At 54.7% G+C, this 57,110-nt stretch carries 52 protein-coding genes, 1 other RNA gene and 3 pseudogenes (1 of these 56 cut by a window edge); 32 read left to right on the forward strand and 24 right to left on the reverse strand.

Annotation, left to right across the window (positions count from 1 at the left end):
• On the reverse strand, window positions 1–503 hold the 5' portion of the coding sequence (locus QN378_RS10810) for a DedA family protein (RefSeq protein ID WP_322206959.1). 121 nt of this gene lie to the left of the window's left edge; the window shows 503 of its 624 coding nt (coding positions 1–503); it begins with the start codon at window positions 501–503; its stop codon lies off the left edge, out of view.
• 206 nt (window positions 504–709) lie between these two features.
• Between QN378_RS10810 and hemB the strand changes: the two genes are divergently transcribed.
• On the forward strand, window positions 710–1,720 hold the full coding sequence (hemB, locus tag QN378_RS10815) for a porphobilinogen synthase (RefSeq protein WP_322205801.1): 1,011 nt from the start codon (window positions 710–712) through the stop codon (window positions 1,718–1,720).
• Between the two features lie 17 nt (window positions 1,721–1,737).
• Window positions 1,738–3,951 (forward strand): polyphosphate kinase 1, encoded by a 2,214-nt coding sequence (gene ppk1, locus QN378_RS10820; protein ID WP_322205800.1) that lies wholly within the window; start codon window positions 1,738–1,740, stop codon window positions 3,949–3,951.
• Here the strand turns inward: ppk1 and ppx are convergent.
• Window positions 3,938–5,440 (reverse strand): exopolyphosphatase, encoded by a 1,503-nt coding sequence (gene ppx / locus QN378_RS10825; protein ID WP_322205799.1) that lies wholly within the window; start codon window positions 5,438–5,440, stop codon window positions 3,938–3,940. The genes ppk1 and ppx overlap by 14 nt on opposite strands.
• A 400-nt stretch (window positions 5,441–5,840) precedes the next feature.
• Between ppx and QN378_RS10830 the strand changes: the two genes are divergently transcribed.
• The 5 genes from QN378_RS10830 to QN378_RS10850 all read left to right on the forward strand — a co-directional run bounded on the left by QN378_RS10830 (window position 5,841) and on the right by QN378_RS10850 (window position 9,276).
• On the forward strand, window positions 5,841–6,992 hold the full coding sequence (locus QN378_RS10830; protein ID WP_323546874.1) for a DUF2515 family protein: 1,152 nt from the start codon (window positions 5,841–5,843) through the stop codon (window positions 6,990–6,992).
• 110 nt (window positions 6,993–7,102) lie between these two features.
• A complete protein-coding gene (locus QN378_RS10835) occupies window positions 7,103–7,579 on the forward strand; it encodes a hypothetical protein (protein WP_322205798.1) in 477 nt (158 codons plus the stop codon).
• On the forward strand, window positions 7,576–8,166 hold the full coding sequence (locus tag QN378_RS10840; RefSeq protein ID WP_322205796.1) for a hypothetical protein: 591 nt from the start codon (window positions 7,576–7,578) through the stop codon (window positions 8,164–8,166). Before QN378_RS10835 ends, QN378_RS10840 begins: the two co-directional genes overlap by 4 nt.
• A 115-nt stretch (window positions 8,167–8,281) precedes the next feature.
• Complete coding sequence (locus tag QN378_RS10845; RefSeq protein ID WP_322205794.1) at window positions 8,282–8,788, forward strand: Hcp family type VI secretion system effector; 507 nt, start codon at window positions 8,282–8,284, stop codon at window positions 8,786–8,788.
• Window positions 8,785–9,276: a hypothetical protein gene (locus QN378_RS10850; RefSeq protein ID WP_322207007.1), complete on the forward strand. Its 492-nt coding sequence runs from the start codon at window positions 8,785–8,787 to the stop codon at window positions 9,274–9,276. Before QN378_RS10845 ends, QN378_RS10850 begins: the two co-directional genes overlap by 4 nt.
• A 124-nt stretch (window positions 9,277–9,400) precedes the next feature.
• Here the strand turns inward: QN378_RS10850 and QN378_RS10855 are convergent.
• Window positions 9,401–9,583 (reverse strand): annotated as a pseudogene (locus tag QN378_RS10855) (ATP-binding cassette domain-containing protein); the annotation flags it as partial.
• A gap of 180 nt (window positions 9,584–9,763) precedes the next feature.
• Between QN378_RS10855 and trxA the strand changes: the two are divergent.
• The 5 genes from trxA to QN378_RS10880 all read left to right on the forward strand — a co-directional run bounded on the left by trxA (window position 9,764) and on the right by QN378_RS10880 (window position 16,114).
• The gene (gene trxA / locus QN378_RS10860) at window positions 9,764–10,093 is read left to right on the forward strand and encodes a thioredoxin TrxA (RefSeq protein ID WP_322166590.1); all 330 of its coding nucleotides are present in this window, start codon (window positions 9,764–9,766) and stop codon (window positions 10,091–10,093) included.
• Window positions 10,094–10,322: 229 nt separating this feature from the next.
• Entirely contained in the window at window positions 10,323–11,582 is a 1,260-nt protein-coding gene (gene rho / locus QN378_RS10865) for a transcription termination factor Rho (RefSeq protein WP_322166589.1), read from the forward strand.
• A 76-nt stretch (window positions 11,583–11,658) separates the two neighbouring features.
• The gene (locus QN378_RS10870) at window positions 11,659–13,617 is read left to right on the forward strand and encodes an acyltransferase family protein (RefSeq protein WP_323546871.1); all 1,959 of its coding nucleotides are present in this window, start codon (window positions 11,659–11,661) and stop codon (window positions 13,615–13,617) included.
• A 62-nt stretch (window positions 13,618–13,679) separates the two neighbouring features.
• Entirely contained in the window at window positions 13,680–15,146 is a 1,467-nt protein-coding gene (gene ubiD / locus QN378_RS10875; RefSeq protein ID WP_322205791.1) for a 4-hydroxy-3-polyprenylbenzoate decarboxylase, read from the forward strand.
• Window positions 15,146–16,114 carry a CDP-6-deoxy-delta-3,4-glucoseen reductase gene (locus tag QN378_RS10880; RefSeq protein WP_322205790.1) on the forward strand — a complete coding sequence of 323 codons (969 nt, stop codon included), beginning with the start codon at window positions 15,146–15,148 and terminating at the stop codon, window positions 16,112–16,114. Before ubiD ends, QN378_RS10880 begins: the two co-directional genes overlap by 1 nt.
• A gap of 7 nt (window positions 16,115–16,121) precedes the next feature.
• Here the strand turns inward: QN378_RS10880 and QN378_RS10885 are convergent, their stop codons facing one another.
• On the reverse strand, window positions 16,122–16,610 hold the full coding sequence (locus QN378_RS10885) for a sn-glycerol-3-phosphate transporter (RefSeq protein WP_407074091.1): 489 nt from the start codon (window positions 16,608–16,610) through the stop codon (window positions 16,122–16,124).
• A 341-nt stretch (window positions 16,611–16,951) separates the two neighbouring features.
• Here QN378_RS10885 and QN378_RS10890 point away from each other — a divergent pair, with 341 nt between their 5' ends.
• Window positions 16,952–17,632 (forward strand): gamma-glutamylcyclotransferase, encoded by a 681-nt coding sequence (locus QN378_RS10890; RefSeq protein WP_323546915.1) that lies wholly within the window; start codon window positions 16,952–16,954, stop codon window positions 17,630–17,632.
• A 58-nt stretch (window positions 17,633–17,690) separates the two neighbouring features.
• Here the strand turns inward: QN378_RS10890 and QN378_RS10895 are convergent, their stop codons facing one another.
• Complete coding sequence (locus QN378_RS10895; protein WP_323546869.1) at window positions 17,691–18,668, reverse strand: NADPH:quinone oxidoreductase family protein; 978 nt, start codon at window positions 18,666–18,668, stop codon at window positions 17,691–17,693.
• A gap of 131 nt (window positions 18,669–18,799) precedes the next feature.
• Between QN378_RS10895 and QN378_RS10900 the strand changes: the two genes are divergently transcribed.
• A complete protein-coding gene (locus tag QN378_RS10900) occupies window positions 18,800–19,207 on the forward strand; it encodes a flagellar basal body-associated protein FliL (RefSeq protein WP_322205788.1) in 408 nt (135 codons plus the stop codon).
• A 17-nt stretch (window positions 19,208–19,224) separates the two neighbouring features.
• Here the strand turns inward: QN378_RS10900 and QN378_RS10905 are convergent, their stop codons facing one another.
• Window positions 19,225–19,674 (reverse strand): EVE domain-containing protein, encoded by a 450-nt coding sequence (locus QN378_RS10905; RefSeq protein WP_322205787.1) that lies wholly within the window; start codon window positions 19,672–19,674, stop codon window positions 19,225–19,227.
• Between the two features lie 190 nt (window positions 19,675–19,864).
• On the opposite strand from QN378_RS10905, the gene QN378_RS10910 reads away from it, so the two are divergent.
• Window positions 19,865–20,017: a hypothetical protein gene (locus tag QN378_RS10910; protein WP_322205785.1), complete on the forward strand. Its 153-nt coding sequence runs from the start codon at window positions 19,865–19,867 to the stop codon at window positions 20,015–20,017.
• A 34-nt stretch (window positions 20,018–20,051) separates the two neighbouring features.
• On the opposite strand, the gene QN378_RS10915 is transcribed toward QN378_RS10910, so the two are convergent.
• The 4 genes from QN378_RS10915 to QN378_RS10930 all read right to left on the reverse strand — a co-directional run bounded on the left by QN378_RS10915 (window position 20,052) and on the right by QN378_RS10930 (window position 21,492).
• Window positions 20,052–20,672, reverse strand: a complete 621-nt coding sequence (locus tag QN378_RS10915; RefSeq protein ID WP_322205784.1) for a 5-formyltetrahydrofolate cyclo-ligase — start codon at window positions 20,670–20,672, stop codon at window positions 20,052–20,054.
• 85 nt (window positions 20,673–20,757) lie between these two features.
• A non-coding RNA gene (gene ssrS, locus QN378_RS10920) (6S RNA) lies at window positions 20,758–20,936 on the reverse strand.
• Window positions 20,937–20,968: 32 nt separating this feature from the next.
• Window positions 20,969–21,286: a cell division protein ZapA gene (locus QN378_RS10925; protein ID WP_322205783.1), complete on the reverse strand. Its 318-nt coding sequence runs from the start codon at window positions 21,284–21,286 to the stop codon at window positions 20,969–20,971.
• Window positions 21,283–21,492 carry a TIGR02449 family protein gene (locus tag QN378_RS10930; RefSeq protein WP_322205782.1) on the reverse strand — a complete coding sequence of 70 codons (210 nt, stop codon included), beginning with the start codon at window positions 21,490–21,492 and terminating at the stop codon, window positions 21,283–21,285. Before QN378_RS10930 ends, QN378_RS10925 begins: the two co-directional genes overlap by 4 nt.
• Window positions 21,493–21,674: 182 nt before the next feature.
• On the opposite strand from QN378_RS10930, the gene QN378_RS10935 reads away from it, so the two are divergent.
• The 8 genes and pseudogenes from QN378_RS10935 to gcvH all read left to right on the forward strand — a co-directional run bounded on the left by QN378_RS10935 (window position 21,675) and on the right by gcvH (window position 28,771).
• Entirely contained in the window at window positions 21,675–22,229 is a 555-nt protein-coding gene (locus QN378_RS10935) for a YecA family protein (RefSeq protein ID WP_322205781.1), read from the forward strand.
• 75 nt (window positions 22,230–22,304) lie between these two features.
• Window positions 22,305–23,639, forward strand: a complete 1,335-nt coding sequence (gene pepP, locus QN378_RS10940) for a Xaa-Pro aminopeptidase (protein WP_322205780.1) — start codon at window positions 22,305–22,307, stop codon at window positions 23,637–23,639.
• Window positions 23,636–24,823: a 2-octaprenyl-6-methoxyphenyl hydroxylase gene (gene ubiH, locus QN378_RS10945; protein WP_322205779.1), complete on the forward strand. Its 1,188-nt coding sequence runs from the start codon at window positions 23,636–23,638 to the stop codon at window positions 24,821–24,823. Before pepP ends, ubiH begins: the two co-directional genes overlap by 4 nt.
• Window positions 24,824–24,875: 52 nt before the next feature.
• Window positions 24,876–26,096 carry a 2-octaprenyl-3-methyl-6-methoxy-1,4-benzoquinol hydroxylase gene (locus QN378_RS10950; protein WP_322205778.1) on the forward strand — a complete coding sequence of 407 codons (1,221 nt, stop codon included), beginning with the start codon at window positions 24,876–24,878 and terminating at the stop codon, window positions 26,094–26,096.
• Window positions 26,097–26,316: 220 nt separating this feature from the next.
• Window positions 26,317–26,609, forward strand: a pseudogene (locus tag QN378_RS10955) (iron ABC transporter substrate-binding protein); the annotation flags it as partial.
• Window positions 26,609–27,106: pseudogene (locus tag QN378_RS10960) on the forward strand (iron ABC transporter permease); the annotation flags it as partial. The pseudogenes QN378_RS10955 and QN378_RS10960, both read left to right, overlap by 1 nt.
• Window positions 27,107–27,259: 153 nt before the next feature.
• Window positions 27,260–28,342 (forward strand): glycine cleavage system aminomethyltransferase GcvT, encoded by a 1,083-nt coding sequence (gene gcvT / locus QN378_RS10965; protein ID WP_323546866.1) that lies wholly within the window; start codon window positions 27,260–27,262, stop codon window positions 28,340–28,342.
• A 45-nt stretch (window positions 28,343–28,387) separates the two neighbouring features.
• On the forward strand, window positions 28,388–28,771 hold the full coding sequence (gene gcvH / locus QN378_RS10970) for a glycine cleavage system protein GcvH (protein ID WP_322205776.1): 384 nt from the start codon (window positions 28,388–28,390) through the stop codon (window positions 28,769–28,771).
• A 72-nt stretch (window positions 28,772–28,843) separates the two neighbouring features.
• Here gcvH and QN378_RS10975 read toward each other — a convergent pair whose 3' ends face one another.
• The 5 genes from QN378_RS10975 to QN378_RS10995 form a co-directional block, all read right to left on the reverse strand.
• Entirely contained in the window at window positions 28,844–29,164 is a 321-nt protein-coding gene (locus tag QN378_RS10975; RefSeq protein ID WP_322206956.1) for a DUF2388 domain-containing protein, read from the reverse strand.
• Between the two features lie 71 nt (window positions 29,165–29,235).
• A complete protein-coding gene (locus QN378_RS10980) occupies window positions 29,236–29,685 on the reverse strand; it encodes an NfeD family protein (RefSeq protein ID WP_322205775.1) in 450 nt (149 codons plus the stop codon).
• Between the two features lie 9 nt (window positions 29,686–29,694).
• On the reverse strand, window positions 29,695–30,615 hold the full coding sequence (locus QN378_RS10985) for an SPFH domain-containing protein (protein ID WP_322166567.1): 921 nt from the start codon (window positions 30,613–30,615) through the stop codon (window positions 29,695–29,697).
• Between the two features lie 141 nt (window positions 30,616–30,756).
• Entirely contained in the window at window positions 30,757–32,541 is a 1,785-nt protein-coding gene (locus tag QN378_RS10990) for a GspE/PulE family protein (protein WP_323546863.1), read from the reverse strand.
• 343 nt (window positions 32,542–32,884) lie between these two features.
• Window positions 32,885–34,252, reverse strand: coding sequence for an inorganic triphosphatase (locus tag QN378_RS10995; protein WP_322205773.1), 1,368 nt, complete (start codon window positions 34,250–34,252; stop codon window positions 32,885–32,887).
• Between the two features lie 161 nt (window positions 34,253–34,413).
• On the opposite strand from QN378_RS10995, the gene argE reads away from it, so the two are divergent.
• Together argE and argA are read left to right on the forward strand one after the other, a co-directional pair.
• The gene (gene argE / locus QN378_RS11000) at window positions 34,414–35,571 is read left to right on the forward strand and encodes an acetylornithine deacetylase (protein ID WP_323546861.1); all 1,158 of its coding nucleotides are present in this window, start codon (window positions 34,414–34,416) and stop codon (window positions 35,569–35,571) included.
• A gap of 131 nt (window positions 35,572–35,702) precedes the next feature.
• Entirely contained in the window at window positions 35,703–37,001 is a 1,299-nt protein-coding gene (argA, locus tag QN378_RS11005; RefSeq protein WP_322205771.1) for an amino-acid N-acetyltransferase, read from the forward strand.
• A gap of 126 nt (window positions 37,002–37,127) precedes the next feature.
• On the opposite strand, the gene gshA is transcribed toward argA, so the two are convergent.
• The 3 genes from gshA to QN378_RS11020 form a co-directional block, all read right to left on the reverse strand.
• Window positions 37,128–38,714 (reverse strand): glutamate--cysteine ligase, encoded by a 1,587-nt coding sequence (gshA, locus tag QN378_RS11010; RefSeq protein WP_322205770.1) that lies wholly within the window; start codon window positions 38,712–38,714, stop codon window positions 37,128–37,130.
• A gap of 198 nt (window positions 38,715–38,912) precedes the next feature.
• Complete coding sequence (locus QN378_RS11015) at window positions 38,913–39,296, reverse strand: PaaI family thioesterase (RefSeq protein ID WP_322205769.1); 384 nt, start codon at window positions 39,294–39,296, stop codon at window positions 38,913–38,915.
• Window positions 39,296–41,620 (reverse strand): Tex family protein, encoded by a 2,325-nt coding sequence (locus tag QN378_RS11020; protein ID WP_322205768.1) that lies wholly within the window; start codon window positions 41,618–41,620, stop codon window positions 39,296–39,298. Before QN378_RS11020 ends, QN378_RS11015 begins: the two co-directional genes overlap by 1 nt.
• A gap of 240 nt (window positions 41,621–41,860) precedes the next feature.
• Here QN378_RS11020 and ompR point away from each other — a divergent pair, with 240 nt between their 5' ends.
• Both ompR and QN378_RS11030 read left to right on the forward strand, forming a co-directional pair.
• A complete protein-coding gene (gene ompR / locus QN378_RS11025) occupies window positions 41,861–42,601 on the forward strand; it encodes a two-component system response regulator OmpR (RefSeq protein WP_322205767.1) in 741 nt (246 codons plus the stop codon).
• Between the two features lie 171 nt (window positions 42,602–42,772).
• The gene (locus tag QN378_RS11030; RefSeq protein ID WP_322205766.1) at window positions 42,773–44,086 is read left to right on the forward strand and encodes an ATP-binding protein; all 1,314 of its coding nucleotides are present in this window, start codon (window positions 42,773–42,775) and stop codon (window positions 44,084–44,086) included.
• A gap of 35 nt (window positions 44,087–44,121) precedes the next feature.
• Here the strand turns inward: QN378_RS11030 and rimK are convergent, their stop codons facing one another.
• Genes rimK through QN378_RS11045 form a run of 3 tightly spaced genes read right to left on the reverse strand, consistent with a single transcriptional unit; the run spans window position 44,122 to window position 46,305 of the window.
• Window positions 44,122–45,027, reverse strand: a complete 906-nt coding sequence (gene rimK / locus QN378_RS11035; protein ID WP_322205765.1) for a 30S ribosomal protein S6--L-glutamate ligase — start codon at window positions 45,025–45,027, stop codon at window positions 44,122–44,124.
• On the reverse strand, window positions 45,024–45,506 hold the full coding sequence (locus tag QN378_RS11040) for an ATP-dependent zinc protease (RefSeq protein WP_322205764.1): 483 nt from the start codon (window positions 45,504–45,506) through the stop codon (window positions 45,024–45,026). The genes rimK and QN378_RS11040 overlap by 4 nt, the downstream gene beginning before the upstream one ends.
• Before the next feature lie 16 nt (window positions 45,507–45,522).
• Window positions 45,523–46,305, reverse strand: a complete 783-nt coding sequence (locus tag QN378_RS11045; protein ID WP_322205763.1) for an EAL domain-containing protein — start codon at window positions 46,303–46,305, stop codon at window positions 45,523–45,525.
• Window positions 46,306–46,424: 119 nt separating this feature from the next.
• Between QN378_RS11045 and QN378_RS11050 the strand changes: the two genes are divergently transcribed.
• From QN378_RS11050 to QN378_RS11060, 3 genes are all read left to right on the forward strand, one after another.
• Window positions 46,425–46,829 carry an RNA-binding S4 domain-containing protein gene (locus tag QN378_RS11050; RefSeq protein ID WP_322205762.1) on the forward strand — a complete coding sequence of 135 codons (405 nt, stop codon included), beginning with the start codon at window positions 46,425–46,427 and terminating at the stop codon, window positions 46,827–46,829.
• Window positions 46,830–47,126: 297 nt separating this feature from the next.
• The gene (gene hslO / locus QN378_RS11055; RefSeq protein ID WP_322205761.1) at window positions 47,127–48,029 is read left to right on the forward strand and encodes an Hsp33 family molecular chaperone HslO; all 903 of its coding nucleotides are present in this window, start codon (window positions 47,127–47,129) and stop codon (window positions 48,027–48,029) included.
• Between the two features lie 176 nt (window positions 48,030–48,205).
• On the forward strand, window positions 48,206–49,753 hold the full coding sequence (locus tag QN378_RS11060; protein WP_322205760.1) for a phosphoenolpyruvate carboxykinase: 1,548 nt from the start codon (window positions 48,206–48,208) through the stop codon (window positions 49,751–49,753).
• A 97-nt stretch (window positions 49,754–49,850) separates the two neighbouring features.
• On the opposite strand, the gene QN378_RS11065 is transcribed toward QN378_RS11060, so the two are convergent.
• Window positions 49,851–50,981, reverse strand: a complete 1,131-nt coding sequence (locus tag QN378_RS11065; RefSeq protein WP_322205759.1) for a hypothetical protein — start codon at window positions 50,979–50,981, stop codon at window positions 49,851–49,853.
• A 485-nt stretch (window positions 50,982–51,466) separates the two neighbouring features.
• Between QN378_RS11065 and QN378_RS11070 the strand changes: the two genes are divergently transcribed.
• Window positions 51,467–53,401 carry a RecQ family ATP-dependent DNA helicase gene (locus tag QN378_RS11070; protein ID WP_322205758.1) on the forward strand — a complete coding sequence of 645 codons (1,935 nt, stop codon included), beginning with the start codon at window positions 51,467–51,469 and terminating at the stop codon, window positions 53,399–53,401.
• 31 nt (window positions 53,402–53,432) lie between these two features.
• A complete protein-coding gene (locus tag QN378_RS11075) occupies window positions 53,433–53,864 on the forward strand; it encodes a thioesterase family protein (protein ID WP_322205757.1) in 432 nt (143 codons plus the stop codon).
• 65 nt (window positions 53,865–53,929) lie between these two features.
• On the opposite strand, the gene QN378_RS11080 is transcribed toward QN378_RS11075, so the two are convergent.
• Window positions 53,930–56,266: an FdhF/YdeP family oxidoreductase gene (locus QN378_RS11080; protein WP_322205756.1), complete on the reverse strand. Its 2,337-nt coding sequence runs from the start codon at window positions 56,264–56,266 to the stop codon at window positions 53,930–53,932.
• On the reverse strand, window positions 56,263–57,102 hold the full coding sequence (gene fdhD / locus QN378_RS11085) for a formate dehydrogenase accessory sulfurtransferase FdhD (RefSeq protein WP_322205755.1): 840 nt from the start codon (window positions 57,100–57,102) through the stop codon (window positions 56,263–56,265). The genes QN378_RS11080 and fdhD overlap by 4 nt, the downstream gene beginning before the upstream one ends.
• Window positions 57,103–57,110 lie beyond the last annotated feature (8 nt).

The following is a 57,110-nucleotide window of genomic DNA, read 5'->3' on the forward strand; positions in this document are numbered from 1 at the left end:
AGCAAGGCGCCTAGCACCCACAGTTCGTACTTCTTAACATTGCCTAGCAAGCCTTCGAGCAGCGCGCCAAAGTGATAGGCCGCAGCGCCCAGTGCAGCGGCCCAAACGGCAGCGCCCAGGCCATTCAGTAGTAAGTAGCGTCCGGGCGGATAACCGGACAATCCTATTGCCACCGGCATCACGGTGCGTAACCCGTACACAAAGCGGAAACTCAGCACCCAAATATCGGGGTGCTTACGGATATGTTCCAGCGCCTTGTCGCCCAGCAACTGCCAACGAGGCTTGCGCGCCAGCAGCTTGCGGCCGTGCTTGCGCCCAAGAAAATACCAAAGCTGATCGCCAGCGTAGCTACCAAAAAAGGCAACCACCACCACCAGGTTGATGTCCATGTATCCACGGAACGCAAGAAAGCCGGCGAGGACAAGAATCGTCTCACCTTCAAAAAAGGTTCCTAGAAAGAGGGCAAAGTAGCCAAATTCCTGCAATAAATGTTGGAGCATTATATGGATGCTAGCGAAATGAACGCGCAGCCTAACTCGCCGAAGCCATTCAGGAAAGTGTGGATATGTGTCTCAGCGTTAACATTTCCTACAAGGACCAACGACTGCGTCCCACGGTCGCAGGGTTGCCCATAGCTGTAACGCAGCGGTCATAATAGCCGCTTATAACTGTCACGCTTGCCCGCCAGCGCGGGCTCAGGAGTCTTGCCGTGAGCTTTACCCCCGCCAGCCGCTTGTTTCCCTCTACTCGCCTGCGCCGCAACCGTCGCGACGATTTCTCCCGCCGCCTCGTCCGTGAAAACGTTCTGACCGTCGACGATCTGATTCTTCCGGTTTTTGTACTCGACGGGGAAAACCGTCGCGAAATGATTACGTCGATGCCAGGCGTCGAGCGTATGAGCATTGATCAGTTACTAATAGAAGCTGAGACTTGGGTTGCGCTGGGTATTCCTGCGTTGGCGTTGTTTCCGGTCACGCCGCCTGAAAAAAAGACTCTGGACGGCGCTGAAGCGTGGAATCCTGAAGGCATCGCTCAGCGTGCTACTCGTGCTCTACGTGACCGATTCCCTGAATTAGGCGTCATTACTGACGTTGCCCTGGACCCGTTCACCACGCATGGCCAAGACGGCATCTTGGACGAGCATGGCTACGTGCAAAACGACATCACTGTCGATGCGCTGGTTAAACAAGCTTTGTCCCACGCTGCCGCTGGTGCACAAGTAGTCGCACCTTCGGACATGATGGACGGTCGCATTCAGGCTATCCGCGAAGCGTTGGAGTTGGCAGATCACGTTAACGTGCGGATCATGGCCTATTCAGCCAAGTACGCCAGTGCCTATTATGGTCCGTTTCGTGATGCGGTAGGCTCGGCACTGAATCTGGGCAAAGCCAACAAGGCGTCTTATCAGATGGACCCGGCCAACAGCAACGAAGCGCTGCACGAAGTAGCGGCTGACTTGTCTGAAGGTGCAGACATGGTCATGGTCAAGCCGGGCATGCCCTATTTGGATATTCTTTTGCGGGTAAAGGAAGAGTTCAAAGTACCGACCTTCGTTTATCAGGTCAGCGGTGAATACGCGATGCACATGGCGGCCATCCAGAATGGCTGGCTGAGTGAGGGGGTGATACTGGAATCTCTCACCGCTTTTAAACGTGCAGGTGCTGACGGCATTCTTACTTATTTCGCCGTTCGTGCTGCTCAACTGCTAAAAGGGCAGTAGCCCAAACAGGAACACCCATGAATACCGAAGGACTCACCGAAGCTGCTGTTCAGATCGCCGTTCAGGATACTCAGCCTGTGGTTGAGCCGAGCATTGAAGTGGTGGCGGTCCCCGAGGCGGTCCAGCCCGCGCCAGTGCCACAGCCTGCTGTTCATAATCTGGACGACAGCAACCTGTACATCCACCGCGAACTGTCGCAATTGCAGTTCAATATTCGCGTGTTGGAGCAGGCGCTGGATGAGTCCTACCCATTGCTGGAGCGGCTGAAGTTTCTGTTGATTTTCTCCAGTAACCTCGATGAATTTTTCGAGATTCGTGTCGCAGGTTTGAAGAAACAGATTACCTTTGCCCGTGAACAAGCGGGCGCAGATGGGTTGCAGCCGCAACAGGCTTTGGCGCGGATTAGCGAATTGGTACATGGGCATGTGGACCGCCAATACGCGATTCTCAACGATATTCTTTTGCCAGAACTGGAAAAGCATCAGGTTCGTTTTATTCGTCGTCGGTACTGGACTGCCAAGCTCAAAGCTTGGGTTCGTCGCTATTTTCGTGACGAGATTGCGCCGATCATCACACCGATCGGCCTCGATCCCACACACCCATTCCCGTTGCTGGTGAACAAAAGCCTGAACTTTATAGTTGAACTGGAAGGGGTTGATGCCTTCGGTCGCGATTCCGGTCTGGCGATTATTCCGGCACCGCGCTTACTCCCACGCATTATCAAAGTGCCAGAGGAAATCAGCGGAGCAGGGGACAACTACGTTTTCCTATCATCAATGATCCATGCGCACGCCGATGATCTTTTCCAGGGTATGAAGGTCAAGGGCTGCTATCAGTTTCGCCTGACTCGAAACGCCGACTTGGCCGTTGATACCGAAGACGTAGAAGACTTGGCCCGCGCCCTGCGTGGCGAGTTATTTTCGCGGCGTTACGGTGATGCAGTCAGGCTGGAAGTGGCGGACACCTGTCCGAAACACCTTTCTGATTACTTACTCAAGCAGTTCAGTCTGAGTGAAACCGAACTTTATCAAGTCAACGGACCTGTCAACCTGACGCGTTTGTTCAGCATCACTGGCCTGGATAGCCATCCCGAGTTGCAGTACGCGCCGTTTACCCCGGCCATTCCTAAGCTACTGCAAAACAGTGAGAACATTTTCACGGTCATCAGCAAGCAAGATATTTTGCTGCTGCACCCGTTTGAGTCCTTCACACCCGTCGTGGATTTACTGCGCCAGGCAGCGAAAGATCCGCATGTGCTCGCAGTTCGGCAAACGCTGTACCGCAGTGGCGCCAACTCGGAAATCGTCGATGCTTTAGTAGACGCCGCTCGTAACGGTAAGGAAGTTACGGCGGTGATTGAACTGCGAGCCCGGTTCGATGAAGAGTCCAACCTGCAACTGGCCAGCCGTCTCCAAGCGGCAGGCGCAGTCGTGATCTATGGCGTGGTTGGATTTAAGACGCATGCCAAGATGATGCTGATTCTGCGCCGCGAGGCCGGCGAGATTGTGCGCTATGCGCATTTAGGGACTGGCAACTACCATGCCGGTAACGCTCGTCTGTATACCGATTACAGCCTGCTGACCTCCGACGATGCCCTGTGCGAAGACGTCGGAAAACTGTTCAGTCAGTTGATCGGGATGGGTAAAACGTTGCGCATGAAGAAGCTGCTGCATGCACCGTTCACCCTCAAGAAAGGCATGCTCGACATGATTGCCCGGGAGACGCAGTTCGCCCTCGATGGTAAACCGGCGCACATCATTGCCAAATTCAACTCGCTGACCGACCCGAAGGTTATCCGTGCGTTGTACAAGGCGAGCCAATCTGGCGTGCGTATCGATTTGGTGATTCGCGGTATGTGTTGTTTACGGCCGGGAATCGCGGGTGTTTCGCACAACATTCATGTGCGCTCGATCATCGGTCGCTTCCTGGAACACACACGGGTCTTCTACTTCCTCAATGGCGGTGAAGAGCAGATGTTTCTTTCCAGCGCCGACTGGATGGAGCGCAACCTCGATAAACGCGTAGAGACGTGCTTCCCGGTCGAAGGCAAGAAGTTGATTCTGCGGGTCAAAAAGGAGTTGGAGAGTTATCTGACGGATAATACCCACGCCTGGATTCTGCATTCAGACGGTCGCTACACGCGCAGCACGCCGACCGGTAACCAGAACCCTCGCAGTGCCCAGGCGACGCTGCTAGAGCGCCTGAGCAATCCAATACTCAGCGTACGCTGAAGACGATCCCAACTCGGGCCAACCACTCGGCTTCCAGTGCGAAGTCGGCCTGAGTCAGCTGGTTGTTTTCCAGCCAGCCGTCCGGGAACAATACGTCTAAGCTCTGATCGTTGGCGTGCAACACCACTTGAGGCATCGCTTGGGTGCCGCGGATGTGGTGGAACAGAATCGCAAAGCGCAGCAGCACGCACAGACGAATCAGCTTGATGCCTTCTTCGCCGAAATCAGCGAACTTGTCTTTGGGAATATTTCGGCGATGGCCTCGCACCAGCAGTGCCAGCATTTGTTGGTCTTCGCGGGAAAATCCGGCCAAGTCCGAGTGCTCGATCAAATAAGCGCCGTGCTTGTGGTAATGATAGTGAGCGATATCCAGGCCCACTTCATGAACCTTGGCCGCCCAGCGTAGTAACTCGCGATACGGCTCATCCTCCAGCCCCCACGCCACGGCCACTTGCTCAAGAGAGTGCAGCGCTTTGGCTTCGACACGAGCGGCTTGTTCAAGGTCGACGTGATAACGCTCCATCAGCGAACTGAGGGTGCGCTCACGCACGTCTTCATGATGATGGCGACCCATCAGGTCATAAAGCACGCCTTCACGTAGCGCGCCCTCACAGTGATCCATGCGGGTGAGTTCCAGTGCGTCGAAAATAGCTTCAAGAATCGCCAGGCCTGCCGGAAAAATGGCCCGACGGTCAGGTTTGATGCCTTCAAAGTCGATTTTATCGACATCACCGAGCTTGAACATTCGGCGTTTGAGCCAGGCCAAGCCCTCAGCATTTACTTCACCGGTGCCGTGGCCGCCTGCTTTAAGGGCCAGACCGATGGCGCGGATGGTGCCGGACGAGCCAATGGCCTCGTCCCACGTGAGGCGATGCAGCGCGTGTTCAATGCTCATGATTTCCAAGCGCGCAGCGGTGTAAGCCTGGGCGTAGCGCGCCGGGGTGATTTTGCCGTCTTTAAAATACCGTTGAGTGAAACTCACGCAGCCCATTTGCAAGCTTTCGCGCAGTAGCGGTTCAAAGCGCTGGCCGATGATGAACTCAGTGCTGCCGCCGCCGATATCAGCGACCAGCCTTTTGCCAGGAGCATCAGCCAGCGTGTGCGACACGCCGAGGTAAATCAGGCGGGCCTCTTCACGCCCTGAGATCACCTCCACCGGGTGGCCGAGAATCTCTTCGGCCCGGCGAATGAAATCTCCCCGATTACGCGCTTCACGCAGGGCGTTGGTACCGACGATGCGGACGGCGCCGGACTCCATGCCACTGATTAGTTGAGCAAATTGCTTAAGACAATCAAGACCGCGTTGCATGGACTCTTCGGTGAGTTGGCGTTCATCAGTGATCCCTGCGGCTAACTGAACCTTCTCGCCGAGCCGCTCTAGAATGCGGATCTCGCCCAGATTGGCTTTGGCCACGACCATATGGAAACTGTTGGAGCCCAAGTCGATGGCGGCGATCAAAGAATGATTTTTTCTAGGGGACAGCGGCATGATTAAAGAGTCTCGGTCGAAAACCCCGTCATCGTGCCACGATCCTTCCCCGCCGCCAACGCGAAGCGTCGTGTGGCGCCCTGTAGAAGCCAACTTGTTGGCGATTAATCAGGCAAAGAGGTTTTCCGGTACCGCGTTAATGCCCTAGTCAACGAGTTGGTTCCCCTCAAGCATCGCTTATTTACGACTGCTTCGTAACCGATCGCGGGCAAGCGTCCTCCTAAAGCCCCGTATTGCTGCGCGACGGCCCGCTTTTTTCGTGCATTTCTGATTTTTTTGCTTCTGCGATTTGTAGGATCTTGGTGGTAGGTATGTAGGGCTTTTCTGATTGTGTGTTTTGCCGATTTTTTGCTGGTGTTTGGTTGGTAGGGTGCGGCTATTCCAGCCAGGAGCCAGCGCCATGACCCAGTGTTTCAAAGACCACGAATGCGACACGCAGAAGTTGAATCAGAACACCAAGCCGTTCTCCGAATGTAAAACGCACATGGTGAGCGCTTACGACACCACCTTTGAATGCACCGACGTCCCGGTGCTGACCTGCTCGGGAATCTGGCGAGTCTTCCAGCGCGAAGCTGAAGAAATTGTCGCCCCCGGCGGTGTCCTGATCGCCGACTCCATCGAACGCAACCGCGTCATCAACGCTGCCTATGCCCGGTTGTGGCTGCACGACAATCGTTTCCAATGGGCAGGGCTTGCGGCCTTTGCATCTAAGCAAGTCGGCTGCGGGTTGTTGCATGCAGCGAATACGAATGAGGTCATTCAAGCTGAAGTCGACGCCGGGCGCCGGATGTTCGACAGCGGCTCGGACTCGAGTGTAGGTATCAAGGGCCTGATTAATATCAAGACGTTGGATAAACACGCCATGGAGGATTATGAGGCCGCCAGCAAAAACAACCCTGTGCCGTTCTCGACGTTAGGCGGCGAACCCTCCTTGATGCAACAACAGTTCCGACACGTCTACGACATGATGGCCTTGGGTAATACCACGTTGTTTCTCGATATCTTCCCGCTGCATGCGTTTTACAAAAAGCGTGGGCTTGATGAACTAAGGATTTGTCTTGGCGAGCGAGCGGGCATTTTTGGTCATCCGAAGTTTCCAGTGTTGTGGCCTGTGGGGCAGAAAAAGCTCGAGTTCGGTGTTCGGCATGGACAAATCCTGGAGGGTTTCGCTGCGATAGAAAAAGGGAATATTGCCAAAAGCGTGGAGCTTTTGGCTGTACATGAACAACGCAATATCCTGCAACCGACTATTTACGAAGACCCACAACTTAAACGGCTACTGCGCGGAAACCATGCCTCCTATGTCACCGGTTTTCCTTTGGGGGTGGCTCAAGCGATTGAGTTGACGCTGGCGAGCCAATGCCATCCCGTCGAGGATGGACGCACCCTCGAATTCAGCAGCAACCCGTTTGCAGACTTGTCAGATTACACGCAGCGCATAGCCTTCGTGATGCAAGCAGCGGCGCGTTTTGACGAGATGCTGGGTGACGGAAATCGACCTTTGCTGGAGCAATCAATAAGAGATATCGCCGAAGGGTCAGGTGTCCAATGAAGCGGCGATACTGGTTCTGCCTGGCCCTGCTGACAGTATGGTTAGCATTCGTCGCGAGGTCGTGGTACGAGCGGGAGATCGCCCTGGTGATAGGTGGAACCTACGAGGAGATGCTCAAGGCTTCGTCAGCCCGTTTTAGTTCACCTTTTCCCGGTGGGAGAATATGGCCGGGCATGCCAAAGTCAAATGTACAATTACGATTCACCGACCCGCAATATGGATTTATCACGCCAAAAAGCGCTGACGTATTCGTTGTATTCGATGACAACGTTATTGAAAACATCCAAATGTCTCCGCAGCTGGAACCCTTGTTACTCGATGACGCCTTGAAGGTAGTGCTGGACCTTCAGGACCAATGGCGTCGCGGAGGATGGATAAATAGAAATCACAAAAAATACCCACCCTTTGCCGATACGCCTCAATGGCGTGCTCAATTGCGCGACAAGGGAGGCACAACTGATTGGTATGCTGGCGACAAGTATCAGGCCATGCTCACAGTGCATCGTTTTGAAGATCGCAAACGCCCCGAAGAAGAGCGCTATAAGATTACCCTTGAAGTTGCCAAGCCTTGGACGCCTTACCCATGACTTGGCGTCGTTGGACGCTAATGATAGTTCTGACGGCATGGGCAGCATTCGTCGCGAGGTCGTGGTACGAGCGGGAGATCGTCGTGGAGATCGGTGGAACTTACGAGAATATGCGAAAGCAGTCGTCAGCCCGCTTTAGTCCACCTTATCCAGACGGGGGAATATCGTGGGGCGGTGCAAAATCCAACGCCCGATTACGGTTCCTCGACCCGCAATATGGATTTATCACCCCCATTGGTACGTCCTTCACTATGGGATTCAAGGGCAACACCATTGGCGATGTTCGTATCTCTCCGCAGACCGAGCCCTTGTTACTGGATGATGCCTTAAAGGTAGTGCTGGACCTTCAGGAACAATGGCGCCGCGGCGGATGGATAGATAGAAATCACAAAAAATATCCACCCTTTGCCGATACGCCCCAATGGCGCGCTCAATTGCGCGACAAGGGAGGCATAACTTATTGGTATGCCGGCGACAAGTATCAGGCCATGCTCACAGTGCATCGTTTTGAAGATCGCAAACGCCCCGAAGAAGAGCGCTATAAGATCACTCTCGAAGTTGCTAAGCCTTGGACACCTTACCCATGACTCGGCTTCGTTGGAGCTGCCTTATAGATTCAACTGAGTTCGTCACAATCAGTGGGCAAGTTCCACCTCAACTACCCAATCTAAAAAACACCCTATCTAGCCAAGGAGTACACCCATGCCAATGCCACCCTACTTGACCATCATCGGCGAAAAACAAAAATTGATTACTGAAGGCTGTTCGTCGTTAGAGTCAATTGGCAATAACTACCAGCTCGGGCGAGAAGATCAAATTCTGGTGGATTCATTTGATCAGCATTTTGGTCGACCCCAAGGGGCGCAGCCCGGCCATCGGGTTCATGGGCCCTTCACCATTACCAAGATGCTCGATAAGTCGACCCCATTACTGTTTGAAGCGTGGCGCACGGGTGAAACACTGAGCCAATGCAAGTTTGACTGGTATCGAATTTCACCCAATGGTTTTCATGAGCATTTTTTTACCATGGTCTATAAAGACGCCCTGATTACCGATATACATATCGCAATGCCACATTGGCGCGATCCTGCATTTGCTCATATCACTCAATTGGAAACTGTTACGTTTACGTATCGGAACAACAGCTCGACTCATGAAACCTGCGGAACGACGGGTTCCGACTACTGGAATGAGGGAGCGTCGGCATGAAGTTGGTGCATCGTCGTAAACTTAACATGGGAGAAGAAAAATACGTCCATTCTCCCGCTGAAGCCTTGGTGATAGTCAAAAGACTTTTAGCAGGGCATCGGAAAATCGAAGGTCTGGCCGAATTGCGACGCGCCTCGATGGTCTTTCACGATCGTTATGTCTGGGAGCAGATTGAGCGCGGCGAGTGGGTGCTGACCAAGCCTGAGGCGCGCACGTTTGACTGGGGGGATTACGAGCCGCACGCTCGCCACCGAAGGATGCTGGCGGCTTTAGAGAACCCACCGCCTCAAATAGTCCCCCCTAAACTGATATTTCGTCTGTTTGACACAGAAACAGAGGAATTTATTGTTAGCCAAAGTTACTTTGGCGAATTTGATGGGGAGTCAGGCCAACGACGAGTCGATGCTCAAGGGTTTGGCAATTTCCCGGTGACATCGAAAAGATCGAGCCTTTCAGTGCGGATAGTGAACAGCTATTACCGCTATTAATGGCGTGTCGTTGTCGAGTTCTATGGCAGTGAGGGGATTGATTTATGTTTAGCGCTTCATCGAAAATCAAATCAGTTCCCTCAGCCCCCGTGATCGACCGACCCTTCGGGATCGAGATCCGAGGGGATTCATCGCACAGCAGCACTTTGGGTGACATGGCCAACGCACGGGTAATCGCCACGCGCTGTTGCTGACCGCCTGACAAGCGATCAGGGAATGCATCGAATTTCCCCCCCCCCCCAACGCGCTCCAGCATCTGCCGCGCAAGTTGCGCCGCTTTGGCTTTGGGCACCTTCGGCACCACCTGGCCTTCTTTTGAAGCTCTGTTTCGCACCGACTTTGCACCGACTTTTATGCTTGCCGGTGCCGACCTATTGCGCAATTGATGCAGGACCATAGCAAGACTCAATCAACCTCGGCTTCCTGAACCCGGTGAGTCCCGCTATGATGGAGCACGATTTTTAGCCTACGACCTCGGAGACTTTCCATGAGTAGCGACCTTATTAAACACGTCAGTGACGCCAGCTTCGAAGCAGAAGTCCTCAAGGCTGAAGGCGCGGTACTAGTAGATTACTGGGCCGAGTGGTGTGGCCCATGCAAGATGATTGCCCCCGTCCTGGACGAAATTGCCGAGACGTATAAGGGCAAGTTGACGATTGCCAAGTTGAACATTGACGAAAACCAGGAAACTCCTGCCAAGCATGGCGTTCGCGGTATCCCGACCCTGATGTTGTTCAAAAACGGCAACGTTGAAGCTACCAAAGTAGGCGCTCTGTCGAAGTCGCAACTGACTGCATTTCTCGATAGCAACATCTGAAGCACCTAAGCCCCGCACAAAGCGGGGTTTTTTATGAAGCCAGGACTAGACGCCCTGAAAGTGCAGTGTTACATTCGGCCCCGCAATGGCTTCTCCATTGCCCCCTGCTAGCCGTCGCCGACGCTTATCCTTTCGAATTAGTACGCGATCCTGTCGCCTTCTCTGCGGCGCGGCCTCATTAAGCCAAAAGCTTAATTTCCCCTCCCATACATGATTACGTCATTCCTATATGAACCTGACTGAACTCAAGCAAAAGCCGATTACCGATCTGCTCGAAATGGCCGAACAGATGGGCATAGAAAATATGGCCCGTTCGCGCAAGCAGGATGTGATTTTTTCCCTGCTGAAAAAGCACGCCAAAAGTGGCGAGGAAATTTCCGGTGATGGCGTGTTGGAGATTCTCCAGGACGGCTTCGGTTTCCTCCGCTCTGCAGACGCCTCCTACCTAGCCGGTCCTGACGATATTTATGTCTCGCCGAGCCAGATCCGCCGTTTCAACCTGCGCACTGGCGATACCATCGTCGGAAAGATCCGTCCGCCTAAAGAAGGCGAGCGTTATTTCGCTCTGCTAAAGGTCGACACGATCAACTATGACCGTCCGGAAAACGCGAAGAACAAGATTCTTTTCGAAAACCTGACGCCGTTATTCCCGACCATTCGCATGAAGATGGAAGTCGGTAACGGTTCAACTGAAGACCTTACTGGCCGGGTGATCGATCTTTGCGCCCCGATCGGTAAAGGCCAGCGTGGCCTGATCGTTGCGCCGCCAAAAGCCGGCAAAACCATCATGCTGCAGAACATCGCAGCGAACATCACGCGTAACAATCCGGAAGTCCATCTGATCGTATTGTTGATCGATGAGCGCCCGGAAGAAGTGACCGAAATGCAACGCACTGTGCGCGGCGAAGTGGTTGCTTCGACCTTCGACGAGCCACCAACCCGGCACGTACAGGTTGCCGAAATGGTGATCGAGAAGGCCAAGCGTTTGGTCGAACACAAAAAAGACGTGGTGATTCTGCTCGACTCCATCACCCGTCTGGCTCGTGCTTACAACACCGTGATTCCTAGCTCCGGCAAGGTACTCACCGGTGGTGTCGATGCTCACGCCCTGGAGAAACCGAAACGTTTCTTCGGCGCTGCACGGAACATCGAAGAAGGCGGCTCGCTGACCATCATCGCTACCGCGCTGGTTGAAACCGGCTCGAAGATGGATGAAGTGATTTACGAAGAATTCAAAGGCACGGGCAACATGGAGCTGCCGCTGGATCGTAAAATCGCTGAAAAACGCGTGTTCCCAGCTATCAACATCAACCGTTCCGGTACCCGCCGTGAAGAGTTGCTGACGGCTGATGACGAGCTGCAACGGATGTGGATTCTACGCAAACTGCTGCACCCTATGGACGAAGTCGCGGCTATCGAGTTCCTGATCGACAAGCTGAAGCAGACCAAGACCAACGACGAGTTCTTCCTGTCGATGAAGCGCAAATAAGCCGCTGACTCAATCTGGCTGAACCGTGTGAAAAGAGTGGTGTCCTTAGGGACACCATTTTTTTTGGGACACGGAAGTGAATTACATCCTTGGCAATCGTCGTGACATCGACGGATTACGGGCGCTGGCCGTTATTCCAGTCGTCCTGTTTCATTACGGGTTCAATGGCTTCAGCGGCGGCTTTGTAGGCGTCGACGTGTTTTTTGTTATTTCAGGATTTCTGATTACATCAATCATATGTCGTGAAATCGAAGCTGGGCGGTTCAGTTTTTATGAGTTTTGGTCGCGGCGCGCTCGACGCATTATCCCAGCGTTAAGTGTAGTGATAGGCGCCGTTCTGTTAGTCGGCTGGTTGCTACTACCCCCTAACGATTATGCGCAGTTGGGCCGAGCCGTTCGTTACCAGGCGATGTTCGTTTCCAACATTCTTTTCATGCATCAAGACGGCTATTTCGAGGCGGCTTCGGCGTTCAAACCGTTACTGCACACTTGGTCGCTGTCTGTCGAAGAGCAGTACTACATTTTCTTCCCTTTGTTGATGGTTCTGCTTACGCGTTATATCCGGCGCTGGCGTTGGGTGTTGTTCGCGTTGCTGGTGGTGTCGTTTCTTCTCAATATTTGGACTGTGGCCCGGCAACCCGATGCCGCTTTCTTTTTATTGCCGATGCGGGCATGGGAGTTGCTGTGCGGCGCAATGCTGGCTGCGCTACCTGCGCAGCCACGCGGATTGCGTCCGTGGGTTTATCAGGTCGTGAGCGTGGCGGGATTTGCGGCCGTGATCCTGGCGGTGTGTACGTTAGACAAAAATACGTTGTTTCCGGGTTGGGCGGCGTTGCTTCCGGTACTGGGTGCTACAGCGATGTTGTGGGCCAACGGCCAGTCACCGACGTGGGTGGGCCGACTCCTGGGCACTCGGATGCTGGTAGGAGTTGGGCTCATTTCATATTCGCTCTACCTCTGGCACTGGCCGATTTTCGTCTACGCCAATGCGGTATCGGTCGATGGCCTGTCACTGACCGAAGCCTGCGCCTGGGTGCTAGTTAGCATGGGGTTGGCATGTCTGAGCTGGTGTTTTGTAGAACTGCCTTTCAGGCAAAAGCGGCTAATGGCGACTCGCGAGTCAATGGTGGGTGCTGCCGCTATCAGCATGTTGGCGCTGGCCATGCTGGGCCAATCATTACGCTGGACGGACGGTATGCCTGAGCGTTTATCCGATCAAGCCATGCGATATGCTCAGGCGAGTCATTGGACTCAAGGGCAGATAGCATGTTTGATGGACACGCAAAGCGCTGATTTGAACACTGTGTGCCGCTTTGGCGGGGCCACCGACACATCGCCTCTGCAATTTGTGTGGGGTGATAGCCATGCTGCCGCGCTGACGCCTGCGCTCCGGGCCGACGCAGAGCGTTATGGTAAATCTGTTTGGCTTGTCAGCTTGGCGGGTTGCCCACCCATCATTGGTGCTCACGTTCGTCAGCAATGCGAAGACTTCAATCGGCAAACGTTGGCGCTGGTGCGCCGAAAAAAGGTTCGCGATGTCGTACTCGCGGGTCGCTGGAGTCTATATCTGTATGGGGAAGAAGACGGCGACCAGAAGTACGTGGTGTTCCGAGCTGACGACGGTGGCAGCGCAGAGCAACACATGGCGGGCGACCTGCGCAAGATGGTCGCCCGTGTGCGTGAAACCGGCGCACGGGTATGGTTGTTCAAGGAAGTGCCGATGCAGCGTCCGGGCACTATCGGTCGACTGAGCAGTTTGGCCATGATCGGGCGTTCTGCTTCGATGGTTGGTCGCCCGGTTGTTGAGCATAAAGCACGACAGCGATTTATCGACAGTTTATTCGCTGAATTGAGCGCTGCCGATGGTCAAGTGCGCGTGCTAGATCCGGCCGCGCTGTTGTGCTCGAGCGGTGTTTGCCGGGCCGAGATAAACGGCGCGCCGTTGTACATGGATGAAAATCACTTATCGGATCAAGGTGGCGAACGCCTTACCCCATTGTTCGACCCGATTTTCTTGAGCGAAAATGCCCGCTGACGTCGCCTATTCAACCTTCAGAGCAGGTAGGATGGGCGTCTATTTTAGGAATGGCCTGATCAATGAAATTCAAGGATCTTCGGGATTTCGTGCAGCAGCTTGAGCAGCGCGGAGAGTTAAAACGCATTAAGGTGCCCGTCTCGCCGGTGCTTGAGATGACCGAAATTTGCGACCGGACCTTGCGTAGTAAAGGCCCGGCATTGCTCTTTGAAAACCCCATCGGTTATGACATTCCGGTACTCGGTAACCTGTTCGGTACGCCGCAACGGGTGGCCATGGGCATGGGCGCCGAAGCCGTCAGCGAACTGCGTGAAATCGGCAAGCTGCTGGCGTTTCTCAAAGAGCCTGAGCCGCCTAAAGGCTTGAAGGACGCGTGGTCGAAGCTGCCGATTTTTCGCAAGATCATCGCAATGGCACCCAAGATCGTCAAAGATGCCCCATGCCAGGAACAGGTTATCGAAGGTGATGATGTCGACCTTGGCATGTTGCCAGTCCAGACTTGCTGGCCGGGCGATGTAGGTCCGCTGATCACTTGGGGGTTGACCGTCACCAAAGGTCCGAACAAGGACCGCCAAAATCTGGGTATTTATCGTCAGCAAGTAATCGGCCGCAACAAGGTCATCATGCGCTGGCTGAGTCACCGTGGCGGCGCGCTGGATTTCAGGGAGTGGTGCGAGAAGTATCCCGGCAAGCCGTTTCCGGTCGCCGTGGCGTTAGGTGCTGACCCGGCGACGATTCTCGGCGCAGTGACGCCGGTGCCTGACAGCTTGTCCGAATACGCATTCGCTGGCTTGCTGCGCGGTAACCGCACTGAGCTCATTAAATGCCGTGGTAACGACCTGCAAGTTCCAGCTAGTGCGGAAATCGTCCTCGAAGGCGTGATTCATCCCGGCGAGATGGCCGATGAAGGGCCGTATGGGGACCATACCGGTTATTACAACGAAGTCGATAGCTTTCCGGTGTTCACGGTGGAGCGCATCACCCATCGAATCAAACCGATTTACCACAGCACCTACACCGGTCGGCCACCTGATGAACCGGCTATCCTTGGCGTAGCGCTAAACGAAGTGTTCGTGCCGATTCTGCAGAAACAGTTTCCGGAGATCACCGATTTCTACTTGCCGCCTGAAGGCTGTTCCTATCGGATGGCCATCGTGACCATCAAGAAACAATATCCCGGCCACGCCAAGCGCGTAATGCTGGGTGTCTGGTCGTTTCTGCGACAGTTCATGTACACCAAGTTCGTTATTGTCACCGACGATGACATTAACGCTCGGGACTGGAGCGATGTGGTCTGGGCGATTACCACACGCATGGACCCCAAGCGCGATACGGTGATGATCGAAAATACGCCGATCGACTATCTCGATTTCGCCTCCCCGGTTTCCGGTCTGGGTTCGAAGATGGGTCTGGACGCAACGCATAAATGGCCGGGTGAGACCACACGTGAGTGGGGTCGGGTTATCGTCAAGGATGAAGCGGTAACACGCCGGATCGACGATATTTGGAATGAGTTGGGAATAGATTGATGCGTGTAACCTTGCAGCCGTCTGGTGCGGTACTGGAGATGTTGCCCGGCGAGCGAATACTCGATGCTGCGCAACGTCTTGGCTATGACTGCCCGCAGAGTTGCCGCAATGGCAATTGCCATATTTGCTCTGCGTTGTTGGTCGAAGGTCGAGTCATGCAAGCGGGTGAGGAGCGTGATCATGGCGAGTTCTACACCTGCCTGGCCGAGCCGCTGGAAGACTGCGTGGTGATGTGGGATGGCGTGTTAGCGCGTAACGAATTGCCGTTACGCAAGCTGGCCTGCCAGATTACCGAGTGCGTTGAAGTTGGCGGGGACGTATGGCGCATTCGGCTGCGAGCGCCCGCAGGTAAGCCACCGCGCTATCACGCCGGACAATACTTGATGATCGAACGCGAAAACGGCGAGAAATCGGCATTCTCCATGGCCTCATCCCCACACCGCGGGCGCGATCTTGAAATGCACATACTGGCTCGTGAAGCCAGTGCATTGAGCCTTATTGAACAATTGCAGCGCAACAGCATGGTCAACGTCGAACTGCCTTATGGCGATTCACACCTCGCCGATTTACCTGTTGGGCCGCTGGTATTGATTGCAGCCGGCACTGGCATGGGGCAAATGCAAAGCTTGATCGAGCATTGCCGTGCTTCGGGTTTTCAACACCCCGTGCATCTGTACTGGGGGGTTCGACGCCCTGAAGAGTTTTACGACATGCCCCATTGGGATGAGTGGAAACAGATGCCAAACTTGTATTTGCATAAAGTAGTCAGCGACCTATGCGGTTGGAAAGGGCGCTGCGGCATGTTGCATGAAGCGGTAAGCCAGGACATCAGCGATTTGTCGTCGGTGATTGTCTACGCCAGTGGCTCCCCGGCAATGGTCTACGCAACGCTCGACGCCTTGGTCAATGCCGGAATGGACGCGCACCAGATGCACGCCGACGTTTTTGCCTACGCGCCTCGCGGCTGAGTCAGCCTCAGAAACGAACCCCGACGTTCACCATCGTCGCCGAGAACCCCAACAAAACCGCCTCGGCCGTGACAGGGCCGAGATGGACGCCCACCGATGGGATAATCACCGGCGCAACGCCAAATCGGTTGAACGGAATCTTGTCGCGGTATTGGCCCCGATAGCCATACATTAGGCCTCCAGAAACTTTCACGTACACCGGATAATCTGCGTTCTCAAAGCGTTTGCCGACATACCCGTAAGCTGATTGCTGATCGTACGAATTGCGAAACGTGGCTGCTCCATACAGCAAACCAGACCCTTCGTTGCGCTCTAGGCCAATCAGCTGCTGCTGATTATTGTGTTTAGGGTCTGGAGAAAAATGCCGTGTATATACACTGGTCTGGACCAGCCAGAAGCCATCTTCACCCTTGCCCATGGCTTCACTCGCCCCTACAGATGTGAGCGCCGTCAGTAGCGTCAATGACGCCCAGCGTTTGATTTCTCTGACGTTCATCATTTTCCTCTGAGCATTTAAAGCCAAGGGGCGGCTTTATACAGCGCTGTAGTGAGGCTTGAAAGAGTGAGATGCCTACAGGATGTGTCGGAAATTTCTGCCAGTGTTAGGCGGTCGGATTAGAAGAGTTCCCTTAGCCTTTCAGCAGCTTCACTCGCTATTCGATTTCGGTATTTAGAATAGTTGACCAAGGCTTCTAAGCTATAACGGTGACCGCAAAGGCGCCCGCAGCGTCTTTGTGTTCACTACCGCTCGGAAGATCAGCTTCGGTAGTGGATTACAAATTGCATGATATGCATCAGGTCAGCGACAACTGGGGTGGTAAGGCCAGGGGGAAAGCAATGGGGAATGAACTCAACAGTTTGATCGCGGCTGCCCACATCGGCCTGGAGCTCAGTTACCCACCGGTAATTGACCTCGGCCCGCACTTAACGCGCGAACAACTGCTCAGCTCTATGCAAGACACCATGAAGCTGCATCAAGGTGGCCCTGTGTGGCTATTCGCTTATGGCTCGCTCATTTGGCGGCCGGAATGCTCCGCCGTAGAGCGTCAGCGCGGACGAGTGCACGGTTATCATCGCGGTTTGTATCTTTGGTCCCACGAACACCGTGGCACACCAGAACTTCCTGGTCTTGTGTTCGGTCTTGATCGCGGGGGTTCTTGCAGCGGGTTCGCCTATCGCCTGCCCGCAGAATGCTTGCAAGAATCACTGCTCGCCCTTTGGCAGCGCGAAATGCCTTACCCCTCGTATAGACCTCACTGGCTAAGCTGCCGCCTTGAAGACGGCACTCGGGTTCAAGCATTGGGTTTCGTACTCGAACGCCACCTGCCCAGCTACGCCGGCAACTTGCCCGACAGTGTCCTCAGCCAAGTCCTCGCCAATGCCTGCGGCCGCAACGGCAGCACGCGCGACTACGTCGAACAAACCGCTAACTGCTTGCGCAGCCACGCCATGCCGGATCTGAATCTGGAAGCGAAGCTCAAACGAATGAATTCGGTCTCACAGGGTAGTGCAGGGTAATAGTTATGGCTTTGGACTCCCGAGCCACCATCGCAGCGGCCCGGGCTCTTAATCCCCGTCATCTAACTCCAACAACTACCTTCCCAACTGCTTTCCTCTGCGCCAACGAGTCAATCGCTTCTCCGGCCTTTTCCAGTGGATAAACCTGCGATATTAACGGCTTCAACTTCCCCTCCGCATACCACGCAAACAACTGCTGAAAATTAGCCGCGTTATCCAACGGCTGTCTTTGCGCAAAAGATCCCCAGAACACCCCAACCACCGAAGCACCTTTCAACAGCGCCAAGTTTACCGGCAGTTCAGGAATACGCCCGCTGGCGAACCCCACCACCAACAACCGGCCATTCCAGGCAATTGACCGCACCGCTTGGTCAAACAGATCCCCGCCCACCGGGTCGTAAATAACGTCAACGCCCAGCCCGTTGGTGAGGCGTTTGATCTCGTCTTTGAGATTCGTGCCGCTGTAGTTGATCAACTCATCGGCGCCGGCTGCTTTGGCTACGGCAAGTTTCTCCGCGCTGCTGGCGGCGGCGATGACTTTGGCGCCCATGGCTTTGCCGATTTCGACGGCGGCGAGGCCTACGCCGCCTGAGGCGCCAAGTACTAGCAGGGTTTCGCCGGGTTGCAGGTTGGCGCGCTGCTTGAGGGCGTGCATGGAGGTGCCGTAGGTCATGCTAAAACCAGCAGCAGTGATGTAATCCATCGCATCCGGGATAGGCAAAACGTTGTAGCCAGCTACTGATATTTGTTCAGCAAAGCTGCCCCAGCCGGTCAACGCCATGACCCGATCGCCGATTTTCAAGTGGCTGACTTTTTCACCGACGGCCGAAACCACGCCCGATGCTTCACTGCCCGGAGAGAAAGGGAAGGGGGGTTTGAACTGATATTTACCTTCAATAATTAGCGTGTCCGGAAAATTGACCCCCGCTGCGTGCACATCCAAGACAATTTCGTTTTTCTTTGCTTCTGGACTGGCGACTTCTTCCAGCACCAATGTTTCGGCGGGGCCGAAGGCTTTGCACAGCAGGGCTTTCATCGGACTATTCCTTTTTTAGTTATAGCCGATAAGTGTAGGTAGGCAGATTTCTGGGTCAATCAGAATGCCGGAGCCAAATAAGCAGACATAAGTGCAGTAAGCTACGCAGCAAATCGGATGAGGAGTGGACTGTGAAAGCGTGGATCATCATGTTGTTGGCTTTGTCGCTGCCCGTCGTGGCATCGGCTGAAGAGTCTAAAGAAAGCGATGCCAGCAAAGTGGCTTATGTTTCCCTCAGTCCTGCCCTAGTGGGCAACTACGGCCTTGATGGCGGGCCGAAGCTGCACGTCTACAAAGCTGATATTGCGCTGCGGGTTACAGGTGCCGACGCTGAAAAGGCGGTCAGACACAATGAGCCGCTGATTCGCAATCAGTTGGTGGCGCTGTTTTCGCAACAAACCGTCGACACCATGAATAACGTCGATGCGAAGGAAAAATTGCGTCAGGAAGCGCTCAAGCAAACCCAGCAAATCATGAGCGATGAGGAAGGTAAGCCGGTTGTTGAAGATTTGCTCTTCAACAACCTAATCATTCAATGACGTACTTGAACCGGGATTTAAAGCAGCGCCAGTATCGCTTGCCATTGGTCGGCGGATACTGGCATGACTGAAAGCCGGGTACCTTTTTGCACGAGAGGCAATTGTTCCAGTGCGCTTTGCTGCTTCAGGTAACTGATTTTTAGCACGTGTGGAAAAGCTTCGACGAAGCTGACGTTGACGGCGCTCCAGCGATTTTTTTTCTCGCTGGATTTCGGGTCGAAATAAGCGCCACCCGGATCAAGTGCGGTGGGGTCCGGATAAGCTGCATCAACAATACGTCCGATGCCGACAATCCCGGGTTGCGCGCAGCTGGAGTGATAAAAGAAAAAGGTGTCATCAGGCGCCATAACTCGCATGAAGTTTCGCGCCTGATAATTGCGTACGCCGTCCCAGCGAGTTTCGCCTAGGCGTTGAAGGTCTTTGATCGAGAGTTCTTCCGGCTCGGATTTCATCAGCCAATAGGCCATGGGTGTTGCTCCTGAATCGGGGTTGAAAAAAGTGATGCGATTTTATGACAAACCGACGTTCGGTTGACGCCATCATTTGCGTGAAAGTGATAGTTGTCGGAGAATGCGCGTGATTTTAAGCATCGCGTTGTTGCAGCGGCTTTATAAACCGTAGTCAGTGACGCATTGATTTGCCCAAGGGGGGCAATCGATGAAACGCAAACCGGATATTTTATGGGTTTTGGCTTTTTTGTTCGGTTTGGGTGTAGTAACCACCGGCTACGCACAGAGTTTGTGGACGAATAAGTCTGATGCGCCTGTAGAAATTTCTCAGCAGCACCATCAAAAGCCACCGCAGCACTGATTGATCCTATCGACGCTGCAATCATAAGCAGCGTCTAGCCTCGATCCTTATTGACTCCTTGATACCAGCGCTTATCGGTCACAGTGCCTTGTAACGGCACGTCCCAGCTCGCCTGCGCCAATTGATCGATCTTTTGACATTCATGGGCCAGCCCAAGCAAAACCGGCTTCTGCCAGGCTTTTCTTCGGGCCTGATACGCTAGGCTACGGTCATAAAAACCACCGCCCATGCCCAGTCGCCCCCCCACATCGTCAAAACCCACCAACGGTAGAAGAATCAGATCCAGTGTCCAAACAAGTCGCTGCCGGGCGACATTTGATCGTGGCTCGGGGATGCGAAAGCGGTTAGGTCTAAACGTTTCCCCGTGAATGACGCGCTGAAAAACCATCTTGGTGCGTGGCCAGGCGCTGAGCACCGGCAGGTAGGTTTTCTTGCCGCGTCGTTGAGCTGCACGCAGCAATAAGCGCGGGTCGATTTCACCGTCGTTGGGGATATATAGCGCTATGTGTCTGGCGCGGCGGAACAGTGGGTTTTGTGCGAGCTGGCGATACAGACCGCGAGCGGCTTGGCGTTGTTGGCTGGGGTTTAAGGCGCGACGAGTTTTGCGCAACTGAGTACGCAGTTGTTGCCGCGAAAGTGGCGCGGGACTGGTCATTCAGGTAGATCCAGAGTCAATTTGGCTGGGCGCCGAATCGTAAAGACCATCGCCAGACAGCAAGACTGGCCATGGATAAAAATAAAGACTCCCCGACGAACCGCTGTCGGTGTAGCCCTTGAACCCGAAAGTTCAAGGTGGAGATTGCAGGAGGACTTAAGGCTTTCCGTCAAGCGGACATGCACACCGTCCCCAACGTGCAACCCCCGTGGTTGTGCGTATCGGCTCAGGGACATGACCGACTGGCTAGCACTCCAGGGAGCGGTCGCAAGTATACCCGAAACCTGTCCAAAGATTCACTTTTGGGTGGGTTCCGGATCAGTGGCCAGCACTAGATCAACCCTTTCCAGCAAATTGCGCACTTGCTCGCGGGTCGACCCACTGGCCTGAACGTCGGGCAAATCCTGCTTATGGAGCAAGTCGTGGGTGATGTTGAGCGCAGCCATCACGGCAATGCGATCGGCCCCAATGACTTTGCCGCTGCTACGGATTTCACGCATCTTGCCATCCAGGTATTTCGCAGCACTGACCAAATTGGTGCGCTCTTCCTGAGGGCAGATGATCGAATATTCTTTATCGAGAATCTGAACAGTTACGCTGTTACTTGAGCTCATGAGTCTTGCTCCAGGGCCTTGAGGCGCGAAATCATGGATTCCACCTTATGACGGGCGATTTCATTTTTTTCAATGAGATGAGCGCGTTCCTCGCGCCAGGATTTTTCCTGAGCTACTAAGAGTCCATTTTGGCTTTTTAGTTGCTCGACACGCTTGATTAGCAACTCCAGTCGAGCCATCAACGCTTGTAGATCGGTATCTTCCATTGTGTCCCACTGAATACTTTCTGATGAATGGCGTAGGTGCAGGCGCGTTAATAGTCGTTCAAAAGGGCTTGCAGGGCAGTCTCGGCGCGTTTACTGGTGCAACTGCTGGAAATAAATGAGCGCACGCCCTACGATATAAGGCCTCCATTCTAGACATTGCGCCGCTTGGCGCCTAGTTACCCATGCCTATTCAGAATTCTCCGTATAAAGCTTTTGCCGCCCTGCTCAATGCCGGTGGCTATCCTGTGTCTCCTGCCGAGCTGCATGGCCTTTTGTTGGGCCGCAGTTGTGCTGGCGCTGGTTTCGACATCGATAGCTGGATGGTCGATGCCAGCGAAATGCTCGGCGCAGCACCGCAAGACGCTATTCGCCAGGCGCTGGTTGGTCTGCAAGAGATGGTCAAAGGTGAATTGACCAGTGACGACATGACTGTCGTGCTGTTGTTGCCTACTGACGACGCCCCGTTGGCTGAGCGCGCCATTGCGCTTGGCCAGTGGTGCCAAGGCTTTCTTGCCGGTTTTGGTCTGACTGCCCGTGATACTGCAATCAGTGCTGAAGCTATGGAAGTTCTTCAAGATCTATCGGCTATCGCTCAAGTCCAGGACGCGCTGGAAGAGTCCGAAGATGGCGAAGGCGATTACATGGAAGTGATGGAATACCTGCGCGTCGCTCCGCTGCTGCTATTCACTGAATGCAACAAGCCTGCGACACTCGAACCGAAACCGTCGTTGCATTGATCGCTCAGCTTGCGGCCGTTTGCCGGCGAGTCAGGCCGGCCGCGCAAAGCACTCATAAGGGGACTTCACCTGTTTATGATCCATATCCCGAAGTCGGAATACGCCCGTCGTCGCAAAGCCCTGATGGCGCAAATGGTCCCCAACAGCATCGCGATTTTACCGGCTGCTGCGGTGGCTATTCGCAACCGCGATGTTGAGCATGTCTATCGTCAGGACAGCGACTTCCAGTACCTCAGCGGTTTTCCAGAGCCCGAAGCAGTCATCGTTCTGATACCCGGCCGTGAGTACGGCGAGTACGTGTTGTTCTGTCGTGAACGAAATCCCCAGCGTGAGCTGTGGGATGGTCTGCGTGCAGGGCAAGAGGGGGCGTTGAGTGATTTCGGTGCCGACGATGCATTCCCGATCAGTGATATCGACGATATTCTTCCCGGCCTGATCGAAGGCCGTGATCGGGTGTACTCGGCCATGGGCAGCAACCCTGAGTTTGATCGCCATGTGATGGACTGGATCAACGTCATCCGTTCCAAAGCGAATATGGGCGCGCAGCCGCCGAACGAATTTGTTGCGCTAGATCATTTACTGCATGACATGCGCCTGTATAAATCTGCGGCAGAAATCAAAGTTATGCGTAGCGCCGCCGAAATCTCTTCGCGTGCCCACGTTCGAGCAATGCAGGCCAGTCGTGCCGGGCTACATGAATTCAGCCTCGAAGCTGAGCTGGATTATGAATTTCGCAAAGGCGGGGCGAAGATGTCGGCCTACGGTTCCATCGTCGCTTCGGGTCGCAACGCCTGCATCCTGCACTATCAGGAGAACGACGCGGTGCTTAAGGATGGCGACTTGGTACTGATTGATGCAGGGTGTGAGATCGATTGCTACGCCAGCGACATCACCCGTACGTTTCCGGTCAGCGGTACGTTTTCGCCCGAGCAAAAAGCGATCTACGAATTGGTGCTTAAATCCCAGGAAGCGGCGTTTGCAGCGATTGGGCCCGACAAGCATTGGAATCAGGCTCACGAAGCCACGGTTTTAGTGATTACCACCGGATTATTGGAGTTGGGCTTGTTGCAGGGCAACGTTGAGGAATTGATCGTCAGCGAAGCCTATAAAGCGTTTTACATGCACCGTGCCGGTCATTGGCTGGGCATGGACGTACATGATGTTGGCGATTACAAAGTCGGCGGCGAATGGCGTGTTTTAGAAGTCGGCATGACGCTGACTGTTGAGCCGGGGATTTATATTGCCCCGGACAATCAAAACGTCGCGAAGAAATGGCGAGGAATCGGTGTGCGGATCGAGGATGACGTAGTGGTGACCAAGCAAGGATGTGAAGTGCTCTCCCATGGCGTGCCCAAGACGGTCGCGGCTATCGAGGCCTTGATGGCTGCTGCGAGAGCCGAGGCCGCATGAGCCGGGTCAATATTGCAATCGTCGGCGGCGGTCTAGTCGGGGCAAGCCTGGCTTTGGCCCTTCAAGCAGGAGCAAAGGCGCGGGGCTGGAAGATCGTTCTGATTGAACCCTTCGCCCCCGGTGATTCTTATCAACCGAGCTATGATGCACGTTCGTCCGCATTGTCCTTTGGTGCGCGAAAAATTTACGAGCGCTTAGGCCTTTGGCAGCACATCAGCCGTCGTGCTGAGCCGATCCTGCAAATTCAGGTTTCTGACCGCGGGCGCTTTGGCGCAGCTCGATTGTCGGCAATGGAAGAGGGCGTGCCGGCATTGGGTTACGTGGTGGAAAACGCCTGGTTGGGTCAATGCCTGTGGCAGGGCCTGGACAGCGACGTGATCAGTTGGCGCTGTCCGGCCGAGGTCAAGCGCATGCAACCCTTGGGCGATGGCTATCGACTTACCCTCGATGACGAAACCGAAGTGGAATGCGACCTGGCGATACTCGCCGATGGCGGCCGTTCGGGGCTGCGCGAGCAATTGGGGATCGGCGTCACTGAGCGGCCCTACAACCAGAGCGCGCTGATCGCCAACATCACGCCGAGTGAAGCCCATTGCGGGCAAGCATTCGAGCGCTTCACCGATGACGGCCCGATGGCGTTATTGCCGCTGCCCGAGAATCGTTGCGCTCTGGTCTGGACCCGTGGAGGTACGGACGCCGAGCGTCTGATCGCGCTGGATGAGCGCAGTTTTCTCAGCGAACTACAGAATGCGTTTGGCTATCGTTTGGGCGCATTGCGACAGGTGGGTGCGCGGCATGTGTATCCGCTGAAACTCGTCGAGGCGCAAGAGCAAGTCCGTCCGCATTTGGCAGTGTTGGGCAACGCCGCTCATAGCCTGCATCCGATTGCTGGGCAAGGCTTCAACTTGTCGTTGCGCGACGCTAACGCATTGGCCGAAGCGCTGCTGGCGAGTGAATGCCTGCCAGGCGATTTTGCCACCTTGCAGGCGTATCGCGAGTGCCAGCGTTTGGATCAGCTATTGACCGTAGGCTTCTCCGATCAAGTTACACGACTGTTCGGCAGCGTTCAGCCATTAGTCGGTACGGGGAGGAATCTGGGTTTGCTTGGGTTGGACCTGTTGCCCCCCGCAAAACGTTGGTTTGCCCGTCAAGCCATGGGGCTGGGAACTCGCCCCGATGCTTGATGCCCGAACCCTTACATCACGGCTTACGCCATTCGCGGGAATGATTTAAAGCATGGAAACACGCGCAGATCTTCTGATTGTCGGGGCTGGAATGGTGGGTAGCGCCCTTGCGCTGGCGTTGCAGGGCAGCGGCCTGAATATCGTGCTGCTCGACGGCAGTGCGATGAGTGTTACACCGTTCGATCCGCAGTCGGCATTTGAACCTCGGGTCAGTGCGTTGTCTGCCGCTAGTCAGCGCATTTTGGAACGCCTGAATGTTTGGGAAGGCATGGCCGCGCGGCGCGTTAGTCCCTATGGCGAGATGCAGGTGTGGGACGGCAGCGGCACTGGGCAAATCCATTTTTCGGCAGCCAGTGTGCACGCTGACGTACTCGGCCATATTGTCGAAAATCGCGTGGTTCAAGATGCACTATTGGAGCGGCTGCACGACAGCAATATTGGCCTTCTGGCCAACGCGCGGTTGGAACAGATGCGTCGTTCCGGGGACGATTGGCTGCTGACACTGGCTGACGGGCGTACCTTGCGCGCGCCGTTGGTGATCGCGGCAGATGGAGCCAATTCCGCGGTACGTCGCCTGACAGGCTGCGCCACTCGGGAATGGGATTACCTGCATCACGCCATCGTCACCAGCGTGCGCACCGCTGACACGCATCAGCAGACCGCTTGGCAGCGTTTCACCGATGAGGGGCCGCTGGCATTTCTGCCGTTGAAGCGCGAGGGCGAACATTGGTGCTCGATCGTTTGGTCCGTCACCCCGGCCGAAGCCGAACGCTTTATGGCGCTAAGCGATGAAGCGTTCTGTCGCTCGCTGGAAAAAGCGTTCGAAGGTCGTCTCGGTGAGGTGTTGAGTGCTGACCCACGGCTTTGCGTGCCGCTGCGCCAGCGGCATGCCAAACGCTACGTGGCTGAAGGCTTGGCGCTGATCGGCGATGCGGCGCACGTCATCCACCCGCTGGCCGGGCAGGGCGTCAATCTGGGTTTTCTTGATGCCGCCGTGTTGGCTGAGGTTCTGTTACATGCTGCTCATCGCGGTGAGCGCTTAGCCGATGTGCGGGTGCTTAGCCGTTACGAACGCCGCCGGATGCCGCATAACCTTGCGTTGATGGCCGCAATGGAAGGGTTGGAGCGTTTGTTCCAAGCTAATCCGTTGCCCTTGCGCTGGTTGCGCAACACCGGCCTCAAATGGGTCGACCGACTACCAGATGCTAAAGCTCTGTTTGTGCGTCAGGCGCTGGGGTTGACGGGTGATTTGCCTGCGTTAGCGCAGGTTTAAACAGTGAGTCGTGTGAGATCGAATCCACTTCAGAGGCATGTGGCTCGGTCTCTAAGGCATACCGCATCATGACATTCGTGCATGAATTTGCTCTCGCAGAGCAATTATTCGATTCAATGGTCCCGTGCGATATTCCGTAACGCCTCTGTTGTGAGTTTGGTTGAGATCGCAAAAGGTATTTCTTACCCTTTCGCCTCAATTCTGACACGAGGCCATGCCCATGCAGGTAAGCAAGCGTCTTCTATCGACCCTGATCCTGACAGTGCTCGCTAACAAGCCGCCGACGAGATTGTGGTGTGCTCATCGCGCATTGATGAGCTGATCAAGCCGGTATTTGATGCATACACCCTCGAAACTGGGGTCAGAATCAAATTCATTACGGACAAGGAAGCGTCTTTGATGCAGCGAATCAAGGCCGAAGGCGAAAACGCCACGGCTGATTTACTGCTGACCGTTGATGCCGGCAACCTGTGGCAGGCTGAGCAAATGGGTATTCTTCAGCCATTCACATCGCCCGGCGTCTGTCTCCAACCCCGGCGGTGCGCTCTGCGTTGAGTGCGGCCAACCTCGGTTATGCGCTGCCGGGATCGGTGCTGGCCGTGTCGATCATGTTGGGCTTTAGCTACCTGGATCGAGCGTGGGTCATTCCGTTGTCGACGGCGGTGGGAGGGGCCGGCAAACCCTTATTGCTGGGTAGTCTGTTTGCGCTTCTATTGGCCTATCTAGTGCGCTTCATTGCAGTGGCATACGCGCCGCTCAATGGCTGCCTGCCTCTATTGCTGCCTGGAGCCCTAAGCGCAGGATTGTTAGTGTTTGTAGATGTACTCAAAGAGATGCCTGCAACGTTGCTTATGCGTCCATTCGGATGGGATGCCTTGGCCGTCAGGATTTTCGAAATGACCAGCGAAGGCGAGTGGTCAAGGGCATCGTTGCCGGCCTTGACACTTGTGATAGTAGGGCTTCTACCAGTCATCGGTTTGATAAGGCGTTCAGCCCGTCAGATCGGCTAGGTGCGGGTCTATCACCATGCGGCTACAATGCGCCGCAATCGGTGCGGTCTGTCAGACTAATCGGGTGGTTGAATCTGTCTAAAGCTAATGTTTATAAGGCTTTCCCAGTGTCGCGCCGCTCCGCATCTTCGCCACGCCCGGAAGGAGAAACCCATGGGACAGCGTACGCCGCTCTTTGACATGCACCTCGCTCTTGGCGCAAAAATGGTCGACTTTGGCGGTTGGGACATGCCGTTGCATTACGGTTCACAGGTCGAGGAGCATCATCAGGTGCGCCGCGATTGTGGGGTATTTGACGTATCCCACATGACGGTTATCGATATAACTGGGAGTCAGGCAAAGGTCTGGCTTCAATATTTGCTCGCCAATGACGTCGGCCGTTTGCTCCTGCCAGGCCGAGCCCTCTATAGCGCGATGCTCAGTCCTGACGGTGGTGTAGTCGACGATATGATCGTCTACCTCACCGACAGCGGGTATCGTCTGGTCGTCAATGCCGCTACTGGCGCAAAGGATTTGGCCTGGATGCGCGCTAATGAGGCTGACTTCGATGTGCAACTGGTCAAACGCGATGATTTGGCAATGCTGGCTATTCAGGGACCCCACGCTCGGCACAAGATTGCCGAATTGGTTACCGGTGAGCGTGGCGCAATAATTCAACAACTGCGGCCTTTTGAAGGGTGCAGCGAGGGCGACTGGTTCATTGCCCGCACCGGTTATACCGGTGAAGACGGACTTGAAATCATCCTTCCGGTTGACCAAGCCTGTGGTTTTTTCAACGATTTGGTCGGCGCAGGTATTTCGCCTATTGGCTTGGGAGCCCGCGACACATTGCGTCTTGAGGCCGGTATGAACTTGTATGGCCAAGACATAGATGAACAGGTTTCACCTTTGGTGGCCAACATGGCATGGACTGTCGCCTGGGAGCCTGCCGGCCGCAACTTCATCGGCCGCAGTGCACTGGAAGCTGAGCGGGCCGCTGGGGTGAAATCAAAACTGGTCGGGCTGGTGTTGGAAGAACGCGGGGTTTTACGGGCGCATCAGGTGGTTAGAATCTCAAAAATTGGCGAAGGGGAGATCACCAGTGGTAGTTTCTCGCCTACGCTAAGCAAGTCGATTGCATTGGCTCGTGTGCCAATGGCAACCGCCGACCGTGCTGAAGTCGAGATCCGCGGCAAGTGGTATCCAGTTCGCGTGGTACAACCTAATTTCGTACGTCATGGCAAAGCCTTGATTTAACTTCTCTGGCGGGTTTTCCGCTGACCTGATGTAGAGGATGACTAAATGAGCAATATCCCCGCTGATCTGCGTTTTGCCGAGAGTCACGAATGGGCTCGCCTTGAAGCCGATGGCATGGTGACTGTTGGAATCTCCGACCATGCACAAGAAGCATTGGGCGACGTAGTATTCGTAGAGTTGCCAGAAATTGGCAAACTCTTCACCGCAGGCGACGCTGCTGGCGTGGTTGAGTCCGTCAAAGCCGCATCTGACATCTACTCGCCGCTGTCTGGCGAAGTAGTTGCAGTTAACGAAGAGCTGGGCAGTACCCCAGAGGCGCTGAATACTGCACCTTATGACTCGTGGATTTTCAAGCTCAAGCCAAGCAATACTGTGGAGCTGGAAAATCTAATGAATTCGGCTGCGTATAAGACTGCTATCGGCGAATAACGATTTCGATAGACGAAAAAGCCTCGACTAGTCGAGGCTTTTTCTTGAGTGCTGTTATGTAGCCGTTTCGGGTTATTTCTCGGCGACCAGATTTTTAGCCAAGATCGCGTTGGCCAGTTCCATGTCCGTCGCTTTCAAGCCCGGGTTGTCTGTACGCACTTGTTGCATGGCCGCTTCCAGAAACGGGCCGCGAATACCACCATCGCTGGCGACAAAACTATCGGCATCGTCTTGGGCCGCGACGATCAACTTACGGTCGTGTCTGAATGTTAGATACGTGGAGCCGGTTGTTGCGCCGGATGAGATTACATCGTGCCAAAAACCGTCGGCCATCGCGGACGCGACCGGGAGTGAAAGCAGAGCTAACGTGGCTACAGCGAACTTAAGACGCATGATGGGTAACTCCGACGTGGTTGTTCTGATGTGTTGGATTGCCCAAGCCATGTCGGAGTTCCGTAAGGCCCTCAGGAAGCCGCTTCAACTTTTAAAACGGCCCCGTCTTGACTGACTACTCTTACTTGGCTGCCTATCGGTAAGTCAGGGCCCACCACCATCCATACGCCATCATTGACCTTGATTTTTCCGCGCCCCCCGATGATTGCGCTTTGAACGATGAAGGTGCGCCCGATCAACTCCTGACCGCGCATGTTCAAACCCGGTTGATCCGACACCCTGATCGCGCTGCGTTGACGTTGCCACCAATACACTGCGGTTAGTACCGAGAGCACGGCGAACAGCACGAATTGAAGTGTCCAGGGCATTGCCGGAATCAGAAAACTAAGAATGCCCACGCCTGCCGCCGCTACGCCAATCCACAGCAAGTAGCCACCAGCGCCAAAAACTTCAAGAATCAATAAGACCGTGCCCAACCCCAGCCAATCCCAAAACGATAGGTGTTGCAGGTAGTCCCACATGGTCACGCCTTAGACTTTTTTGCTTTCAAAGGTGGCTTTGACAATCTCGCCAATTCCGCCGACCGCACCAATCACTTGGCTGGCTTCAAGCGGCATCAGGATAACTTTGCTGTTGTTGGCTGATGCCAACTTGCCTAAGGCATCAATGTATTTCTGTGCGACAAAATAATTGATCGCTTGCACGTTGCCAGACGCAATGGCTTCGGACACCACTTGTGTTGCCCGCGCTTCTGCTTCTGCTTGACGCTCACGGGCTTCGGATTCAAGGAAAGCCGCCTGACGACCGCCTTCAGCTTCAAGGATTTGTGCCTGCTTCTTGCCTTCGGCAGTCAAAATGGCCGACGCCCGAAGCCCTTCCGCTTCCAGAATTTGCGCGCGCTTGATCCGCTCGGCTTTCATCTGGCCAGACATCGCGGCCATCAGGTCCGCAGGTGGGCTGATGTCTTTGATTTCGATGCGGGTGATCTTGATGCCCCACGGCGCGGTCGCTTCATCGACAGTGCGCAGGAGTTTTTCGTTAATACCGTCGCGCTGGCTGAGCATCGCGTCGAGTTCCATAGAGCCCAATACAGTTCGGATATTGGTTTGCAGCAGATTACGAATTGCGTGCTCAAGGTTATTCACCTCATACGCCGCTTGTGCGGTATTGACCACTTGGAAGAAACATACCGCATCTATCTGCACCGTAGCGTTGTCAGCAGTGATGACTTCTTGTGGCGGGATATCGAGCACGCTTTCCATGACGTTGATCTTGCGGCCGATACGGTCCATCACCGGCACAATAATATTCAAGCCCGGTTTCAGCGTATTTGTGTAACGCCCGAAACGTTCAACCGTCCATTGATAGCCCTGTGGGACAACCTTGAAGCCCATGAACACGATGGCGATGGCCAACGCGACGAACAGTAAAAGCACACTACCGATTTGCATAACGGTTCCCTGTTTTGATGGTTAACGGGCATTTAGGCAGAAATACATGTTCAGGGGCGATTTAACTGAGCATAGATCTGCCACAAGATGTGGCAAACCCTCGCCATCGGTTACGCCAATTCACGGTAGGGGCTGCGAAAATCATTTTTGTTCGCTTTGCGGTGTCACCCGCAATACCTCTTCCAGGGTGGTCAGGCCTGACGAAACTTTTAGCGCGCCCGACAGCCGCAGGCTGCGCATGCCTTCCTTGAAAGCCTGGCGACGCATTGCTGTGATGTCTAGGTCGGCGGCAATAAGCGCTTTGACGTTATCGGACATCAGCATGATTTCGTAAACCCCGGCTCGGCCCCGATATCCTGTGTCTCGGCATTCTGCGCAACCCACTGCGCGATGAGCTCCGGTGGGCAATGGAGCTTGCCACGGTCGGGTGAGGGTCTGCCAATCAGTTTCTTCCAGTTCAATCGGCGCTTTGCAATGCGGACACAATGTCCGAACCAATCGCTGGGCCATAACGCCAAGAATCGTCGCCTTGAGCAGGTAATGAGGAACCCCTAGCTCAAGCAGGCGGCTGATGGCGCTGGGCGCGTCGTTGGTGTGTAAGGTCGATAGCACCAGGTGTCCGGTAAGGGCGGCCTGGATTGCCATTTCGGCGGTTTCGAGATCACGAATCTCGCCGATCATGATGATGTCAGGGTCTTGACGCATCAGTGCGCGAATGCCACTGGCAAAGGTCAGGTCGATGTTGTACTGAACTTGCATCTGATTGAACGCAGGTTCAACCATCTCAATGGGGTCTTCGATAGTGCAGAGATTGACCTCTGAAGTTGCCAGCTTTTTCAGCGTGGTGTACAGCGTGGTGGTTTTGCCTGATCCGGTGGGTCCGGTGACTAAAATGATGCCATTGGGCTGTTGCGTCATATCTTGCCAGCGGCGCAGGTCATCGCTGGAAAAACCTAACTCATCGAAATTTTTCAGCAGCACTTCCGGGTCGAAAATCCGCATTACCATCTTTTCGCCAAACGCCGTCGGCAGGGTCGACAACCGCAGTTCCACTTCGCCACCGTCCGGGGTAGTGGTTTTGACTCGGCCATCTTGTGGCTTACGTTTCTCGGCCACGTTCATCCGGCCCAGGCTTTTAAGGCGGCTGACGATGGCCATGGTCACTTGTGCCGGGAATTGATACACGTTGTGCAACACGCCATCGATGCGAAAGCGCACAGTGCCCTGCTCGCGGCGCGGCTCGATGTGGATGTCACTGGCGCGTTGCTGAAACGCGTATTGAAACAACCAATCCACGATATTGACGATGTGCGCGTCGTTGGCGTCGGGCTCCTGATCGCTGGCGCCTAGCTTAAGCAACTGTTCGAAGTTGCCCATACTGCTTAGTCGTTGATCGGTCGCGCTGGCTCCGCTGACGGATTTCGCCAGCCTGAAAAACTCCACAGTCAGTCGCTGAATGTCTACCGGATTGGCGATCACGCGCTTGATGGGCAGCTTTAAGACATGAGCTAAATCTGCTTCCCACGCACTGACATGGGGCTGGGCGCTAGCGATGGTCACGGCTTCGCGATCCACGGCCACGGCAAGAATCTTGTGCCGCTGGGCGAAGGCGTAGGACATCAACGGCGTGACCGCCGCCACATTGATCTTCAGCGGGTCGATTCGCATGTAAGGCTGCCCTGATTGCTGGGCGAGCCAAGCAGTAAGGGTTTCCAGGTCAAGTTTTTTTCCGGGACGCTGCAGGTTATCGAACTGCTGCGCTGCGAGAAACTCCAGCGGATGCAGCTGAAGATTCACGGTAGTGCGACGCAGTTTTACAGCGTCCTCTGCACAGTTCTGGTCGGTAAAACCTTGAGCAATCAAGTCGTGCAGTAGATCGTTTAAATCCAGCGGACGGTCTGGGTTCACTGAGGCGAGGACAGACATTCGGGCTCCTTGGGACAGTCTTTGCTCTGACCGGTAAACGGCTAGATAAGAGTAGTCCGCGGCGCGGCGCCTGCGATACCTGAACCGAGTATAAAGGTTACGAAAGTTTGTTCTGGAATCAACCGGTGGTAAGGGCGATACATGCTGGAAGGAGCGCGCTTGCCCGCAATGAAGCGCGAAGCGGTCATAGCAGGCCGCCCGGCTTCAAACTGAAGAATAAAGTGGCTGGTTCTACGACTGCTGCGCAGCCGATCGCGGGCGAGCTACTCCAGATGTTCCCTGTTTGCTGTGCCAGCGCGGCGTCGAAGACGTAGCCGCCCCTTCAACAGGACATTCGAAAATGTTATAGGCGCAACAGTGTTTTCCACGCGCGGCTCTGGAATACCACTACAGTCTGTTGCACCCGAGCATCCAGAACTTCATCGCTGATGGGCTGATGGGCCAGTTGCTCAAGCTTGTTCAGCTCGCCGTAGAGACGGTCCAATTCAGGCAGGTTCAGCGAGCCGCGTGCCAAATGCAGCCAAGCCTGAATGCGCTCTATACGCGGCAGTTGTTCTGCCAAGTCCTCTGGCTGTTGCTGATAGCGACCCAATTGTAACGAAGTCGCTTCTTCCGCCAGAAGGCGAGGCACCCAGTTGGCCAGTTGTGCGTCGCCTTGGCGATTGCCACGGGTATTGCGGTCAGCGGTCCAACTACGGGCCAACAGCCAGCGCGACGTGTTTAAAGAAAATACTCCCCAACGGGTGTCTTGCAGTTCTTCGGCAAATTGTTCGTGCGCGGCGTTACGTACATCGGGATCGTCCTGACCGGCTTGAACCAGTGGGCGCCAATCTTCAAGCAACGCATCCAATGAAACGCGCATCTCATGCGTCGAGGTCCGGGGCGCGGCTTGACCGAGGCTCCCGGTCAATGCGCGCAATTCGGAGAGCAGCGCCACCCAGTCCTGCAACAAACGCCAATGGCCGTTGAAACGATATTGTTCGGCAAGACGCTGGCTGCTACCCAACAAATGCCAGGCTAGTGCGCAATAGGCGTCGTCCAGTGGCATCTCTGCGGTCAGTTCCGGCACTGGCAGGCTCAGTGAATAGCTGTCGGCGTCAAACAGTCGATAACCGCGCTCAGCTTTGCTGATATCACATGGCATCAGTGCAAGCGTGGCGGCCAGTTCTGCGGCCAGCTCCAGCAGAGCTGCGGGTTCGCCATCACGCAGTTCGAGTTCCAGTTCGCAGATTTCTTCCTGCTGCTTGCCCGCGACGACTTTGCCGAAATCCAGCGCCGCTTCAATCACGACTTTAGCTTTGCCACGACCCCATGCGATTTCTGCGCGCTCGCGAATGAAATCGGTGGTAAATACCGGTTTGATGGTTTTCTTGTCCAGCTCGGCCAGCTGTTCTGGCCAGCATTCGCCGTCGAGTTTCTTCAGGTCGAGCTTGGCCTTGGGAATGTCCCAGTTGTATTCATTGCGCTCCGACAGTCCGGCAATGCTCTGACCACGAGTTTTCATCGTCTGAATAATCGCGTCGCCATCTTTGCGTATGCGCAAAGCCACTTTGGCGGTCGCCAGATCGCGCTCCGGGGTATCGAAATACTGGTTGAACAGCTCAAGCCGCTCCCAACCGCTTTTGTTGCGTTTTTTTAATAACGGATGCTCGCGCAATGCAGCGAGGGTTTCGCGGCTGACGCGGAGTTTGATTTCAGTTTCTTTCTGCATGGCCGGAAATCCAAGCTAATCGCTAATAACGGGAGTGCAGCCTTCAATTACGCGGCTGCCAAGGCCGAGCAGTGTACAGGACATGAGTAGTCACGGTTTATTAGTGGGGCGCGATAGCCCTATGATGGACAGAATGTCGCACCGCTTTTAGGAGACCCTGTATGCGCTTACCGACCATGAAAGAACAATTCGCCGCCATGATCGCTACGCCTTCGGTGAGTTGCACTCAGCCCGCACTGGATCAGTCCAACCGCGCCGTGATCGATCTTTTGGCGACATGGTTGGGCGATTTAGGGTTTGCCTGCGACATTCAGCAAGTAAGCCCCGGTAAGTTTAATTTGCTGGCAAGTTTCGGCGGCGGACCGGGTGGCCTGGTGTTGGCCGGGCACAGCGACACCGTGCCGTTCGATGAGGCGTTGTGGAAAACCGATCCGCTGAAGCTCACTGAAGTCGATGGCCGTTGGGTAGGGCTGGGCAGTTGCGACATGAAAGGTTTTTTCGCGTTGGTCATCGAAGCGATTCAGCCGTTGCTGGATAAACCGTTCAAACAACCGTTGCTGATCCTTGCCACTTGCGACGAAGAAAGCTCCATGGCTGGAGCGCGCGCATTGGCTGAGGCCGGTCGTCCGCTGGGCCGTGCGGCGGTGATTGGTGAGCCAACCGGGTTGAAGCCAATTCGTCTGCACAAAGGCGTGATGATGGAGCGTATTAATATTGTCGGGCGCAGCGGTCACTCCTCGGACCCAAGCCTGGGCCATAGCGCACTAGAAGCGATGTACGACGCCATCACTGAGTTAAAACGCTTACGCCGGCAATGGCAGCTCGACTACCGTAATCCGCAGTTCAGCGTTCCCGGCCCGACCTTGAACTTCGGTTGCATTCATGGGGGCGACAACCCTAATCGAATTTGTGGTCAATGCTCGCTAGAGTTCGACTTGCGGCCTTTGCCCGGCATGGACCCGCAAGTGTTGCGCGCCGCGATCCTCCAGAAGTTGCAACCGCTGGCCGAGCAGCATCAGGTACAGATTGACTACGCACCACTTTTCCCAGAGGCGCCGCCGTTCGAGCAAGACGCTGATGCAGAACTGGTACGCGTCGCGGAGCGATTAACCGGTCACAGGGCTGAAGCAGTAGCGTTTGGCACCGAAGCGCCTTATCTTCAGCGCCTTGGTTGCGAGACGCTGGTGCTGGGTCCAGGTGATATCGCCTGCGCTCATCAGCCCGGTGAGCACCTTGAAATGTCACGCTTGGAGCCTACGGTGCTGTTACTGCGGCAGTTGGTTGACTACTATTGCTTGAAATCGGTGGCCGCTCAGTGAGTCCGGCCGCCGCCGAAAGGCCTTTAACCAGAAGGAGAGTGCGCGTGTTGCCATGCCTGTTCCGACGATAACCACCACAAGGCTGTGTGTGTTCTTACGCTTTCGTCCAATTTTTACAGGCTCTTCACGTTATGCACGACTACGTTAACTGGCTTCGCCACGCTTCGCCGTACATCAATGCTCATCGCGATTGCACCTTCGTTGTTATGCTCCCCGGCGATGGCGTCGCACACCCTAATTTCGGCAATATCGTCCATGACTTGGTGCTGTTGCACAGCTTGGGCGTGCGATTGGTATTGGTCCATGGTTCGCGCCCGCAAATAGAAAGCCGCCTTGCGGCGCGCGGCCTGACGCCGCATTTTCATCGTGATTTACGCATTACCAATGCCGCCACGCTGGAATGTGTCATCGACGCGGTTGGCCATTTGCGTATTGCCATTGAAGCCCGTCTGTCCATGGACCTGGCGGCGTCCCCGATGCAGGGCTCTCGACTGCGGGTGACCAGCGGAAATTTTGTCACAGCAAGGCCCTTTGGCGTGGTTGAAGGCGTGGATTACCACCACACCGGCGAAGTGCGCCGGGTGGATCGTAAGGGTATCAACCGCTTGCTCGACGAGCGCTCCATTGTGTTGCTGTCGCCGCTGGGCTATTCGCCAACGGGCGAGATTTTTAACATCGCCTGTGAAGACGTTGCCACCCGGGCTGCGATTGATCTGGGTGCTGATAAACTGCTGCTGTTCGGTGCCGAACGTGGGCTGTTGGATGAGCAGGGTCGTTTGGTACGTGAACTGCGTCCGCAGCAGGTTCCCGCGCACATGCAGCGTTTAGGCAGTAACTATCAGGCTGAGTTGTTGGGTGCGGCTGCTGAAGCGTGTCGCGGCGGGGTTGGCCGTAGCCACATCGTCAGCTACGTCGAAGACGGTGCGCTGCTGACAGAGTTGTTTACCCGCGACGGCGGCGGCACATTGGTCGCGCAGGAGCAGTTCGAGCAGGTGCGCGAGGCAGCGATTGAAGACGTCGGTGGTTTGCTGGACCTGATCAGCCCGTTGGAAGAGCAAGGGATTCTAGTCCGTCGTTCGCGGGAAGTCTTGGAGCGCGAGATTGAGCAATTCAGCGTGGTTGAACGCGAAGGCTTAATCATTGCTTGTGCCGCCCTGTATCAGATCGCCGACTCAGACGCGGGTGAGCTGGCCTGCCTAGCCGTTAACCCAGAGTACCGCCACGGCGGTCGCGGCGATGTGCTGTTGGAGCGGATTGAATTACGTGCGCGGGAACAGGGTCTCAAAACCCTGTTTGTACTCACTACTCGAACAGCGCATTGGTTCCGTGAGCGCGGATTTGAGCCTAGCAGTGTCGATCGACTGCCCAGCGCCAGGGCTTCGCTCTACAACTATCAACGCAACTCGAAGATATTCGAAAAAGCGTTGTAGGTTTTTCAGAGATCACTTCGCCAATAGCAGCCCACTGGGTGGCGATATAGCAGGCGGCGCGGTTTCTAAATGACTGCGCCGTTTCCTTCCCAAATAACTGAATTCAGTCCCAAAAACTCTTTTATTTCAGTTATTAATCGCCAAAATGCTCGCTTGATACGAACCAACGAACGTATCAAAATCAACAGTTTCTTCGATTTTTTCCAGCTTTGCCTGTTCGGCAATTGAGGTGTGGGCCAACGTTTCGAAGTGGGCCTGATCTTCGACGCTCAGCGGTTCGCTGCGGAAATACTCCGCGTGCACTTGGCTCTGGCGGAACGAAAATGCGGTAAAGCCTTCCGAGTGGCTGGTCATGCTCGCCAACACTTGTGCCGATGGAGTCAGCGCCGGGTCGTTGACCTTTATTAGCTGTGAAGCCAGGGACTTGGAGTGTTCGTCGCCACCATAGCTTTGATCGAGTAACTGCGCCAATGGAGCGATTTTTTCCAGCAGCTCCGTTGCCCATGCTTTCAGGCCGATGGTGCTGTCATTGCGGCGCAGTTCGAGACCTGGGCGACGACCGTCCTTGACCACGGTCAAGAAGTTCGAGCCTGCGTTGGTGCACTCGTTGTCAGTCAGTTGAGGGCTGTCCTGTAGCGCGCAATACAGCACAAACGCATCAATGAACCGCGCTTGTTGCAAGTCGATACCCAAAGGCAAGAACGGGTTAATATCCAGGCAGCGAACTTCAACGTATTGCACGCCACGGGCCATCAACGCCTGAATTGGCCGTTCGCCCGAGTGCGTCACGCGTTTCGGACGGATATTGGAGTAGTACTCGTTTTCGATCTGCAGAATGTTCGTGTTGAGCTGGATCCATTCACCGTCCTTGCTGGTACCAATCTCGACATAAGGCGCGTACGGAGTGCCTACCGCCTTACGCAAGCTGTCGATATAGCTGGTCAAATCGTTGTAGCACGGTGTTAATCCTGCTTGAGCGTTACTCTGGTAGCCCAAATCGCTCATGCGCAAGCTGGTGGCGTACGGGAGGAATAAAGTGTCGGCGTCCCATTGTTCCAGTTGATGTGAACGGCCACGCAAAAAGCCTGCGTCCAAGGCCGGGGATGCGCCAAACAGGTACATCAATAGCCAACTGTAGCGGCGGAAGTTACGGATCAGAGCGATATAGGACGACGATTGAAAGTCGCGGTCCGTGCCGACAAAGTCCTCAGCCTGGCGAAGCACAGGCCAAAGTTTTTCCGGCAGCGAAAAGTTGTAGTGAATCCCCGCAATGCATTGCATCGCTTTGCCGTATCTCAAGGCAAGGCCTTTGCGATAGACGTACTTGAGTTGACCGATGTTTGACGTACCGTAGTAGGCAATCGGAATATCTTCTTCAGCCGGCAATGGACAAGGCATTGACGGGCTCCACAGGTATTCGGCACCGAGTTTACTGTAGGCGTAGCGATGGATCTTGTCCAGACTGTTCAGTGTGTCAGCCGGGTCAGCCAGTGCCGGAGTGATGAACTCTAACAATGACTCGGAGTAGTCGGTGGTGATTTGCTCGTTGGTCAGCGCGGCACCCAATGCTTCAGGGTGTGGGGTCTGTGCCAAGCGTGCCTGGTCGGTTACGCGCAAGCATTCACGCTCAATACCGTGTAGGCACTGCTCCAGCAAGGAGAGGTGAGTAGGCTCGCTAAGCAAAGCCAGGCGGCGGTTGAGAAGTTCGCTCAAGTTGGATTCCTTCACGCGTCAGTCGCCCCAATATGGGGGTGGGTATGACCATCTACAAGGGTGAAGAGAAGAACTGATGTCTTCGCCTGGTTGTGGTTTGGAACGCCGAAGCCCCATTGCAAGATTCGTCGCACAGCAAACAGTTAATTTCGACACTGTTACGCAGTGTCGAAATTAACTCAAATCCACGCTCGACAGCTAGATGACGGCAAATGTGCCCTGCGCTTTAGCGATCAATTTATCGCCTTGGACCACTTCTGCTTCGACTACCAGCGTGCGTCGCCCGGCGTGAAGCACCTTGGCGATACAGAGCACCTCGCCTTCGGAAACCGAACGCACATAGTTGATTTTGCATTCGATGGTCACGCTTTGTTGATCGAAACCGTGGGAGCTGGAACACGCTAGCCCCATGGTGATATCGACCAAGCTGAAGATTGCTCCACCGTGCATTACGTTGCCGCGATTGCGCAGATGAGGCTCTAGCGGCAACGCGACGTGCGCAACACCGTGGTCCAAAAGAGCCAATCGGCAGCCGAGCGTATTAAAAAATGCACTTTGGGTGAGACCTTCCGGGATATCCATCAGCGCTTCTTCAACTGCTTGGCGTTGGCGAACAAAGACGCCATGGCATTGCTGGCCGGAATCGCGGCGGTCGGAGCCTCTTTGCGCGGGCTACTTTGTTGCGAGCGCGGAGCCGAACCGGGACGTGCGCCTCGTGCGCCATCAATTTTCTCGCCGGGGGTATCACCCATGCGCATCGAGAGCCCAACCCGTTTACGCGGTATGTCAATTTCCATGACCTTGACCTTCACCACATCGCCAGCTTTCACTGCTTCACGGGGGTCTTTGATGAACTTCTCCGACAACGCCGATATGTGCACCAAGCCATCTTGATGGACGCCGATATCGACGAAGGCGCCAAAGTTGGTCACGTTGGTGACCACTCCCTCAAGGATCATGCCCAACTCCAGATCCTTGAGTTCTTCGACGCCGTCCTGGAACTCGGCGGTTTTGAACTCGGGACGCGGGTCACGGCCTGGTTTTTCTAGCTCTTGCAGAATGTCGGTCACGGTTGGCAAGCCGAAGGTTTCATCGGTGTATTTTTTCGGATCCAGACGCTTGAGGAAGCTGGCGTCTCCAATCAGCGAGCGGATATCGCGGTCGGTTTCAGCGGCAATACGCTTCACCAGCGGATAAGCTTCCGGGTGAACGGCGGAGGAATCCAGCGGATTATCACCGTTCATGACACGCAGGAACCCGGCAGCTTGCTCATATGTTTTTTCGCCAAGACGGCTGACTTTCTTCAGCGCGGCGCGGGTCTTGAACGCCCCGTTTTCATCGCGGTGGGCGACAATATTTTGTGCCAACGTAAAGTTGAGGCCAGAAATACGTGCCAGCAAGGCCACAGACGCGGTATTCACATCGACACCGACGGCATTCACGCAGTCCTCAACCACTGCATCCAGACCACGGGCCAGTTTTAGCTGCGATACATCGTGCTGGTATTGGCCGACGCCGATGGATTTCGGATCGATTTTCACCAGCTCAGCCAGCGGGTCTTGCAAGCGCCGGGCGATCGACACCGCGCCACGAATGGTCACGTCCAGGTCAGGGAACTCTTTGGCAGCCAGTTCTGAGGCGGAATACACCGAAGCGCCGGCTTCTGAGACCATCACCTTGGTCATTTTCAAGCCTGGGTATTTCTTGATCAGTTCGGCGGCCAGTTTATCTGTTTCCCGGCTGGCGGTGCCGTTACCGATGGCGATCAAGTCCACGGCGTGTTTAGCACACAGGGCGGCCAATACGGCAATGGTTTGATCCCACTGGTTCTTAGGTACGTGGGGATAAACCGTGGCGTAATCCAGCAACTTGCCGGTTGCATCAACCACCGCCACTTTGCAGCCGGTGCGCAAACCAGGGTCGAGGCCCAATGTGGCGCGGGGGCCGGCGGGCGCGGCCAACAGCAAGTCGTGCAAGTTGTGCGCGAATACGTTGATGGCTTCGGTTTCTGCGCCTTCGCGTAGCTCGCCGAGCAAATCGGTTTCCAAGTGGGTATAGAGCTTGACCTTCCAGGTCCAACGCACCACTTCGGCCAGCCACTTATCAGCAGGGCGATTCTGGTTTTGCAGTCCGAAACGTTCGCTGATCATCATTTCGCACGGGTGCATGGCGCCTGGCAGCTCTTCGCCAACCTTCAGCGAGGAACTGAGAAAACCTTCGTTACGACCGCGGAAAATAGCCAAGGCGCGATGCGATGGCATGCTTTTTAGCGGCTCGTCGTGTTCGAAGTAGTCGCGGAATTTCGCGCCTTCTTCTTCTTTGCCAGCCACCACCCGAGCACTGATCACCGATTCCTGCTTAAGAAAGCTGCGCAGCTTGTCGAGCAAATGGGCGTCTTCGGCAAAACGCTCCATCAGAATGTATTTGGCGCCTTCGAGTGCAGCCTTCGCATCAGTCACGCCTTTTTCGGCATTGACGAAACGGGCAGCTTCGCTTTCAGGGGTCAGGCTCGGGTCGTTGAACAGTCCATCGGCCAATTCGCCTAGGCCCGCTTCCAGAGCGATTTGGCCCTTGGTGCGGCGTTTTTGTTTATAGGGCAGATACAAGTCTTCAAGGCGAGTTTTGGTGTCAGCAAGTTTAATATCGCGAGCCAGCTCGGGGGTTAGTTTTCCTTGCTCTTCAATGCTGGCGAGAATGCTGATGCGTCGCTCGTCGAGTTCACGCAGATAGCGCAGGCGCTCTTCCAGATGACGTAATTGAGTGTCATCAAGACTGCCGGTTACTTCTTTGCGGTAGCGAGAGATGAAGGGCACTGTTGAACCTTCATCGAGCAGAGCGACGGCCGCTGCGACCTGCTGTGGACGTACACCGAGTTCCTCGGCGATGCGGCTGTTGATGCTGTCCATAAAACCACCTAGCAAATTGTGAACAAAAAATATACGACTGTTTACAAGCAGCGTCGGCCAGAGTGCCTGACTTCGCGGCGGCGCATTATACCCGGCGATCTGCGATAAAGGGGATTGGCGCCTCTAACGGGCGTTGGGTGTAACAGTTACTGGCGGTTCAAGTAAAATCTGCTAACAATGCTTACAGTACGTAACTCGGCGGCTACGCCATAATGCGCGCCGAGATCAAAGGAGCATCTAATGAGCAGCATTGCACAAACTGCTGAAGGGGAAAAAATCCTCATTGTTGACGACGACCCAGGGTTAAGCAGCCTGCTAGAGCGCTTTTTTACGAGCAAAGGGTATCGCGCCCGTGCTGTAGCTAACGTCGAGCAAATGGATCGCCTGCTGGCTCGGGAGGTTTTTCACCTTGTCGTACTTGATTTGATGCTGCCCGGCGAAGATGGGCTATCTGCCTGCCGCCGTTTGCGTGCTGCCAACAATCAAGTGCCGATTATCATGTTAACTGCCAAGGGCGATGAGTTGAGCCGTATCCGCGGCCTGGAGCTGGGTGCGGACGATTACCTGTCCAAGCCATTCAACCCCGATGAGCTTATGGCGAGAGTCAAGGCTGTGCTTCGTCGTCAGACCACACCCGTACCTGGCGCGCCCGGCAGTGAAGACGAGTCCGTCACATTTGGTGATTACGAGCTGTCACTGGCAACTCGCGAGCTCAAACGCGGCACCGAAGTGCATATGCTGACGACGGGTGAATTCGCCGTGCTCAAGGCTTTGGTCATGCATGCACGCGAGCCACTGACCCGCGACAAATTAATGAATTTGGCTCGTGGTCGTGAGTGGGATGCGCTGGAGCGCTCCATTGACGTACAAATTTCACGCTTGCGTCGCTTGATCGAGCCGGACCCTTCCAAGCCTCGCTATATCCAGACAGTATGGGGTGTGGGTTACGTATTCGTTCCCGATGGTACTGGAAACAAGTGATCTGCATTTTGTAGGAGTGAGCTGTTAAGCGCGCCGATCCTCGCCCCGACAGTCGATAGCCCATTGTGGGATATCGGCTGGTTTGGTGCGGGCGTTCACGCGACTGGCGCTGTTCGCGATTCACCATTTATGCGAGCCTGACTCGCACCTGCAAAGTGTGTAGCTACTGCCATGAAAACGCCGCTCTGGTTCCCGCAAAGCTTCTTCTCTCGCACCCTATGGCTGGTGCTGATTGTCGTCCTGTTTTCCAAAGCACTGACCTTGGTTTATCTGCTGATGAACGAAGACGTGCTGGTCGACAGACAATACAGCCACGGTGTCGCACTGACGTTACGTGCCTATTGGGCTGCTGATGAGCAAGACCGCTCGGCAATTGCCGAAGCTGCGGGGCTAATCCGCGTGGTTGGCGGTGGGGTACCGGAGGGCGAGCAACATTGGCCTTACAGTGAGATATATCAACGGCAAATGCAGGCTGAGCTAGGTGCAGACACTGAGGTGCGCTTGCGCGTGCATGCGCCACCGGCACTTTGGGTTCGAGCGCCCAGCCTAGGGGACGGTTGGCTCAAAGTGCCGTTGTACCCGCATCCGTTACGCGGTCAGAAGATCTGGAGCGTACTTGGCTGGTTCCTAGCCATTGGTTTGTTATCCACTGCGTCGGCGTGGATTTTCGTGAGGCAGCTTAATCAACCGCTTAAGCGTTTGGTGTTCGCCGCCCGCCAGCTCGGCCAGGGACGTAGCGTACGTTTGCCGATTAGCGATACGCCCAGTGAGATGGCCGAGGTATATCGCGCGTTCAACCAAATGGCCGAAGACGTTGAACAGGCCGGGCAAGAGCGGGAATTGATGTTGGCTGGAGTTTCTCATGACCTGCGCACACCTCTGACTCGTTTACGTCTGTCGCTGGAGTTGATGACTGATGAAAACGAGCTAACGGAGGGTATGGTTCGCGATATCGAAGACATGGATGCGATTCTCGATCAATTCCTGGCGTTCATTCGCGATGGTCGCGATGAAAAAATCGAAGAAGTCGACTTGGGTGATTTAGTGCGGGAGGTGGTAGCTCCCTTCAACCATCCCGTGGAGCAAATTCGATTATGTCTGGAACCAATACCGCCTTTTCCGCTACGCCGAGTTTCGCTTAAGCGGTTGTTGAACAACTTGATTGGTAACGCGATGCATCACGCGGGCAATGGGATCGAAGTCGCCGCTTATGTATCTGGAGATGCCAGTGCGCCTTACGTAGTGCTGAGTGTCCTGGATCGCGGTATGGGTATTGATCCATCCGAGCTGGAGATCATCTTCAATCCCTTTATTCGTGGCGACCGGGCGCGTAGTGGAAAAGGTACCGGGTTGGGATTAGCGATCGTCAAGCGAATTGCCGCCATGCATGGCGGCAACGTAGAGCTCCGAAATCGATCCGGAGGCGGCCTTGAAGCCCGTGTGCGTTTGCCTCTGGGATTGATGTTGCCAAGGGGGGCGGTTTAGCTGAAGTGTGTAAGACGAATACCCTGTAGGGCCTATCAACCCTTCCCTCTGGTCCGCGTCATGTGCGGGCCGCTGTTCTTTTCCAGATACTCCATGATCATCCCGGCCACGTCTTTGTTGGTGGTGGTTTCGATGCCTTCCAGCCCCGGTGATGAGTTCACCTCCATAACCAGAGGACCGTGATTGGAGCGCAGGATATCCACGCCGGCGACGCTCAAGCCCATCACCTTGGCTGCACGAATGGCTGTCATGCGTTCTTCAGGTGTGATCTTGATCAGGCTAGCGCTGCCACCCCGGTGTAGGTTTGAGCGAAACTCTCCGGGCTTGGCCTGACGCTTCATCGACGCAATAACTTTGTCGCCCACGACAAAACAGCGAATATCGGCGCCGCCTGCTTCCTTGATGTACTCCTGGACCATAATGTCTTGCTTAAGGCCCATGAACGCTTCAATCACCGACTCAGCAGCAGTCGCCGTTTCACATAGCACCACGCCAATACCTTGGGTGCCCTCTAAGACTTTGATGACCAACGGAGCGCCATTGACCATGCGGATCAAGTCTGGAATGTCGTCGGGTGAGTGAGCAAACCCGGTGACGGGCAAACCAACGCCTCGGCGTGAAAGCAATTGCAACGAACGCAACTTATCCCGCGAGCGAGCAATAGCTACTGATTCGTTCAGCGGGAATACGCCCATCATTTCAAACTGGCGCAGCACCGCGCAGCCATAAAACGTTACCGAGGCACCGATTCGCGGGATCACTGCATCGAAATCCTCTAATGGCTTGCCGCGATAGTGGATTTGCGGCTTATGACTGGCGATGTTCATGTATGCGCGCAGGGTGTCGATCACCACCATTTCATGGCCGCGGGCGGTACCTGCTTCGACCAAGCGTCGTGTGGAATACAGACGCGGGTTACGCGACAGCACAGCGATCTTCATGCAACACCTGTGACAGAAGTAATAGATGCCGGAAATACCGGCTTTTCTTGAACGTATGTAGCGCCCGGATTAACTACCAAATGGCCGTCGATAAGGGCTTTGGAACCAAGCAACAAGCGATAGCGCATGGCTTTGCGGCAAGCCAGTGTAAATTCCACAGGCCATACCCGATCACCCAGCGCCAGCGTGGTTCGGATTACGTAGCGGACCTGCGTATGCCCGTTAGAACTTTTTATGGTTTTCATCGCGACCAACAGCGCTTCGCAACGGCGATGGCGTAGCTGAACCACGGTGCCTAGGTGCGCGTTGAAGCGTACCCATTTTTGGCCATCGCGTTCGAAAGGTTCGATTTCAGTCGCGTGAAGGCTTGATGTACTCGCCCCGGTGTCGATTTTTGCGCGCAAGCCGGCCACGCCTAGATGGGGCAGCGCTACCCACTCGCGAAGGCCGACGACTGTCAAATGATCAAATATTTTCAAAGCGATCCCGAATGTTTCAAACAGTCTGCCAGGCGCCAGGATTTATCTGGGCTAAAGCTTTGAATGCAGGCTTGGCGAACAAGTAGCCCTGCATGAGAAATATTCCGCAGTCGGCCAAAAAATTGCGCTCTTCGGCATGCTCGATGCCTTCAGCGATGACTGCAACACCTAACTCTTCACACATTATGACAACGCCTCGAACAATAGCCTGACGGGCGCGATCCAAATGAATATCCCTAACCAGTGCCATGTCGAGTTTAATCAAGTCCGGTTGAAAATCTGCCAGCAATGTCAGCCCTGAGTAGCCGGCACCGAAGTCATCAATGGCCGTCTTGAAGCCAAACTCCTGATATTCGCGCAGAATGTTGGTCAAATGATGATTGTTATCCAAATGCTCACTTTCAACGGTTTCGAAAATCAGTTGGCTCAAGGGGAAGTTGTGCGCCTTGGCTGATTCCAACGTGCTGCGAATACACAGCTCTGGCCGGTATACCGCGTTGGGTAGAAAATTGATCGACAGGTGCTCGCGCATTCCCAATCGCGCTGCTCCAGCAATCGCTTCAGTACGACATCGTTGGTCGAAGCGGTAGCGATTTTGGGCATTGACTTGGCTCAAAATCGACAGGGCACCTTCGCCATGGGTACCGCGTACCAAGGCCTCATGAGCGAACACCGACCGATCACGCAAGTCGACGATGGGTTGGTAGGCAAATGCAAAGTCGAAATCCAGTTCGATGCTGTTCTGGCAGCCTTCGCATTTAACTTTAGGATGGGTGAGCGAGATCGGAAATTCAGTCACGTAGCATTCCTGCGCCAAGGGAGCCGTCGATAGAGAGGGCATTCTAGTCCCATGATCGGTTTGACGCCTGCTATACGTGACGTAGTAAAGTTCGGACCGTTGCTTATTAAGGAATCCCAATGGCACAAAAACAGGAAGAGGATGACAAAGTCAGGCTGGACAAATGGCTATGGGCTGCGCGTTTTTTTAAAACACGAGCATTGGCCAAGGCCGCGATTGAAAGCGGTAAAGTCCACTGGCGTGGCGAACGATGCAAGCCAGGCAAGGAGCCACGTGTAGGTGACGAGTTCCAAATCCGCGCAGGGTTTGATGAGCGTACGGTGATCATTCAGGCGCTATCGGCAGTACGGCGAGGCGCCTCTGAGGCGCAAACTCTGTACACCGAAACCCCGGAAAGCGTCCAAAAGCGTGAAAACGCCGTGGCCATGCGCAAGGCGGGCAGCATTGGCATCAGCACCGAAGGGCGGCCCACCAAGAAGCAACGTCGACAGCTTCATCAGTTTCGTGGTTCAGGTGACGACTAATAACCCCAGTCGGTTGAAAATCGTACGGCAGCTCTGTGTCTAACGCTTTTTTCAATAGGGTGTGAATGATCATCGACGTCAGCGAACCAAACCGACGATTATGTATAACAGTCACATAATGGCGACTGTCCAGATTTAGAGCCACACTGAATTGTCTGCCGGTGAGCTACTCAGCAATTGACGTTGTTCATAAAATACGCCCCATCGGCATGATTACAGCGGAAAAAATGTTAGTTGTCAGGCGGCGTTTTTTAGGCGCTCGTCATTACCTTGCCATCACTTCAGATACCTTTTCTCATGCATGATTTTCCGGATATTGATTACACACAGCGTTTCATTTTTGATGAAAGCGACGTTCGCGGAGAGCTGGTAACGCTTGAGCGCAGCTATGCCGAGGTGCTGGCCAAGCACCCGTATCCCGAACCCGTCGCACAGTTGCTGGGTGAAATGCTCGCGGCTGCTTCGCTGCTGGTGGGTACGCTGAAATTTGATGGTTTGTTGGTGCTACAGGCCAATTCCAGCGGTGCCGTACCCATGTTGATGGTCGAATGCTCAAGTGACCGTGAGATACGTGGTATAGCTCGCTACGAGGAAGACCAGATCGTGTCGGGTGCCGGGCTTCGCGACCTGATGCCGGATGGCATTCTTACGTTGACCATCGATCCGCGTCAGGGCAAACGCTACCAGGGTGCCGTGGCGTTGGACGGTGCTGATTTGTCCGAAAGCCTGACGTCATATTTCGCCCTGTCCGAGCAGTTGGGAACGCGTTTTTGGCTCAGCGCGGACGGCTCCCGTGCGCGTGGCCTGCTGTTGCAGCAATTGCCCGCTGACCGTTTAACCGATCCGGAAGATCGCGATGCCAGTTGGCAACATGTTACGGCGCTGGCCGGAACTCTGACCGCTGAAGAGCTACTCAGTTTGGATAATGAGACCGTGTTGCACCGTTTGTTCCATGAAGATGCAGTACGCATGTTTGACATCCAGCCTCTGCAGTTCCGTTGTAGCTGTTCCCGCGAGCGTTCGGCCAATGCCTTGGTGAGCCTCGGTGAAGAAGATGCGCAGCAACTGGTGATCGAGCATCACGGCGCCATTGAAATCGACTGCCAGTTCTGCAATCAGCGTTACCTATTTGATGCCACTGACGTGGCGCAGATATTTGCCGGTGGCGGTGTGGATTCACCCTCTAATACGCGGCATTAAGTGGGGCAGAATGTACCTGAAATGCCCGTAGGGTCGCGTTATTGCCGTTCTGACCGGAGGGTTCTACCTTTTTTAAGCAGTTCTGGCATAATCCGGCCCACTTTTTCCGCTGTAGTAGTGTCAGAATTTCTACTACAAAATGTTTGGAGCACCGGCCTGGGCCGACGGGGAACCTCATGACGCAAGCTAATAATGCCGTATACACCGATCTCAGCATCGATGATCTGGTTAAAGAAGCCTTGAACCGCGGTGAAGGCGAGCTTTCCGATACTGGCGCGCTGGTCGTGAAAACAGGCCATCGAACTGGCCGCTCGCCGGTTGACCGTTTTATTGTTGAGGAGCCAAGCACTCAGGACGCTATCGCTTGGGGCCCGATCAACCGTAAATTTCCGGCTGACAAGTTTGACGCACTGTGGAATCGGGTTGCAGCTTTCCTCGGTGAGCGCGAAAGCTTCGTCTCTCACGTCCATGTAGGTTCCGATCCGGCGCACTACCTGGCGGTCAAAATGACCACGGGTACTGCATGGCACAACCTGTTCGGGCGTTGCCTGTTCATTAACCCGGAAAAGTACAACCCTGCCGCTAAAACTGAATGGCAAGTAATCAACGCTCCAGAGTTCGTCTGCGAGCCTGAGCGTGACGGCACCAATTCCGACGGTACCGTGATCCTCAACTTTGCCGCCAAGAAAGTGCTGATCGCCGGCATGCGTTACGCCGGTGAAATGAAGAAGGCATTGTTCTCGGTACAGAATTTTCTGCTGCCAGCGGTTGACGTGCTGCCGATGCACTGCGCCGCCAACATGGGTGAAGACGGCGACGTCACGTTGTTCTTTGGCCTGTCTGGCACCGGCAAAACCACCCTTTCCGCTGATGAAAGCCGTTACCTCATTGGCGACGACGAACATGGCTGGGGCGTAGGTGTTGTGTTTAACATCGAAGGCGGTTGCTATGCCAAGTGCATCGACCTCTCCGAGAAGAACGAGCCTGTCATCTGGAAAGCTATTCAGCACGGCGCCGTGCTGGAAAACGTAATCATTGACCCGGTGACCAAGAAAGCTGACTACGCCGATGACAGCCTTACTCAGAACAGCCGCGCCGCGTACCCGCGTGAACTGATCGAGAAGCGCGCGCCGCAAAACCTCGGGGGCGAGCCGAACGCGGTGATCTTCCTGACCTGCGACCTGACCGGGGTGTTGCCACCGGTCTCAATTCTCAGTGAAGAGCAAGCGGCCTACCACTTCCTGTCAGGCTATACCGCACTGGTCGGCTCCACGGAAATGGGGTCAGGCAGCGGCATCAAGTCGACCTTCTCAACCTGCTTTGGCGCACCGTTCTTTCCACGTCCGGCGGGTGAATACGCTGAACTGCTGATCAAACGTATTCGTGGCTTCGGTTCGAAGGTTTATCTGGTTAACACCGGATGGACGGGTGGCGGCTACGGTGTTGGCAAGCGCTTCAACATCCCGACAACTCGCGGCGTCATTGCAGCCATCCAGAGTGGTGCATTGATCGGCGCAGAAACTGAACACCTCGCCACTGTAAACCTCGACGTACCGAAGCTGGTACCCGGTGTAGACACCGGTCTCCTCAATCCACGCAACACTTGGGCAGACAAAGCGGCTTATGACGAAGCCGCTAATGCACTAGCCGGGCTGTTTGTTGAGAATTTTAAGAAGTTCGATGTGAGTGACTCGATCAAGGCGGCCGGTCCAAAAGTGGTTTAAGAGTTGTATAAATAAAAAAACCGCCCTCCAGAGGGCGGTTTTTTTTGCAGAGTTCTGGGTCTGGCTTTTGTGCTACAGGTGCAGATTTCTAAACGAATCAGTGAAGATTTTTGTAGGTGTCATTAGTGGCGCTTAGGCTGCCTGCAAGCCCTTTTGCTGGCTGGAATTGGTCGCCTTCAATCGCCGTGAAGTGCACGCCGTGAGACCCGAACGTTACAAGCCGTTGATCTCTTTCCTGCTCGGTAAGCACGGTGTAGGACTGCTTGCGCATCGCTACATAATATTGTTCACCGCGCACGATAGCGTCGTGAAAATTAGCAATCTCGGCGGCGCCCAAGTTCAATTTTTTATCCAACTTGACACCCCAGCGCGTTAAGCATTTTTCAGCAAAATGCCTGACGATCCTACCGGGTTCGTGCAATACCTTCGGCCCTTCTGATCCATTTACTGCCGCGTTACCTACAAGCGTTGCGTGGCGGCCTGCCATTGGATAGATGTGAACGTTAGTGGAGGAATGGGTTGTCGGAATGACGCAGGAGAAACCTTTGGAGCGTTCGTCCCTGGCATAAAAGCCAACGTACTCCGAAACATTGCTACCCAATGTCACTTTTTCACCTTGGAAATTCAGCGCACCAGGTACGGGGTCCACAGCAAAAATATTAACCTTGATGTGTTTCAACTCGCTGTCTGCCAACATCGCATTAGCAAGCATGTGGCAGCTTACGCCGCCGCGACTCCACCCCACCAGATTGACCTGAGTGGGTATGATTGAACCCTTGCGGAAAATGTTGATTATTTGTTCCTGTATATTTTGTGGCGTGACCTTTCGGTCGCCGTAGTTGTACTTTCTCCATAAATACGTTCCTGTAATTTTGACCTCGTCAATTGGAATGCCTGCGGCCTTTAACGTTTTATAGTTTGCTTCCGTTAGTTGCGTGCGCTGCCAATCGCACTTTCCTTTAATCATGTGCAGTGCATGAGAAACGTTCTCATGCCAGCCTTTGCCGAAGAGGGTGCCTGACAGGCCGTACTCTTTAGATTTGGTAAACATTTCATCGGCTTGTAGGTTACCGCTTCCGGGCCCGTCAATAACAGTCCAGTCGGCAAACTCCCTGCCTGCATTGTTATTAGCGAGCGTCGATATCAACTCGCCGTCCCAAAAATTTTTATTGATAGAGTCAAATTTGTTTGAGCCTGTACCGCAGAAATAAACAGTGAAAATAGTCATTTTGTTGTCTCGCTGTATGTGGATTGAACGGCGAGAATAAACAAATTTAGTTCGGTGTAATGTTGAGGTGTATTACTGAATATTTTAATGAGATATCAAAGGGATTTTTTTTATTTAGTCTGTAGGATCTAACGGCTTTTAGGCGCAGTACCCACGATGCTTATTGAGAGGCTGCGCTACTGTTAGTGTATGTATCGGTGTTTAACTACTCAGCGCCTTGGACTAAACCCGTTAGCGGCACTGCAAAAGCGCTCCTCCTTTGCGGCATTCGCGCCGTTAATGGAGCCGTTTCTGTGGTTGATGGGGGTAGCGTCTATAACTCGGGCGGGAAGGGTAAACCTCGCTGCGGCGTTTTGCCAGCAGGGCGCAATCAGAGAACATTATGAAATCTCCTGAGGCGAGCCCGACTTTTCACCCTCTGTATTCAATCAATGGCTTTGGGTTATGGTCTGGTGCTTACTTGGCAATCGATGGAGTGGCGGCTTATGCATGAGCGTCTCGAGCGCGTGTTTGGTTATTCACATTTTCGGTCTGGGCAAGAGGCTGCAATCGCGGCAGTGTTAGCAGGGCGTTCGGCGGCAGCGATTTTTCCGACCGGGTCGGGTAAATCGTTGTGCTATCAACTGCCGGCGCTGATGCTGCCACACCTGACTCTGGTGGTTTCGCCATTGTTGGCGTTGATTCAGGACCAATTGGCGTTTCTGCAGCGCCACGGTATCGCCGCAGCAAGCATCGATTCAGCACAAAGCCGCGACGATTCAGCGCAAGTGATGGCGCGAGCCCGCTCTGGCGAACTGAAGATCCTAATGATTTCCGTGGAGCGCTTGAAGAACGAGCGCTTTCGTCATTTCATTGAGCAGGTGCCGATCTCGTTGCTGGTCATCGATGAAGCACACTGCATTTCGGAGTGGGGCCATAATTTTCGCCCGGACTACCTCAAGCTTCCCGATTACCAGCGTCAGTTCAATATCCCGCAAGCGTTGCTGCTGACGGCTACGGCAACGCCGAATGTTATCGCTGATATGCAGGCCAAATTCGCTATCGCTCCGGAAGACGTCGTGACGACCGGCTTTTATCGCCCCAATCTCAATCTATTGGTTGAGCCGGTTATGGGTCGAGATAAGCGGCGTCGATTGGTCCAATGGCTCGCACCGCGGGTGGGCCAGCCAACCATCGTCTACGTCACGTTGCAGAAAACCGCTGAACATATCGCTGCACATTTGAGTCAGAACGGCTTGGCGGCCAGTGCCTACCATGCTGGTTTGCCGCACGATAAGCGTGAGTCTATTCAGCGGCAATTCATGGGCGGGCAACTGAATTGCATCGTCGCCACCATCGCGTTTGGTATGGGGATCGACAAGAGTGATATCCGCAACGTGGTCCATTTCGACCTGCCGAAATCTATCGAGAATTACAGCCAGGAAATCGGTCGTGCAGGGCGTGATGGCGGTCCATCGGACTGTTTGGTGCTGGCCAACCGAGACAGCTTGAATATCCTGGAAAATTTTGTTTACGGCGATACGCCGGAGTACCTGGGTATCCGGCATGTCATCGATGAGTTGCTGAATACAACCAACGACGGACAGTGGGAGTTGCTGTTGGGGCCACTGGCCGATCAGAGCAATATTCGCCAACTACCGCTGAAGACCTTGCTGGTGCAGCTGGAGTTGCGCGGTATCATCGCTCCGCGTTTTGCATATTTTGCAGAATATCGCTTCAAGTTTCTGATCGAACCTAGCCTTCTATTACAGCGTTTTGAAGGCGAGCGACGTCAGTTTGTTGAAGCAATTATCGAGACCTCAGGCCGGGCACGAACCTGGGCCACGGTTAACTTTGACGCGTTGTATCAGCAGCACCAAGCCGAGCGTGGCCGAGTGGTGACCGCGTTGGATTACTTCCAGGAAAAAGGCTGGATCGAGTTAGAAAGCAAGTTGATGACGGAGGTCTACAGCTTGCTTGATATGAATTTCGACCCCGATGCGCTGGGCCATGAGTTACATGACTATTTCAAGCAGCATGAAGCCACTGAAGTTGCGCGGATCCACGCCATGCTTGATCTGTTCGCCACCGAGCGGTGCCTGAGTTACCGGCTCGCCGAGTACTTCGGCGACCTTCAGGCTCCCGAGCAGTGCGGTCATTGTTCGGTGTGTCATGGACATATTGCCCAACTACCGTCTCCGCCCGCGTTGCCCGCCTTGGCTGTGCAAAGTTTCGAAGACCTGTGCGGTGAATTTCTGCGCAGGCATTTGGATTACAGTGGCTACGATCCCAGTGCAGACTGTTTGGCCCGATTCCTGTGTGGTATCAGCGTGCCGCTTTTTACTAAACTCAAAGCACGAGGGATCAAAGGGTTTGCGGCGCTGGAAAATTACCCTTACGCGCAGATACGAGATTGGGCGCGTGACGCAATGATTGAGTAAGACTGCATCTTTCCATCACCAGAGTCTGCTTATGTCCGAGCAAAACCCGCAACGCGCTGATTATCGCTACTTCCAGCCGATTTCCACCCGCTGGCACGACAACGATATCTACGGTCATGTGAATAACGTGACCTATTACAGCTATTTCGACACGGCAGTGAACACCTATTTGATCGAGCGCGGCGGCCTAAGTATTCATGACGGTGACGTAGTGGGATTTGTGGTCAGTTCGTCGTGCGATTATTTCGCATCTATAGCTTTCCCGGACCTGATAGACGTAGGCCTTCGCGTGGGCAAGCTGGGTAAGAGCTCGGTTCAATACGAATTAGCGGTGTTCAAGGCCGGGGAAGACGAGGCCTGCGCGGCAGGGCGTTTTGTACACGTATTCGTGGACCGGGCGTCGAATCGACCGGCGCCAATTCCGGATAAGTTGCGCGAGGCGTTGGATCAATTAGCCCATTAACGAGAAGACGCAGTTCCATCCCAGTGGGAGCGAATTTATTCGCTCCCACTAATACATCGCAACGGTTACAAAATTCGGACGCTGGCGCTTGCTGCTTCCAGGCGAATGGCGACGAATTTTGACGTGGGCGTGCTACTGCCAAGACCGATACTTTCCAGAGGGACCAGGGGATTTACTTCTGGATAGTAAGCGGCAGCTTGTCCGGCTGGGATGTCGAATGCTAACAGGGTAAAGCCTTTGACACGACGCTCCAGGCCGTCGTTCCAGATCGAAATCAGGTCGGCTTTCTGCCCCGGTTTAAAGCCTAGGCGGATGATGTCAGCTTCGTTGGCGAACAAGACGTCACGCTGACCCTTTACCCCGCGATAACGATCGTCCAAGCCATAAATGGTGGTGTTGTACTGATCGTGCGAACGCATGGACTGCATAATCAGGTCCGGGATCTGACCCGTTGCGCGAACATTTTCATGCACAAGGTCCAAAGGCAGGACATTGGGCTTGAAGTTAGCTCTTGCTGTTGTGGTGTTCCAGCGACGCTCGCTCGCCGCGTTGCCCAAGTAGAAGCCACCAGGATTTTTAATGCGCTCGTTGAAATCTTTGAAGCCGGGAATCGTGTCGGCTATCAGGTCACGAATTCGGCTGTAGTCGGCGGTTAGCCACAACCAATCCACTGGAGCGGAGCCCAACGTTGCCGCTGCAATCCCGGCAATGATCGCCGGCTCCGAGCGCATCTGCTTGGAGAGAGGTTGCAGTTGGCCATTGGACGCATGGACCATGCTAAACGAATCTTCGACAGTTACGGCTTGCGGACCGTCGGCCTGAACATCGATGTCGGTACGGCCGTAGCACGGCAAGATCAACGCCTGTTTACCGTGAGTCAGGTGGCTGCGGTTAAGCTTGGTGCTGATTTGCACCGTTAGGTCGCAATTGCTCAGCGCTTTGACGGTACGCGAACTGTCCGGGGTGGCTTGAGCGAAGTTACCGCCTAGGCCGATAAATACCTTGGAGTGCCCATCAAGCATCGCGTGAATGGCTTCAACCACGTTGTGACCATTGGTACGCGGCACTTTGAACTGGAAGCGTTTTTCCAGTGCATCAAGGAACAGCGTCGGCGGACGCTCGTTGATGCCCATGGTCCGGTCGCCTTGCACGTTGCTGTGACCACGCACCGGGCACAACCCGGCGCCCGGTTTTCCGATGTTGCCGCGCAACAGCATCAGGTTGGCGATTTCCTGGATGGTCGGCACTGAGTGGCGGTGCTGAGTGATGCCCATCGCCCAACACATGATGACTTTTGTACCTTTTGCGTACATCCGCGCAGCCGTTTCAATATCGGTTAACGACAAGCCCGACTGCTGATAGATCTCTTCCCAAGATGTGTCATCGATAGCGGCTAAATAATCGAGCACTCCATCAGTGTGCTCGTTTAAAAAATCATGGTCGAAGACCGCAGGAGCGTTAGCCGCTTGAGATTCGCGCTCCCATTGCAGCAAGTACTTGGCCATGCCCCGCAGCAGAGCCATGTCGCCACCCAATGCCGGACGAAAGTATGCGGTACTGGTCGGTTCAGAACCGTTGCTGAGCATTTCCAGGGGATGCTGTGGATGCTGGAAACGTTCCAGGCCACGCTCTTTCAGCGGGTTGATGCACACTACTTGCGCGCCACGGGTCACGGCTTCACGCAGCGGTTCGAGCATGCGCGGGTGGTTCGTACCCGGATTTTGGCCGAGGACGAAAATTGCATCGGCGTGTTCGAAGTCAGCAAAGGTAACGGTACCTTTGCCAACGCCCACGCTCTGCGCCAGCGCAACGCCACTGGCTTCGTGGCACATGTTCGAGCAGTCAGGAAAATTGTTGGTGCCGTATGAGCGCACGAACAGCTGATACAAATAAGCTGCTTCGTTGCTGGCCCGGCCGGAGGTATAAAACTCGGCCATATCTGGACTAGGAAGATTGCGCAGGTGGTGGCTGATCAAGGCAAACGCATTTTCCCAACTGATCGGTTTATAGCGATCGGTCTCGGCGTCGTAGCTCATGGGCTCGGTTAAACGACCTTGGTATTCAAGCCAATAATCACTTTGTTCGCGCAACGCACTGACGCTGTAACGCGAGAAAAATGAAGCATCGACCCGGCGCTTGGTGGCTTCCCAGTTGACCGCTTTGGCACCGTTTTCGCAGAATTTGACCATGCCGCTTTCTGGCGAATCACCCCACGCGCAGCCCGGGCAATCGAACCCGCCGTTCTGATTGGTCTTAAGCATCATGCGGAGGTTTTTCAACGCGTTATCGCTGGTCAGCCACGCTTGCGTCACGCTCATGAGCGCTCCCCAACCACCGGCCGGTCCTTTGTACGGTTTGTAGCGCTTGACCGGAACTTTGTCGGCTTGGTGATGAGTGCTCACGCTTGATTCTCCACAGCAGGGCTATAAACACGTGGCGCACTGTGCTGCGGCAAGTGAATTAAATTTAGGTTGTGCCTACGCGCCCATTGCAGAGCTAGGCCGGTGGGCGAGGACAGGCTGACCAGTGTCTGGATACCGGCGCGCAGCACTTTCTGGATCAACTCCAGGCTGCACCGGCTGGTGACAATGGCGAGCCCGCCACTCATGGAAATGTTCTGGCGGATTAATGCACCGATCAATTTGTCGAGGGCGTTATGTCGGCCAATGTCTTCGCGGCCCAGTAACAATTCGCCTTTGCTGTCCATGAATAAAGCGGCATGGACCGCGCCGCAATGTTGGCCCAACGGCTGAAATGCGCCGATTCGTTGGCGCAGTCCATCTAGCCAGATCGCCGGAGGCAGCGGCGCGCCGGGTAAAACGTTGAGCTCTGGCAGGGCTTGTTCCACTGCTTCCACGCCGCACAGTCCACAGCCGCTGGTACCGGCAAGTTGGCGTCGCTGTTGCTTGAGGTTCCAAAATGCACGGCTGGCAATTTCCACGTGCGCGTGCTGCGCGGAGCCTGAGCCGCTGAGCTTCAAGTCATAGATTTCGTCAGGCGAGGCAATGATGCCGCTGCCTAGACTAAAACCTACGATGAAGTCTTCGAGATCGGTGGGCGTAACTAGCATCACTGCTTGGCTGATGCCGTTATAAGCAATGGCCAGCGCGACTTCTTCGGCTAAGTCGGCGCGCGTTAAATCTTCGCGCTCAAGGGTCGAGTAGCTGTAGGAGTGGCTGGCAGCAGGCGCGGGCAATTGCAAAGCGGGCGCCGTGCTAACCGTGCGCTTGGAATGCATAGGGAAGT

Source organism: Pseudomonas sp. 10S5 (genome assembly GCF_035019745.1).
Classification (GTDB): Bacteria; Pseudomonadota; Gammaproteobacteria; order Pseudomonadales; family Pseudomonadaceae; genus Aquipseudomonas.

Bases quoted from the DNA above. Each gene is read 5' to 3' on its own strand.
- argE (WP_323546861.1), top strand. From the start codon at position 34,414: ATGCGCTTACCGACCATGAAAGAACAATTCGCCGCCATGATCGCTACG.
- QN378_RS10995 (WP_322205773.1), bottom strand. From the start codon at position 34,252: ATGCAGAAAGAAACTGAAATCAAACTCCGCGTCAGCCGCGAAACCCTC.
- pepP (WP_322205780.1), top strand. From the start codon at position 22,305: ATGATCCATATCCCGAAGTCGGAATACGCCCGTCGTCGCAAAGCCCTG.
- QN378_RS10930 (WP_322205782.1), bottom strand. From the start codon at position 21,492: ATGGAAGATACCGATCTACAAGCGTTGATGGCTCGACTGGAGTTGCTA.
- QN378_RS10935 (WP_322205781.1), top strand. From the start codon at position 21,675: ATGCCTATTCAGAATTCTCCGTATAAAGCTTTTGCCGCCCTGCTCAAT.
- rho (WP_322166589.1), top strand. From the start codon at position 10,323: ATGAACCTGACTGAACTCAAGCAAAAGCCGATTACCGATCTGCTCGAA.
- QN378_RS10950 (WP_322205778.1), top strand. From the start codon at position 24,876: ATGGAAACACGCGCAGATCTTCTGATTGTCGGGGCTGGAATGGTGGGT.
- rimK (WP_322205765.1), bottom strand. From the start codon at position 45,027: ATGAAGATCGCTGTGCTGTCGCGTAACCCGCGTCTGTATTCCACACGA.
- QN378_RS10980 (WP_322205775.1), bottom strand. From the start codon at position 29,685: ATGTGGGACTACCTGCAACACCTATCGTTTTGGGATTGGCTGGGGTTG.
- QN378_RS10910 (WP_322205785.1), top strand. From the start codon at position 19,865: ATGAAACGCAAACCGGATATTTTATGGGTTTTGGCTTTTTTGTTCGGT.
- QN378_RS10885 (WP_407074091.1), bottom strand. From the start codon at position 16,610: ATGAACGTCAGAGAAATCAAACGCTGGGCGTCATTGACGCTACTGACG.
- QN378_RS10905 (WP_322205787.1), bottom strand. From the start codon at position 19,674: ATGGCCTATTGGCTGATGAAATCCGAGCCGGAAGAACTCTCGATCAAA.
- QN378_RS11075 (WP_322205757.1), top strand. From the start codon at position 53,433: ATGTCCGAGCAAAACCCGCAACGCGCTGATTATCGCTACTTCCAGCCG.
- QN378_RS10990 (WP_323546863.1), bottom strand. From the start codon at position 32,541: ATGTCTGTCCTCGCCTCAGTGAACCCAGACCGTCCGCTGGATTTAAAC.
- QN378_RS10845 (WP_322205794.1), top strand. From the start codon at position 8,282: ATGCCAATGCCACCCTACTTGACCATCATCGGCGAAAAACAAAAATTG.
- QN378_RS10880 (WP_322205790.1), top strand. From the start codon at position 15,146: ATGCGTGTAACCTTGCAGCCGTCTGGTGCGGTACTGGAGATGTTGCCC.
- fdhD (WP_322205755.1), bottom strand. From the start codon at position 57,102: ATGCATTCCAAGCGCACGGTTAGCACGGCGCCCGCTTTGCAATTGCCC.
- QN378_RS11050 (WP_322205762.1), top strand. From the start codon at position 46,425: ATGGCACAAAAACAGGAAGAGGATGACAAAGTCAGGCTGGACAAATGG.
- ubiH (WP_322205779.1), top strand. From the start codon at position 23,636: ATGAGCCGGGTCAATATTGCAATCGTCGGCGGCGGTCTAGTCGGGGCA.
- gcvH (WP_322205776.1), top strand. From the start codon at position 28,388: ATGAGCAATATCCCCGCTGATCTGCGTTTTGCCGAGAGTCACGAATGG.
- gcvT (WP_323546866.1), top strand. From the start codon at position 27,260: ATGGGACAGCGTACGCCGCTCTTTGACATGCACCTCGCTCTTGGCGCA.
- QN378_RS11020 (WP_322205768.1), bottom strand. From the start codon at position 41,620: ATGGACAGCATCAACAGCCGCATCGCCGAGGAACTCGGTGTACGTCCA.
- QN378_RS11060 (WP_322205760.1), top strand. From the start codon at position 48,206: ATGACGCAAGCTAATAATGCCGTATACACCGATCTCAGCATCGATGAT.
- QN378_RS10895 (WP_323546869.1), bottom strand. From the start codon at position 18,668: ATGAAAGCCCTGCTGTGCAAAGCCTTCGGCCCCGCCGAAACATTGGTG.
- QN378_RS11065 (WP_322205759.1), bottom strand. From the start codon at position 50,981: ATGACTATTTTCACTGTTTATTTCTGCGGTACAGGCTCAAACAAATTT.
- QN378_RS10840 (WP_322205796.1), top strand. From the start codon at position 7,576: ATGACTTGGCGTCGTTGGACGCTAATGATAGTTCTGACGGCATGGGCA.
- hslO (WP_322205761.1), top strand. From the start codon at position 47,127: ATGCATGATTTTCCGGATATTGATTACACACAGCGTTTCATTTTTGAT.
- QN378_RS10985 (WP_322166567.1), bottom strand. From the start codon at position 30,615: ATGCAAATCGGTAGTGTGCTTTTACTGTTCGTCGCGTTGGCCATCGCC.
- QN378_RS11030 (WP_322205766.1), top strand. From the start codon at position 42,773: ATGAAAACGCCGCTCTGGTTCCCGCAAAGCTTCTTCTCTCGCACCCTA.
- QN378_RS10890 (WP_323546915.1), top strand. From the start codon at position 16,952: ATGGGGAATGAACTCAACAGTTTGATCGCGGCTGCCCACATCGGCCTG.
- QN378_RS10975 (WP_322206956.1), bottom strand. From the start codon at position 29,164: ATGCGTCTTAAGTTCGCTGTAGCCACGTTAGCTCTGCTTTCACTCCCG.
- QN378_RS10850 (WP_322207007.1), top strand. From the start codon at position 8,785: ATGAAGTTGGTGCATCGTCGTAAACTTAACATGGGAGAAGAAAAATAC.
- ppk1 (WP_322205800.1), top strand. From the start codon at position 1,738: ATGAATACCGAAGGACTCACCGAAGCTGCTGTTCAGATCGCCGTTCAG.
- QN378_RS10830 (WP_323546874.1), top strand. From the start codon at position 5,841: ATGACCCAGTGTTTCAAAGACCACGAATGCGACACGCAGAAGTTGAAT.
- trxA (WP_322166590.1), top strand. From the start codon at position 9,764: ATGAGTAGCGACCTTATTAAACACGTCAGTGACGCCAGCTTCGAAGCA.
- ompR (WP_322205767.1), top strand. From the start codon at position 41,861: ATGAGCAGCATTGCACAAACTGCTGAAGGGGAAAAAATCCTCATTGTT.
- QN378_RS11070 (WP_322205758.1), top strand. From the start codon at position 51,467: ATGCATGAGCGTCTCGAGCGCGTGTTTGGTTATTCACATTTTCGGTCT.
- QN378_RS11015 (WP_322205769.1), bottom strand. From the start codon at position 39,296: ATGGATATCCCGGAAGGTCTCACCCAAAGTGCATTTTTTAATACGCTC.
- QN378_RS10835 (WP_322205798.1), top strand. From the start codon at position 7,103: ATGCTCAAGGCTTCGTCAGCCCGTTTTAGTTCACCTTTTCCCGGTGGG.
- ubiD (WP_322205791.1), top strand. From the start codon at position 13,680: ATGAAATTCAAGGATCTTCGGGATTTCGTGCAGCAGCTTGAGCAGCGC.
- QN378_RS10915 (WP_322205784.1), bottom strand. From the start codon at position 20,672: ATGACCAGTCCCGCGCCACTTTCGCGGCAACAACTGCGTACTCAGTTG.
- QN378_RS10925 (WP_322205783.1), bottom strand. From the start codon at position 21,286: ATGAGCTCAAGTAACAGCGTAACTGTTCAGATTCTCGATAAAGAATAT.
- ppx (WP_322205799.1), bottom strand. From the start codon at position 5,440: ATGCCGCTGTCCCCTAGAAAAAATCATTCTTTGATCGCCGCCATCGAC.
- argA (WP_322205771.1), top strand. From the start codon at position 35,703: ATGCACGACTACGTTAACTGGCTTCGCCACGCTTCGCCGTACATCAAT.